Consider the following 56345-nt stretch of genomic DNA (forward strand, 5'->3'; position numbering starts at 1 on the left):
TTCGAGCAGCACATTTTATCTGCTTAACATAAAAAATCTCTCGCAAAAGCTGTCTCACCTATTGACCCAGATACATAAAAAGATTGAAAATGAAACTGTTAATTTATTAGAAGAAAAATTAAGAAGGAGAAGGATAAATCAATCTTAATAAATAAAAATTGCCAACATGATAATTTCATGTTGGCAAAATGTTGGCAAATTATACATATTTTGTATTTTCTATCTATCCATTTTCAAGAATCCCCTGCTATTTCTTAGGTTGATCCTCGTCCATTTTCAGAACAGCCATGAAGGCTTCTTATAGATTACAAAATTTCCACAAGATTTTAGAGCATTCAATAACTATTTATAAACATTGATATGTAAACGTTTCATTGGCGTTTAAAATAATTATAGCATTTAAGAGATAATTAGAATATCTGTCAGATTTTTATGCGCTGTGGTCAAAATGTGGTAACACCTATTTCAAATCCCTACTATTTGTATAGGTGGTATTTTTTCTTTACAAAAGGAACATTCGTTCGTATAATGGTCATATTCGTAAAAAAGAAGGTGATTATATGCTAAATAGATTTAACGAGAGATATCAAGATAGAGGTACGATTAAGTGGCAAGGGATGTTTTTATCAGAACACAACTCGTCTATGGATCAAATACAAAAGGAACTAAAACATACAGTGCCAAAAAAAGAGCAAATGTCTTTTGAGGAAATATCGGAAGTTATAAATGCTGCAGTGGTTAACAATAAATCAATCGCTATCCAGTTAGAATCAGTGGATGAAAATAACAACTATTTTGATGATATAGTCGGTAAACTACAAGGCCATGACGAGTTAGGTTTTTGGGTGTCCGGTACAAAAGTTAATTATGACGAAATTAGAAATGTTGAGTTTTACGATGAGATCAAATGGAGCAGCATATAATTTTAAAATCATTATTAACTATGTTATTATTCTAATAGTTAGGATAATACTTATCTAACTAATTAGATAATTTAGAAGTGGTCTCTGAATTTCTTATTATAATTCAATATTTCATTAGGGGTGTATTTATGGAAAGAGTAAAAGAATTTTTTACAATTAAAAGAATTATCATGCTTATCGGTATTATTTTAATCATTACATTTGCTTTTAGCAATCTTGAACCAGTATCAGTTAACTTTTTAGTAGCAGAAGTTAAAATTCCATTGTTTTATGAAATCGTTGGAGTTGGTGCAATTGGATTCCTATGTGGTTACTTTTTAAAAAGCAAAAAATAAGATAGGCCTTCGGGCTTGTCTTTTTATTTATATAAAAAAAGCCCCTACATTAAGTAGAAACTTTCACCTAAATATTTAATTTAATATGTACATCCTCACGAAAAATTACGTGAGGATATTTTAACAATCGGATAAGGATCGTTTTGTAAGTAGACGATAAAGATTATGAATTTTAGGAGTCATAAATATAGGTTGCTTTTTTGTTATTTTTGTCTACCTACGAAAAGAGCATAACAGAAAAATGGCAATTTTTTAATCTTAAATAAGCAATCGTATTATTTTCAGTCTTATGCGTAACTTTATGTAAGTTATGTAAATGAAAAACCCTAAAAAAATGGTTTTTCATTTACGTGTAGGCAAGCCGTAGTGACAGATACTTCTTTAAAGGAAAGAAAAATTGATCTCTTACCTACAAGTTTATCTTATCATTATTATTTGAAATTATAAATTAATATGTTCCATCCTGGCTACATATTTTGCTTCGTGTTAATCCACTCATTGAATAAATTAGCTGTATCTTCTAAATTTTTTTTAAATAATTTTTTAAATTTTTGGTACTCAACTTCAGTATAGCCTCTTTCTGACAGGTAATTTTCCTCTTCACTAATTTCTTGCAGCATTCTTTCGTATAGTTCAAACTTAGTCATATGTAATCCTCCCTGATCCTATTAATAAGTATATCAAAAAATATTAATCGAACAAAGACAATTTAGTATTTGTTTAAATTTTAATCATAGACGTTTAAGAATGAAAGACATAACTTCAATCTAATACTGTACCACTATTACTTATTGAAAATTATTAGTTATTTTGTTGCTTTAAATTTTTATAAACTGACCTATTATGGTACTATTTAGCTATAAGATACTGTAGAAGTGGTCTCTAAGTCATCTTATCTAAAATTTTATTTAACCGGAGGTAGCAATTATGACAGACAAAGGTACTACTGATAAAATCAAAGGTAAAGCTAAAGAAGTTACTGGTGACGTAACTGGAGATAAAGGAACAAAAGCCGAAGGTTTTTTTGATCAAGCCGTTGGCAAAGTAAAAGAAGTTGCTTCTGATATGAAAGAAAAAACAGAAGACATGGTTGATGACGTGAAAGAAAAATTCGATAAAAAGTAATTTAAAAAGCTTCTCTTCCGATTATGGTTGAGAAGCTTTTTTTATTTTAATCCTACTGTTGCTTCTCTCGAAGAAAAAGAACTTTCTTTTATTGATAAGAGAACATTCTTAGATTCTGCTTGTTCTTTGGATATATTGAATACAACAAAACCTTTTATTACTTGTTCCGGGTTGACTTGATTATAACTGAACGGATTTGAACCCGAATTAGCATTCATACTTCTAATTGAATCTGATTCGAAAGTTTTATCCCCTATTTTTAAAATAAAACTATTTTCAAAAGATAAAGTTTCAGATTTATCACTCTTACTTGTTATATCAACCGAAACAATCAAATCTCTTCTACCCTCCATATCATTACTATTTCTAATCTCAAAATTATTTACTTTATAGCTAAAATCACCTAATGTTAAAGTGTCTCCAACATTACTTATTTCATCGTTCGTTTTCATTTCTTTTGACGAATATTCTGTTATTAAAACAGGTATAAGTATTATTAATACTAAAATGACAAGTAATAACCATCCTAATTTTTGTTTTTTTGTCAATGTTATTAATTTATCGTTATTTATTTTCGGTAAAATTTTTTTCATCTAATAACCTCCTGCTTATTCCTTAACTATTATTCAATATATATGTTTAAAATCCTATTGTCAATAAAATTTTATATTAAAAAAATTAGGTTTTCTTTCTTAACTATTGTATATGTAACCCCACTATTTATAGTGGGATATTTCTATTGACAATAACCGTATTTACGACCGAATCCATTGCCTTGTGTCGCATCTGAATAAGCAACATAGCGTTGTTTGCCATCCCATCCAGTTAATTGCAACCAAACGATTCCGTCTGACCATACAACTTTATGATATTTAATCGCTTGACCAGTTGATTGATATTCAACAAGTCGCGCTTCTTTTGTTGGTGTATCTTTAACCCAGTTGCGCTCTGTCGCATACGTTGTTCCTGTTTCGTTATACCATCTAGCAAAACCAGTTTTTGGAGGTTGTACAGGATTAACAGGTGGTTTTGTGGACGGCGGAATTGTACCAGTACCTTCATTTAATCCAGTTTTTAAATCAGCCGCTAATCTTTCTTTTGAAACTCCAAAACGTGCTAAATATCCATAAGGATCAGTGTGGTCTCCCCAAATGTTATTTGTAACCCAAAGATGGGATTTGATTCCAGAAGTATACATATTACCTTCGTCAAGAGTTAAGGGAACGCCATATTTAATAGCGTAATCACGTGCTAAGTTAACATATACAGCATAGTCTTTATCAAATGTCGCTTTATCATACGTGTGAGCTAACTCAATTTGTACTGGCGCATTAGCGTTGACATACGAACCGGCTCCCCAAGAAACATAGCCATCCTCACCAATTTTATAAACTTTTCCGCCGTCACCAACGATAAATTGAGTATAAGATTCAGTTTGGCTCCAAGCGCGTTTCATATAAATCGCATTGTTTAGTGCGCTGGATTCTGTTCCGACATCGTGTAACACTACAAATTTATTTACAGCTCTTCGGCTATCCCCTTCGCTTAAAGTCAATTGATAAGTTGTATCAATCGTATATGCTTTTGCTGTTCCTAATCCCACTGGCATTAACATAATAACCATCATCAACACCGCAAAGATATTCTTGTTTAATTTTTTCATTTTAACTCTCCATTTCTAATTTTATTTATAAAAAATAGCCCTCAATGAGAGCTATCAGTTATTTTTTTGTCGGAAAATATTTTTCTTTTTTTACCTTGATTTCATTTTCTGCCCACTTGAATAGCCACATAGGGAAATGTTTATCCCAACCCAGCACATATAAATTTGCAGTCAGCGAATACAAATTGTGATAAATAAACGCTAGAATTAATATCGCAAAGATAAGGCTACCTGATTTAAACAATTGATCTGCAACCCATCCGGCCATTACTATGATATAAATCACCCCATCACGGATAACGGCATCAATCGCTACCTCTGACGTTTTATTTTTAACTACTGATATCTTAGCCAAACGACTTCCTACAATCCATTCGGCAATAATAATCAACGTCAGTAAGATAATTAGCCACGAATGAACTTCACCCCATCCCTTAGCGTTTAAAATCCAAACTGGAATTGCTAACGCTGAACCAATTAGAAAGCTTTTATCGTGGATCATTTTATTGAATTGCTCTAAAAGTGTATCTCTCATTACCAAACTTCCCTTCTACAAAATAAAGAAGCTATTAAATTTCAATAGCTTCTTCTTTGTCTTTGGCATCTTTTTCTTTGACCATCAATTGCACTTCTGATTCAGTTAGTTGTTTTAATTTGACCAATTTTTCTAATTGTTCCAGCGTACACCAATTAATTAAAAATCGATCTAACCATTTTACATAAGCTTTACTCATTTTCTTTTCCTCCTATAACCATAATTTCTAAATCTGATAACTGTTGTCCTAAGTCCTCAATTAAGATATCTTTCTCCATATCTTTAATTTCCAATTCTGAAACTTGTTGAGCTAACTCTTCCTCACTTGTTAATTCTTCCTCTTCAACTGGTGGATTCACTTCTTCTTCACTTGCCGTCTCAATCCACTTATTTAAGTGAAAAGACCATTTAGGTTTTAAAAATAAGCCTTCCCATTGAAACTTTGTATACTCTGATTCTTCAAAATTTTCTTTATTCACTACTTTTGACTCTTTAACATTTCCTTCTTCATCAATTTCGATTACTTCAATAAAATTCATTTAATATCCTCCTTATTCTATGTTGGAAACGGATCTGCAGTTGGCCAAGATATCCCGTCAAAACCACAGCCATTATCATTATTTCTGTAAATCATATGCATTGCATCCGAACGTATTCTAATAATCGTCAGATTTGTTGGAGTAGAATCTGTATTAGATAATTCGTAAAAAGCTTCTCCTTTTGCTGCGGGTAAATCTGGTCTAAAACCTTTTGCAATTGCCCACATTAAAGTTTCAGATACTTTTGGTAAAGATTTATTTCCTTGTCCGTTTACATAAACCATATTCCCAATGCGTCTGTAATAAATAATACTGTCCCCTACAACTGCAGCCTTAATCCAACCTGTATCCTTGATTAAATCACTTTTTTTTGCTAATTCAGCGTCTAATCCTTCAACTGCTTTTGTATGGGTTTTTAAATATTTTAGTACTCCATTTTCTGCTAACTGCACAATATCTGCCATTAAACTGTTCCCACCTTTTCAAATGTGATTGAAGCCAAACTATTCAACTTCGCCTTATCAGCTGCAGCCATCAAGCCATTAGTTGTAGTAGTTGCTACTGCAGTTGTCGTGGCATTTTGACCAGCTGGCCCCGTTGCGCCAGTTGCTCCTTTTGGACCCGCCGGCCCTGCAGGCCCAGTGTCTCCTTTATCTCCTTTAAGAGTTGTCAATCCGAGCACAGCACTTGCGTGGGTCCGCGGATAAACCTCAACTCCATCATTTAAAACTTTTACTATATCTGCCATTGTTTAATTCCCCCTATACTTTTTCGATGGTGACACTATTTTTTTCGGCATTAATTAATCGCTGTAATTGCACATACATTTCTTTTGTAATAATTCCATCTGTCGTTGCAGATGCATACGGCACCCCAGAACCAGTTAATCCGATATCTTTTGGAGTCAGATTAACAGCCCCAATTTTTCCGTTAACAGATGTCACTTGACCTTTCCCAGCTGTTCCTAAAGCTTCACTCAATCCCTCAACTGCATTGACGGTTGTTTCTGGATATACTTGTCGTTTAATCTCTTTTTCGTCAGTTTCCATCATTTTTACAACATCAATTGCCATTAAATCTCACCTACTTTTTTTAAATAAAATGTATCTTGTTTCGCATTATCAACTTCTGCGATAATCAAACCAGATAGCCCCTTTGAGTTATCAACTTCCCCCTCTTTAACAAGCATATGGTTTTGGCTAAATCTATCATCTTGTAAAGTAATAAGAACGTCGCTCTCTCCGCTTTTTATGGTAAAACGGTCATTTTCCATTGCGTCAAGACGCTCTTTAAGTGTTTTATAAACAACACCTTTCACATTTATACGAGCATTTATCACTTCACTATCAACCGTTAATCCGCCTATTGTGTTCTTCCACTCGTCTATAATTTTTTGAGTGTCGTTGTCCCATTTAATCTGCAGTTCTTGAGCTAATTTTTCAAGTGCAAGTGCAATTTGTTTATCATCATATAAATCAGAAGATGTCTGTTCAACTAATCTAGCCAAACTTTCTCTTACATCCTCACCATACATTTTTTCACGAATCCATTTTGCTAAAAGTTTATGAACTTCATCTACCTTATTCATATCAACCCAATTTTCTTCAGTTATATGAGTCGGGTCCCTATAATTTACGGGCATTTTTTTCACCTACCTAAATATTGTTTTTTAAATTTTTCTGATGGATCTTTATTCATATCAACATTGCCATTAATTCCCTGTACGCTTCCTTTGTCGCTGTATTGCCATAAATCCCAAGGATGATCTGGCGGAGTGCTACGATAAGCAGGTATTACAATACTTCCAAAGCGAGCGACATTTATATTAAATTGATCGTATAAATGATTTGCGATATAAGCGACTTGATTCGTTTGAGAAATTCCAAATGAAATCATTTTATTTTGCCACGCTTCAGTTCCTTGTCTCATGTTTTCCATCGTGGCCACCTCAACATCAATCATATAAAATAAAGGTTGCTTACCCGTTCCGGAAATAGATTTCGTACGATTATAGAAGTCAGTTGCTTCTTGCCCTGCATCAGCTTCGTTGACATATCGTGCAAAAGCATAGACTGCATAAGGGATATTAAGTTGCTGACATTGTTGAATGTTATAACGGTAATAGTTATCGACGTACGAGCTACCGTCTTGAACTCTTATAATCGCAAGTTCGATGTCATCTGCTTTTACTTTAGCCCAATCAATTTGCCCTTGATGTTCCGAAACATCAATAATTTTGCCTATTGGACGTTCTGGATCTGTGCCATTTTCAAGTTCTTTGATACGCCGAAGCGCATCCTCGATTAATTTCTGTTGCTGGGAGATAACTTTGTTACTTTCAACTAATTCTTTTCCCAATCCAGCTGTTGTTTTATCAAGATTATTGGTACGTTTAATTAAAGAATTTGTTTTGTCAGCAATATCATTCAACGCATTATTTTTCTTTTTTAATTCTGCTTGGTACTGCGATAATGAAATAAAACGATCACCAATTGTCAGTTCAGACATTTCAACATCTATAATATCTATTCCGATTCCAACAATTCTCAATTCTTCATCAATTCCCATAACAGGATTTTTTAAGAGATAATAGTTGGCTACTTCAAATCTTCGGATATCCATATCAATCAACGATAAATCAACCGCTGTTAAGCTGTATTGAGTCTGTGCTGACTTCTGTTCATCTAAAAATTGTTGCCCTTTAGACTTCAATATTTGGGGTTGTGTAACCTCTGACCATTCTTTTGATTTTTCAATTATCCCAAATTCATTAATCAATTCTTGTGGAGCATCTAAATAGTCTTTTCCTCCGTTAACACTTGAAATAGTTAAACGAGGTTGCGATGCATCAGAACTAGTTTCTTCCTCACCTTCTAAACGTTCACCTCTTGGATATAGCCTTGTGACTATTTCCGTGGGATCAACACTTTTAGATAGTGATATTAAATTTTTAGATAGCTCAATGGTTGTATCTGTGTGTTCCCCTATCTCAATTAGATAATCAATATAGTTAACACCGTTTACCTCTCGAATTCTTAATTCCCCGCCTAGACGACTAATCAACTTATCTTGTATCGTGTCCCATGTAGTTGCTAAATCATCAACATAGCGATAAACATTGTCAGTATTATTTGTGACATTAACAACGCCGACAATGAAGCGTTTATGCTCTTCGGTTTGTGAATTGTGAACCTCAATTAAATATTTGAAAAATTGTTCCGGTGTTGTGTCTTGAATCTTGGCATATTTTTGTATGGTATCTTGCAAATAACTTAAATCAGACGCGCAAGTATAACTACAGTTAAAACCTCCGTTTGATTCCATCTGATCTGTTGGAATTAACACTCTACCTTTAAAAATATTTTTATTTTGCTGACTATCGAAAACTCTTATAAGCGTGGTCAGCGGTTTAATTTTTCCAAAGGCTGGGTTATTTGGTAAAAAAGATAAATTAAAGCTATCAAACGTATTAATGCCTTTTTTTATGTTTCCTTTATCCAATTTCAAGTCATTAGAAAAAGGCGAATGAATTTCTAGCGCATCGCCTTTAGGACCATCTTTAATTAAAACTTGATACATTAAATCACTTCCTTGTGAAACTTAAACTCGATTGTTCCGTTACCAATAACTTTAAACTCGTTAATCCCCGGCAATAAATAGAATCCTATCACTTTATTTTCGCCAGAAAGAACCTTATAACTTTTTCCTTTGAACTGGATCTCCATCGCTGAACTAGCAACCACGATAGGTGCCAAATTAGACATGCCAATGTTGTATAAAGTAATCTGTTTAGATCCCTTAATATCATGTTTAACAATTTGAGCTATATCTAATTCAAAATTAAACGTATCCCATATGTCGTTTCCTTCTTGCAATTCGTGTATTCTAAAAGGGTAACATTGGAACTCAACTGTTAACTTCCCTCTGAACCGTAATTCTTCAAAGTCTGGCTTCTTTTGCACCTCGCTAAGATAATAATATTCTTTCATGATATCGTCATAGAGCGGAATCTTTTGACTAGGTTCCAGTAGCCAAGCTAAAACTTTAGTCCATTGAATATACATCGCTTCTCTGGTCCATAAATTACGATCAACAATATTAAATTCAATAGTAAATGTCCTTTCTTGATAGTTTTGAGTCCCGTAAACTAATGAGAAATCATAGACAACATTTGAATGAGGGATACTTTGTAATGTTTTTATTTTTTCGGGAAACGTTATTTGTTTAGTTAAGACATCAAGGCCAAATTCTCCTGAATGTTTACCGTTAAAAAAGATCCCATAATCATATAAATTTTTCATCATTGCATTTCTAACCCCCATCCACCTAATTTAGTACGTTGCATTTGAATAGCATCGCCCGTTGGAGCTAGCTCTTCTGACATTCTTCGACCATTCACGTTTAAGGTAGTGTTCTTATCAGCAATAACACCTAACAGTCTAACCACTTCTTTATTAGTGTCTGATAGTCTTTTTATTGATTTCTTAGATCCTGAACTAGACGAAACGCTACCAGTCGGAATAGAAACACTTCCAATTGCTTGCTCTGCTCTTAATCTAGGCATTGCGAAAGTTTCAGCTGTTGGCATTACAGGCATTGCAAAAGCACTTCTTGCCATAACTGGACTTGAAAAAGTAGAAGGAGCTTCTGATCCAATCGCTTGAACACTGAATGATTTAGTGAATGGATTGACTTTATCAATCGCTCCACCGATCGCTTTTCCTATATTCCCTATCCCATCCATTAACCCCTGCGCTAGCTGTTTCCCTCTTTCAAACAATCCATATCCAGGAATACCTTCTAAAATAGCTTTGAGTAAATCTTCTGCTGCTGTTTTCAAATCTTCTCTATTATCCCTAATTGATTTAGCTAATCCATTCATTAGAGCAATTGCTGCTTTAGCCATCCTGTCTGAAATATCAATAATAGCTTGCACTAAATTATCTACCACATCCATTGCAGCGCTAGCTAATCTAGGGATTGCTTCCCCAATACCTTGAATAAACGCAACAATAACATCTACTGCCGAATTTATAATTCTTGGTAAATTATTTGCAATTCCTTGTAAAAATGCCACGATTACGTCAACGGCGGCATTAATAATCCCTGGTAAATTTAGAGCAATACCTTGCAACCATGCGATTATCAAATTTGCACCACTAGTTATAATATCGGGTAATTTAGCTGTAACAGCATCTAAAAAAGCAACGATCAATGTCATTGTTGTTGTCACTATTTCCGGCAACCTTTCAATCATTCCGTTTAAAAATGCCATTAATAGATCAACACCAGCATTTAATATTCTTGGGAGATTTTCAGTAATTCCAGTTAAAAAAGTGACAATCAAATTACTTATTGCGGTAATGTATCTCGGTAATCCTTTTGTAATTCCATCAATCACCGCTGAAATTAAATTCAATCCAGCCGTTACAATATCCGGCAATGCTTTTGTTAACGCCAAAAGAATATCAACAATTAATTTTCCGAAAACTTTAATAATCGGTGGCATTTCTTTAGATAGTGAAGCTAAAAAAGTAACCATTATTGCTGAAGCACACGCTGCAATGAGGGGAACTAAAACTAAAATAGCTTGAGTAATTGCTAATATTAATGCACCCGCAGCTTTTGCTACTCCTGGTATTCCTTTTGCTAAACCTGTCATTAATCCGGAAACGATTAATAAACCCGCTTCGATAATACCTGGCAATGCTTTAGCAATACCTTGTCCGATACCTTTTACCACTTTGCCTATTGCGCTGCCAATTCTAGGTGCTGCTTTAGCGATATTATCAGCAAATTCATCTACTTTGTTTAGCATTTTATCCATATCAGCAAATAAGCCGGCACCTGCAAAGGCTGCAGACACAAGCGCAATAACTTTTATTAATAATCCAAATGGGCCTAACAATGATGTTAATCCTACTTTCAATAAACTTAACGCTCCGGATCCCATGCTGAAACTTTTAAACAATCCCAATACCATTGTGCCTATTGAACTGAAAGGGCTAGCAAGTTTTAAAACGCTCAATCCCAAACCGCCAACCGCTTGAATGATAGGGCCGATTAAACCTGGCAATGCTGAAAAAGCACTTGGTACTTTCAACAATGAAAAAACTTTACTTAATCCTAATATCCCTGTTTTTAATCTTAGTATCGGAAAAGCTATTGCAGCTATTGTTAAACCGAGTTTGACGAAACTTGATCCACTAAATTCAAAACCACCGATAAAGTTTTTCAACCCGTTAAAAGCACCTTTGATTAAATCAACGCCTTTAGTGATAGCAATAACTACATCGACGGGAAGAATCTTCATCATTGAAAGCATCCCGTTTTCGTAATCTCCTGCAAATAGGTCTTTAATTCCATCAGTTACTACTTTTAAGCCACTAAATGCACTGACTGCATTATCTTTTAACGTTTTCAACGCTCTAGCTAAAATTAAAATATTATCCCATGCTTTAAAAGAAAATAATAAGGTGAACTGCTGACCTAAATCAGCAATTGCTTTACTAGGTCCATTCGTAACCATTTCTTTTATAGTCATAAAGGCTAGTTTAATACCTTCTTTTAAATCGCTTAATTTAGCTGTAAATTTAATGAAATTGTCCCATAATTCAGCAGGAAACAGTTTTATAAATTGCTCTCTTAGTTCTGCGATCTTTTCGCCCGGTCCATTCGTGACCATTTCAATTAAGGCTTGCCCCATTAGTTTTGCACCGTCAATAACCTTCATCATCGGAGCAACTAATTTATCAACTACACTTCTAAATGTTTCTGATTTTTGATAAGCAGTATAGAAGGCGATTCCTAAACCAACTAATACAGCAGCTAAAGCTAGTATAGGATGTCCTAATACCGCTACTTTTAAAACATCAAAAGCTTGGCTTAACCCTTTAACCCACTTAACAACATCTTGAATTTTTGACATGACCGACATTCCAGTAGCGAAAGTTAAAAATGCAGCACCTACAGCTAGTACAACTGGCACTAATGGTTTTAAGGTCTTGACTAAGTTAGCGATAAAAGCGATGACTGGCGGAATTTTTTCAGCTATTTTGGTTAAAGTATCTTCAAATACGGTACCTACTTGTGCCACCATTGCTCTCATATTACTTAAACCAGCACTTTGTAACCCTGCATCAATTGCCTGGATAATTGCCACAACCCCACGAGTAACCGCTGCTTTCATGTTTGTAAATACAGCGCCCCATGTTGCCCCGGCATCCCTTGCAGCACCTGCAATTTTAGTAACACCGTTCGTGCCTTCCTCAAATGCAGTAGAAACAACATCTACAAAATCAGTAGCACTGATAGAACCTTTAGAAAGTTCCTCTTGTACTGTCTCAACTGATTTTCCAGTTGCTTTTGCATACGTTCCAACTCCATCAATACCGGCATCGGTTAACCTATCCATCTGATCCATTGATACTTTGCCTTTAGAAAGCATTTTTCCTAAAGCATCTGAAACATTTTCAAGCTGTTCTTTTGACCCGTCACCATAGAAGGCAACCGCGTCGCCAAACGCTTGAAAATACTTTGTTGCTTTTGGAATTTCTACACCACGAGTAACAAATCCTTGAACCGCTTTTGCAGCAGTATCAAGACCAAATGCAGTCCCTTTTGTTACTACTTTCAAATCACTTAATACATTATTGGCAACATTCGTATCACCAGTTAAAGCCTTCATAACACGCTGAAAAGACTCCATTGTATCAATACGACCAAATGCCGATTGAATGGAGCCTTTTATCATATCAATTGCTTTACCTGCTACTTGCACCAAACCTAAAGCACTAGCAATTTTCACAATACCAATGCTTCCTTGTTCACCACTCTTGCTTATTCCGGATATTTTACTATCTAAAGAATCAACATCACTTTCAGCCTTACTGGTGTTCAGTTCAACATCAATAATTACATTTCCATCATTCAATTAATTCACCACTCTTTCTTTGTTGTTTGGCGAACCACTCCCTTTTTTGTTTAATGTCCATTTCTTCAAATTCAATAGCTTGTTGTGACGATTTAAGCGCATATGCTTTTTTTGCCTTTTTTAAAGCTGCTTTTTGCTCTGAAGTCATATCGTCTGTTTCTTTCATCTGACGAATTTCAATCACTTTCTTAAACTTCGTTTCATCCGATAAAGAAACTAAAAGAGCGTTAAACTTGTCCCAATGCAAATTGCCTCTTGATTCGATTAAATCAATTTTGTAATCCTTATAGAAGCTAGCAAAAATATAAGGTGCATCTTCAGTTAAGTTATAATCTTCTTTTTTTATTTCTTCGTGAATCACATTACCTTTTAGATCAAATTCTTTTTCTGCTTCAACTTCATTAGCAAACGAATTAGTTATTCGTTCAGTAATTTTAAGATACAAATCAATTTTATCTTGATCGTTTAAATCAAGGATTTCATCTTCTGAAAGCCCCGCAATTCCCATGAGAACACCTGCGAACTTATAGCCTTCTTCTAAATCATCATCTTGAAACATTTCAAAGATTCTAAGAACGGTCGAAAAATCTAAATCAAGAGGATAGGTAACGCCATTTAACTCAATATCGTTATTTATTCCAAACGCTAGTGAGATCATTTGCTATCACTTCTTTTTGTCAGCAATGTATTTATTTAATTTGGTTTTTTGCTTATAATTTTTAATGGCTTCCATTGCAACTAGAAAAGCTTCTAAAACTGCATCTGAATCTCCACCAGCTTTTTCGTGTAATTTCTCAAAAGCACCATCGCCTAAAGCACAATCAACAGTTTCGGCCACAACGTCGCTAACCTCGGTTACTGTTTTACTAAAAGATTCAATAAGTTTATCTTGTTCTTTAGAATAATCAGCCTCTTTATTTGCATCGATTTTATCTTTTAACTTTTTGCTATCTTTTTGAATTTTTTCAATTTCTTTTTGCTTATCCATTAGTTCTGCATGCTTCTCGTAATATTTTGTTTGTTGTGCATCACTAGTTAAAAATTTGAAATCAATACCACCTATTCTCAATGGAATAAATCCACTTCCTAATTGAATTTCAATAGGTTTATTCGTTTGATTTGTCATGTTTTTTCCTCCTAATTTAAAATAAAAAAGCCCTCAAATGAGAGCTTTAAACTATTTTTACGATACCGCAGTAACATTAACAGTTACCGTCGTTTTAATCGTCGGATCTTCCTTAGTTGCTACTGTAATAACAGATGACCCTTCTGCAATTGCTGTGTACTCACCTGTTGCCTTTACGGTAACTTGAGAAGTATCTGCAGATACAAATGTAACTTCTTGGGCGACACCTTCTGGTAAAACAGTAGCGATAATTGTTGCTTTTCCACCTACAGCAATAGAAGTTGTTGCTTTGTCTACTTGAACGCTAGACGGCTTAGTTACTGGGTAATTTATCTTCTGGTAAACCATCAAATGTAACTGTAACTTCAAATGTTCCACGGCTATTTGCGTCCCCACCACGATGAACAATGCCACTAAATGAAGCAGGTCCTTCAACAATTCGTCCATCTGGTTCTGTTACACGGAAATAACATTTGCGCCCTTTCCCCGGTGAATTTAAACCATTACGAATGAACTCTTGTGCTTCATCATTTTTATAAGTTCTGTGTCCTTTGAACGCTTCTGAACGACTTACACTGGTGACATCCGTTTCTTTACCGCCTTTATGACTGTAATAAGTGTAGTCTTCTGTTTCTTCGTCATTTGCTGGCTCAACCGATTGAATTCCTTCGGCCATTTCAAATAAAGATTCTTTATCAGGGCCAATTTCAAATTTAGTCATGTAGTTAGGTAAAAATCCTTCTAAAACTTCTGGCATTATTTCATCATTCCTTTTCTATTTTTTATTAATATATCTGCTTTAATAAGCATCGAGTAGATATATGCATTGTGTTCTGTTTTTTTTATTTTCCGTGGTAACGTGTACCCTTCGGATGCATTGAAAATAAAGCTGTCATTTTGGCTTTCAATTGTTAGAAAGTCTTTATTCACTTTAATTGGCAACATATCCAATAATTGATAAATCTGCATGGCTTCCAAATAAGCTGTATGCTGATCCGTATTCTTCACTATAATTTGCACCACCATATTATAGGTAGTGTCGCTATTATAGTATCTAGCCCCATTTGCTGATGGCGCATCTAAAATACAAATATCCTTTTCATTATTTGTAGATGCATCAAACAAAATATGGCCATTAATCGAGGTAAGTTCTAAATGATCGTTTAAAAATTTGGCTAACGATTCGTAAAAATCCATTGAATTCCCCCTTATAAATTGGCTCTTATTGCATTTTTCGTAACTTTAAGCCACTTTTCTAAATCGTTTTTCTTCGCAACTTCGAACCATAAATGAGATGCAATCGGATTTTTATCATGTTTTAGCGATTGACTCCCAAAATAAATAGCAGCTGCGTACTCAGCAGCCCAAACGATACGACCTAGAGGGAAATTACTAGCACCCCAAACGGATGATTCTAGCGCTCCCGTATCTTTAGCGACGTATCTATTTGCATCCTTTGCAACTTGAAGTGTAACTGGTTCTATTGCTTGTTTAGCAGCATATTTCAGCCTTTTTTTATGATAATCACCATTAAATCGTACATTAATACTCAAATTAAAGTCACCTCAACATGATGTGGCTTATCATTTGTTGCATAAACGGGTTCACTAGTTTGTACGATTAATTTATTGCCTTTAAAAACAACAATAGAATCAACTACAGGGATGATAAACGGTTCAGAATGTTTAGCATCAATATACAATGAACCTCGAATCAATTTCTCTTCGTTTTCTCCTGTTTTTACTACTTCGGAAGACGGTTCAAATCTTACGTGCTTTATTGTTTGAACTTCGGCATCACCGCTTCCACCCCATCCATTAGTTGATTCTTTCTTTTCTTTGTACTCCACTTCATGAATTAGCGCTTTTTTGGGGATTGCTTTAAATGGCACCAATCCTCACCCCATTTCGCTTGATCAAACCTGTTGCTTCTAAATATGCAATAGCATTTGGAGCGACACGAGCGGATTGTCTGCTTGTTGAAGTGCTTCCACCACTTACGCTAAACTTACCAATCGAAAAACTACCATTGCTCTCTGTTTGGCCGGTTGAATCAGTTTCAATCCCTTCAAGTTGATAATATTCAACTTGAGCAGCTGTTGCTTGTTTAATTAATCCTTGAATAAATTGGTCATAGCTATCAAGCCCGCTTTTCGCAATTTTATAACCAGTTAATTGGTCCACAACATCTGATGCCCTTTTAGATAGCTTGGAGAAATCGGAGTCTTTCACCGATTCCCCCTCGTATTCTTTATCGTAATAATCAAAATCAATATAAGGATCACGCATAATTACGCCCTCCTTCTATTTTTGTTTTGGTGTTACTGTAACTTTGATAGAACTAGATTTCCCGTTTGAAGTAGAAACTGTTACCGACGTTGTTCCTTCTGCTACTCCTTTTAACATTCCGCTAGCTGATACCGTTGCAATAGCTTTATCAGCTATTTTGAATGCTGTACTCTTGTTAGATGCATCATCTGGTAAAATTGCAGCTGTTAATTGTTTAGTGCCTTCAACTGCGATAGTAACATCACCTTCAACAATTGAAATACTGTCTGGAATTACAATGACTCCTGGATCTTCTTCTGTTCCTTTTCCGTCAATATAAGCAATCATTTTATTTTCACGGATAACAAAGTCATTATCGTTTAACATGAAGTGGTATGTTGCTTGTTTTGCAACAGCTGCACTGTCTGCTGCTGCAGTTGTTAACGTAACGTTTAAACCAGCTACTACAGTTAAATTTTCAAGCGGTGTGAATAAAATTACATTATTTTCCATACCATCAACGATTTCAACATCATACCCAGCTAGATGAGTTAAGACTCCACCAACAATTGTTGAATCTCCTAAATTTGTTGAACGGTTTTGAATTTCTGCAACATAAACTAAATTTGTTGCTCGTGACATAACCCATTTGAACGTACCGTTAATGTATTTATCTTCAAATTCTCCAGTAATTTTAGTCAAAGTTTGAATAACTGGCATTTTTTTATAAGAATGTTTAATAGCAGCGTCGTTTTTAGCCATTTTAATATATCCATCATTTTGTTTTAAGAATGGATCACTAGACGACTCGTCACCGTTGAAAGCTAAATCTTGTAAATCAGCTGCATATTGTGCTTGCATTAACGATAGCAAAGCTTGACGAACGTCTTGTCCACGAGTACGCGCAGTATAAAAAGTATTAGAATTTTCAATCCATGTATCTAAATACAAAGAGACTAATTTAAATGCAACGCTATCTTCTTCAACTAAATCAGTTCCATCTGGCTTAGTGTTAATGCCTTGATGTGTTTTTAAAGTACGTTTTTTAATTCCTAATTTATCAATTGTACCTACACCGCTATTAGCAAAATAGGTATATAATTTTTGAAGAGTAGCACTTGATGCGATTGCATCTAAGATGAAAGCACGAGCATTGTCATCTCGTAAAGTTACATTGTTACCGGCCTTTTGAATTGCCGACATTTGTTTTAATAATAATTCGTTTGAAATTGGCATTTGTTTTCCTCTTTTCTTTTTTTATTATTCCATTGGAAATGCTGCATCAACATACGATGGCACTTCTGATTTTTTAACTTCTTCTTGTGTTGAATAGGTTGGTTCCACTGCGTTTGATTTGCGAGTGTTCTCCATTTTTTCAATCCGATCAATTAATGGTTTTGTTGCAGCTTCCACCGCTTTTGCTACTGCATCTGATGCATCAGCTTCTTCTTTTTTCTTCTTTTCTGCTGCTAATTCTTCTGGCGTTTTTTCTTTTGTGCCGTCAGCGCTAGCTTTTTCTAAGTTTTCTAAGCGCTCGTTTACTGGTTGCAATGCATCAGTAAACGCCTTTGTAATGTCTTCAATTTTCATTTCTTCATCCTCCTGTTTTTGGGTATTAAAAAAAGACTTAATCGAGTTGATTAGGCCTTTTTCTTGTGATTTAGTTATTGAAAATCCACCGACTAAATTACTTAGTTCAGTGATTTCATTTTGGATTTCTTGAATTTTTGCTGTGTCATCAAGCTGATAATCATCAGATATGCGCCACACTGCTGAACGAAAAGAATCCATAGCGCTATTAACATCACGCATCAACTTATTTCTATTAAAAATATCTTGTGTGGCTTTTTCAATCTCTGCAACTTCTGCCTGTCCTGCTAATGAATATCCTGTAAATTCGCCTTTTTGAATGGACTCCCAAATTTCATCGGTTGCTTTTGTAACAAGCACCCAACTACCTTTTGCAATGGTTTCTCCCACATCTAAATCACATGGCGCAATATAAGACTGCACGACTGTTCCAGCTCCTGCTTCAAAATCATGTTGCTTATCAATTTGTTGGTAATTTTGCATAAATCCATGAGCTGCCTTCTCAATTTCGTCCGCAGTCATGAAATCATCATGTGCATCTTTAACATCTGGCTCATAAACAACACCATAAACAAGCTTTTGAGGGTCATCAGCCTTCGTGATTGTTCGCACCGTAGTTTCAAATACTGGATCGGACTTATCAGCTGATTTAGTCAAAAAGAATTTCTTTTTATTTGCTGCTTTATCAACAAATGAAACATGCGTAACGTTCACATTCTTTAATTCTCTAGGCATTTTATTTTTCACCCCCTTTCAAATATTTTTCGTCCAGCTCTGGTTCAACATGACAATGGCACTGAATTCGTTCACCTGCCGGCAATGATGGATCAAGCGGATAGCGTGCCTTATAGCCATTCACGTTGAAGAACTTACCTTTTTTAACGACTGTTCCATGTAATGCTTGATGTGCTTGGCGTGGTTCCGGATAACCAGGAGTGTGAATCCATTTCAACCCCATGACTGAATCACTTTGCATCATAGCTTCGTAAGTTCCTGCTTGATAATTCGATAAACCTTCTGTAATTGCTGTCGTTCTGGCTCTTCGTCTGCTGAATTCTGGCATTTTTGATAACGCGGACTCTAAACCTCTTATTCCTTTACCGTTTTCATAAGCATCGTTTATGGCTCTAACAACTGCATCATCTGTTGTTAATTTCATAAGTTGAGGTAGCTCTTTGAACCATTTTTCCATTGCTTTCTTTGATGCCCTTGATAACTTTTTATTAGAAAACTGACTATCTAAATCCTTAGCCATTTGTTCAGCTACTTCATTAAATGTTTCATTTAAAATAGGGATAACAGCTTCTGAAAAGTTGCTGTTAAACCCTCTTTTTTTCAATTCACGCCGTATTGCTTTTTCGCTTGGAGTCTTTTTATTTTTTAAAAATAAACTTGTGACGATATCAAGAACTTCTTCGTAATCTAGCTGAAGCACTTCATCAATTGCGATTTCAGATTGTTTTATCTTTTCAACTAAGAGATCAACAAAATTAAATCCAGCTGCTTCTAATATTTTTTTTAGTTCGTCATCTTCGTTCTTTTCAATTTCAAGCGCTTTAAGAAGTAGTTCCTCAAAATCAGATTGGCACATAAACTCACCCTTTCATCTTACGAAGCATACGTCTAAACATTCCGGCCATTTCACCATCTGATGTTTCACCATATGCTTTTTCAATGTTATAATCGTTTGATTGTGGCTGAATACCCATAGGAAAGTTGAATTTATCCCCTTTAAATAGTTGCAAAGGCTTGTTAAGGACTTTAGATAGCAACTCACGTAAATCGTTAGGAGCAACCGCGTTGGCTTGAATCGCTGGATCAAGAATACTTTTAATATCTTCCATGTTTGATAGGTTAGGCGATTTTAGATAAAGCTCTACATGTTTAAACTCATAATCTGTAAACAAATTATTCAAACGCCATTCGTACCCTTCACGTCTCGGTTGAAACACTTGTTCTTCTGTTAATTCCTTAGCCGTTTCAACTGTTGCACGATTGTAATCACTAGACATACCTACATAAATAGGCGGCAATCTAAATGATGATAGAACCGCTTCTGTTGTACGTTGGTCATATTCAAGGAACAACGCATCTTTCTGCAAGATATCCGCCAATTTTTCAAGCTTAATAGCTGGTTTGTCTTTTCCTTCATCTAGCATATTACTGCTGCTATCGACTTTTTCAGCTTCCAGTAATAAAAATTTGTGTTGTGAACTTTCGCCGTCCAATTGGTCTGCATAGCTTTGTAACGTTTCTTCGCTCTGTGCAGTTAGCTGCGCATTTTCTAATAAAATAGCCAATGGCATGTGGCGACCATTGGTAAAGTATCTGTAATTCAATTCGTCCGCTTTTCTTGCACCAAGAATCTTAATAAGGGTACCAATATAACGTGGGACTCCATAAGGATCAGTGTAATCACCGATTTTCACATGAATAACCTCTGTCGCTGTGCCTTCACCGTCTTTTGCGATTGATCCATCAGTGTTTAACGGAGTTGGATCACCAAACGACTTAAACCACATGCCGTTGCCTTTTTGACCACTGTCTTCCAATGAATCACGAAACACATAATAACGGAACTTTCTAACTGTTCCGTCGGGCAACGTGATGCGATTAAGCTTAGTAGCTGTCATATGCTCCGGCTTAATGCTGTCAATGCCGACAACTTCATCTTTGCCGTTTCGTATAGCTTCAAAATAGCCATTTCCGCATTCTTCAACATGATGGATAACCTCTTCAATCACTTCTTTTGGTGGACGTTCAAGGTTTAAACCATTCAACAAGCCTTCAATTGCTGCCTTTTCTGACTTCATTTCTGGCGTTTCCTCATTGTCTTCTGTTTTATAACGGATGCCAATGCCAAACCCTGTAACATTATGAGCGTATGCATCAATACATTGTTTCAAAATACTAGAACTTTCACCAATAGCCCTCAAAACTTTTATATCATAAGGTGGCGAAAGTTGGGTTAAATCTCTGCTGTGTTCAACTCCGCCAAAAGATTTATATTTAATAGATCGTGATTTTTGAATCATCACTTCGCTTTTTTTAACTGAAGCTAATTCCTTATTTTTTTTGGTAGATTTAATAATTTTACTAGCCATTTGACACCTCCTAGAATGCTGTTTTTCTTCCTTCTCTTCGCTCTTTTTTTACTTTAGTATCAAGTTTTACTAATGCCTGTGACATAGAATCTACATCATCATCATGTACACCGTTAGGGAATGATTGAAGCTCGTCTAACACTTCATCAATCCAAGGTTTCCATAAAGGATGAGGCACGTACACGTTGCCACTCTCCCAAAAAGGAGATACTGCATTTGCTCTTACTTCTTTACCACCTTGAGGATTCACCGGAACAATACCCGGTATTTTTTTAGATAGCATTTCAATTACGGCACTTCCGTTTGCTTTGTCTTCAATAAATTTAGCTTTAGCATGCGGCCACTTATCAGTCATATGTTGAATAGCTCTCATTGTTTCAACAATTCCCATCCGTTCATGATGCCGATCTAAAAAATAAAAATCAGCTTGTTTTTTACCCCAAACGTGACCTGCTACATAGTCCGACGTATCCGAATCTTTGAATGTACAATCCCAAGATTGAACTTGTATATCAAAGCTTTCTGGAATAACTGCTACATCATCACCAAGACCCAGCTTCACCTTCATTTCAATTGTAGGGACATAATACTTAGCCCACGATCTATTGAAAATATTGCCCCCGGCCGGTGTCGGTCTTTGTTGATACAGTGAAGCCCAACCTCTTGATCCCGTTACTGCTTTTGTTTTTTCAGCCCATTCTACATCTTTTCCAATTTCTGGAGCTAATGCCTCACCTTCTTTTCTTCCTAGCAAATCATTTTCTTCTGCGATTGCTGGTATTTTTATTTCTTCCCAGGGTAAAGTCATTTCTTTAAGCAATCGACCCGCTAAATCATCCTCATGCCATCTAGTCATGATTACAATCACACTAGCATCTGCAGTTAGACGAGAATAGAAAGTGTCTTGCCATTCGTTGTAAACTTTATCTCGGATGGTCTTACTTTCTGCTTCTGCTCTATTCTTAATAGGGTCATCAATAATCAATAAATTAGATCCCCTACCAGTTGCGCCACCCAATATTGAGGTGCTGTACAAAGAACCAAGATGCCCTTCGATTCCCCATTCGCTTACACTGGCTGTTTCAGAACTGATTTTTAAATTAAATAAAGAATCTGAAAAAAGCCTAAACTTTTCTCGATTCTTTCTACCAAACTTTTTATATAATTCTTCTGAATACGAAACAACCATCACCAACTTATCTGGATTCTTTCCTAAATAATAAGCCGGAAACGTTTCTGTAATAAAAGTAGATTTCCCATGCTGCGGAGGCAACTCAACAATAATAAACCGTTGTTCTCCGTCAGCGATTTCTTGAAGTTTTGGTGCTATATAAGCTTGATGACGGAGCATTTCAAACTGTTTCCCATGTGCCAAATAAAAATAATCTGAGTAATTACGTCTTGCTAACTCATTGAAAGCTTCTTGAGCAATTTTTTCTAAGTCAATCGCTTCGTTTTGCATTAGCCAATCGCCTCAATTCTTCAACGGTAAGATTGGCAAACGCTGTATTAACAGAAACCTCTCCGCCATGTTCCACGACTTGCTTATCTCGCCACTTCTCCGGCTTGCGATTTTTCAACCAGAAAATTTGGGCTGTAGTATCTGGTGAAACTTCTTTTATTTTTCGTTCAACAAGAACCTCTTTTGTTTTCGGGAAATTAATTTTTACTCTATTTATTTCTTCTTGTGAAGCTTCTGGGTGATTATATTTATATTCATTTATATAGGCGGTAAGTTTATTTTGATATTCGTCATCTTCCATTCGTGCCAACATGTACTTATTTTCAGAATATGAGTAACCTAACGCCCTTTTAAGCAAAGCATTTTCAACTTGAATATCAATAACTTCTTTACCCTTTTTTAAGGCCTCTAAAATCTCTAAATGATTTCTCTTGTAATTGTAAAGCGTTGCAGTAGAAACCCCCATATTGTGGGCTATTTGTTCATCAGTGAGACCATTTCTAGCCCAAGCCTCTAACTGAAGTAATCCTTCGTCTGTAATCCATTTTCCGTATTTAGGTTTAGCCATGATCTCACCTCCATTTTATGTATTTTAAGCAAAATAAAAAAGACCTCGAAAGGTCTTTGGTTAACGTACAGATTCAACTAATAATTTTTAGCTTTAAGAAAATTAGGCTTATCCCCATATCTTTCAACATCTTCAAATTTTCTATCTATAATCCTTATTAACTTGATAATTTTATCGATAGATTTAAAAATATTTTGAACTATTTCCATATTATCAACCCCTTAGAAAAATATTTTTCCAATAAAAAGCCAAAAGACATTCAGAATAGCAACAGTAACAAAAGTAAATATTAATTTGATTATATCATATCTTTCTGCTTTTTGCATTTTATTTTGTTTCTTTTCATCACCTCTAGTAATATTAAATAAATAGCTATCTCCATATTCATGTAATAAATTAAATATTCTTTTTGCTAAATAACGACTAACTTTTTTTGATATTATCCATACAGCTGTTACTATAAAAATCCCATTTAGCAAAACTTTAAACTCATCTATTTTAATATGAGCTACATCAGTTACTCCAATATAATCTATAACATAGTTCAACAAAACAACACTAAATATCAATGATATAAAATAAGTGAAATATTCAACTGTTAAAGCAACTTTTCTTTTATTTTTTTTAAGTTTAAGCACTAAGTTACTTTTCTTTATTGCTGACTCATTCAGTCTTTCTACCCATTTACCAATAATATTTAATAATTCGTCTCCTAACATTCGATCAATGAAATCTATACTTGCGATAATAGGGAAAAAACTTTTTTCAAGTTCACCAACGTCCTCAATCGATCCAGAGAAGATTACATTTAACATTTCTTCTGGTCTCATACCATTTGATAATTTCACAACAATTACATGTTTTTGAGGATATTGATATTGCGGTAAAATAGCATTAAAGTGCCACGTTAAAACAATGTTACTTATTGAAGCATTTTCGTACCAAGTATAATTTTTAAAATCATCCCAGTTTGAAAAAAGTATATCTTTTTTATTAGAATATTTGACATGAACTTTTACAAAAAAACCAGCATCATTATAGGTCCGTAGCTTTTCACAAATTAAATCATTTAACAAAAATATTTCATTTAAGTCAATTACTACATCCTTATTATAAACCTTTGTTGTATTATCTGATGTTCCAACCATTTGAAAAAAAACTGATTTAAAATCTTTTATAGCTAACTCACTTTCTGGTACTTTTAAACTTCTCTCATTATCATTATCCAAATAGTTCTCTCCAATCAATTCCTTTTAAATTAATTATACCTAATGAATAGATATTTGTATACATGAATTTATTATATACTAGTTCAATATAATTTGAAGTAATAGATGTGAACCTCTTTCACTTAATGGTGGTTATCGTATGGCAAAAATTTATTTCCCAGTTTTAGCTTGCTTCCATTCTTCTTTTAAGTACAATCTAATATCATCTCTGAAATCTTCAACTTCATCTTTCATTTTTGTTATAAAAGCACTAGGATCTTCCATTTTTATTATTCCTAAGATTTTGTTTACCTTGTCAATAATATTTTGATTTTTTCCTATTTCGTCTGGTCCAAAATAAAGAATTAATAAATTTGCTTTTAAATTTAATTTATTAACAAGAGTTTCTTTAGCGAGCAGTAAATCTTCGCCTTGAATTGAAGTTTTTGGAGAATCAATTACCTCATCAATACCGATAGTAATGGAGTCACTAGTTGCATCTGTAACTTCAATTTTAATCTGAGAAATTGAAGAGTACTCTATAAATTCGTAACAAAGCGAAATAAAACTTGCTGATTCATCTCTTACCTCTTTAATCCACTCTAACCTTGCTTTTGCTATTAAATTAGCATCAATAGAATCTTTATTATTGTTACTCATAGTTCTAGTTGTTTTACTTGCATTGTAAATAACTGCACTTGCAGCTAATAGAGCTGATACTATTGATACTATATTGCCCGGGGTAAACCAACCTGTCTCATTTTTTTGAACTAAGTCTAAATTTACTATTTGAGAAAGTATAAACATTGTTCATCCTCCAATCATTGATATAATATTAACTATACCATATTTAATGAATATCATAGAATAAAATATCAAAAAGAATATTTTGCGATCCATATTTAACTTGATTATCAATCTTATCTTGCGCCCGATTAACATAACTTTGCACTGAAGCTTTGCTGACACCTAAAATCTCACCTGCTTTAGCGTAAGAAAGATTCTGCCCCTTAACTGCTAAGTAAGCAGCCCGTTCCTTGTCAGATAGATTATTTAGCATAGCTGTAATTCGTTCTATTTCGTCCTCTGTGGCTTCTCTTTGATTTTCTTGTTCAATGGTAACTAAGTAAGATAACTTCTCTATTTCAGCAAACAATGACGTTCTCTGATAACGTGAACGGTTAGATATTGTTCTTCTAGTACCAGGTTCTCTCGCAGTTTCTAACCATTCGATTGCATATTTCAAATCTGAAATCATTCCACCAAAGATTTTTAATTCTTTCCTTAAAAAAATGGATCTATTTTTATCTTCGAATGATAACATTTCACCTTTTTTTTGAAGCTTTTTTGATTTCTCCATTAAAAGTTCATGTTCATTTTTGAATGGTCTCTTTATTTTATTTAGTTTTGAAAGTTCCTGTTTATACTCTTTTATAAGTTCATCTGCGTTTAACCAATCTTTCTCCATATGTGTATTCCTCCTTTTAAATGCAAAAAAAGGACACCTCAACTAACGTATTACTACGTTGTTAAAGTGTCCTCTAGTTTTCTAGTCAGACTATTAAAATTTAGTTTTTGTTTCACATTTAACTAATGTGACTTTATTATCGTTAGTTGTAAGCTTAATATCAGCAAATGGTGGCAAATGAGCCATCTTAGTCATGCCATTGCTGACAATAATTACAGTGTTATTTAGTTCTTTTTCGCTTAACTGATCTAGTTCTACTTGTTTAAATTCCAAAGACGGCACCCCTCGTGTTATAATGTGTGTGCGGAACGGGGGAAACCTCGTCTTTTTTTATTTAAAAACCCATTTTATTAAGAAAAGTATTACTTTCAAAACAGCTGCTAATGCAACCATTGTTGATAATGCGATTATTAATAAAATGGTTAAGCCTTTAATTGCTTCTACTACTTCTCTCATTGTTGCCTCCTAAAATGGTAAATCATCATCTTTAATATCAATTTCACTACCGTAATTTTGTTGCTTGTAATTATTCGGGTTGGCTTGGTAACTTTGCTGATGCTCTTTTTCATCGTTATTTGTTGACTTGCTGCCGATGAACGTTATTTGCTGAACAATACAATCATTTGTATAGATCTTCATACCTTGAACGTTCTCATAGCTTCCTGTCTGCCATGATCCACTTATTCCAATTTCTTTACCTTTGTCAACATTTGCTAACAATTCGGCTGTTTTTCTGAAAGCTTTTAACCTAATAAAGTCAGCTTCTACTCCGTCACCTGTTTTAAATGCCCGTTTAACAGCTATTGTCACTGATGCCAGTGCTATTCCACTTGAGCTGTATGTTAAATCAGCAACATTTGTTAATCTGCCTATTAAGTTTACTGAATTCATTTACATTCTCCTTTTCTTTTAAATACGACCATTAACCAATTTGATGTCTGCCAAACGGTACCAAACAATCCGATAATGGAGACTACTCCTAATAGTTTCCAAAAAATGTTTGTTTCTAATACTTTTATGAAAATGAAACCGACCACTACCAATAGAAAAAATATCAATAGGAGAGCGATTGATAAAGTCAATATCGACATTCCTAAAAATAATAAACGTTTAAATATCCTTCTCATTCCCTCACACCTTCCTCATATTTTTAAAACTGACCACACATTTATAATTGTGTTCTTGTAGCTTCCAATCGTCTTCGGGTTCAGAAATCGTGATATAAATAACTGCTGAAACGTTGTTTAATTTGTGAACATTACCGATAAAATCACGTTTCCAACCTGCAACTTCCGAACAAAGCACTGTGTCGCCTTCTTTAAAATTAGATTTCTTAGGCTTCTTAGGATTTTTGGTAGGAAGGTCTAACAAAAGACCGCCTTCCGCTATTTGATTGCTTCCTTTTTCAGATAATTTCATTCTGATTCCTCCAATAATTCGATTAAATCAATCTGGCCAGCTGGTTTAAAGTTCATCCATAAAACTTCCTCACGCTTAGAGCCTGCTTCTCCATTGGTTGCAAAATATTCTTTATGCCATCCCTTTAACCATGCATTGTACATATCATTTTCATATCCGGATAAAATCACATACCCTTTAAAATCCACAAGGCAGTCAAGCAGTGCTTCATGATCTGCATCCGTGTATTCATGTTTATAATGTCTTTTTGACCTTGTTTCTAATAAATAAGGTGGATTAACATAAGTCAGAACGCCTTTACGGTTGTATCTATCTAGCAATTTAATAGCATCTTGATGTTCGATTTGAGCATCTTTCAAACGATTTGCAACATCCGCTACTCTAGTTCCAACCTCTCGCCATTCTTTTGTAGTATTAGGACCATTTGAATCAATTAACGAGCGCCAACCTGTAATGTCGCTCGTTTTCGCTCCGATTGCTTGCCAACATCGAATCATCAGCCTTCTTGCATCTTCCAAAGAATCAGAAGAAGTTTCATAGCTTGCCTTATATTCTTCCCTACTCAATGGAGTCAATTGTAATTTTTCAATTAATTCGTTCGGTTGATCACGACATACTTTAAAAAAATTAACTATGCGGCTATCCATATCGTTGATTGTTTCAACTTTTGCTTTTGGTTTGTTAAAAAATACAGCTCCGGATCCAAAGAACGGTTCTACGTAAGTGGAATGTTCCGGCATCAGCTTAATAATAAAATCGGCCATCTTCCACTTACTACCTGGATAATTTAATATTCGTTTCACCTAATCATCCTCCAACTTAACCGATATCAAGCGATTATGATTTTCTTTTTTAATTCTTTTTTTGTAAGAAGCTGTTGAGTAAAATTTGATTGTTTCGACTTTTACTTTTAATCTTTCTGCTAGCTCCTTTGCGGTTCCGATACCTAACAGCTCGTCGCCTTTATATACTGCATATTCCATTACTCCACCTTATTTCTTTAATTTTCAAGCCAATTATGCAATGGAACTTTCATTGTGCTTCCAGTGCTTTTCATTGATGCTTTACTAGTCATTTCTTGTTCGATTTTCCTATTTTTTTCTTGATCGAATTTATCGATTAAAGCTTGGGCATCTTCAACAGTTTTAACCCCTTGCATTTCCCAGCGTTTCATTGTGTTTTCAGCGTATTTGAAGTTGTCAGCTGAATACTCGGCGGCGTTCTTTATCGCTAGACAAACGATTTCCTCTTGACCACCAAAATCATTTATCCACTCGGCGATGGATTGGGCGATGACTTGGTTCATTGGTTTTTTAGGAAAGGCTAACTCGTACATTTCACCTGCGCTAGTTGAATTTATATTTGATAAATTAGCTGTAGAAGAAGTAAAGACATTATTAACTTTCTTCTTTTGTGTTAAGTTGTTGTTAAGTTGCTGGTAACTTGATGTTAAAGTGCTGTTAACTTGTTGTGAGAACTCCTGTGAACTTTCTTCATCTTCCGACTTAGAAAACCAATCGTCCGTAAGGGTTACGATGGTAAATTTGCTGTTAACTTTCCTGTTAAGAATTCCCATTTTTTCAAATTTCTTTAAATAATTTTCCCAAGTAGACTCAGATTTTTTTTCTTTGGCTGAAATCCCTTGATTAAGTTCTGCAGTTGCTTCTTTTCTTCCCCAAACAAGTTGATTAATGTCTAACTGAACCTCTTGATTGCCAATAAAAATCTTACCCGGTTTGAACCTTGCCTTAAACATAAGATAGGACCAAAGCTTATAATAGTAAGGATTCTGGAAGACGATACTATCTTGCATTTTTCTATGAACTTGTATAAAACCTTCCACGTTTCAACCCTCCTATGCAATATAAACTGGCGTACCTGTGATAGCCTGTATTTCTTTTTTAAACCTTTTCTCATCGCTATTTTGATTACTTAAATGAAGCAACCAAGTTTCTTGAACTTGACTCAAATCATTTGAGTTCAAGAAATTTTTAACATTTCCTAATTCAAAATGACTTTTTAAAAGACGTTTTCTCCGTCCATTATCAATATGACCAGCTGATACATTTTGATCTAAAATATCTAATGCGTAATTACATTCAATCATAAAGTGAGTAACACCAATGAATCTCTTTCTAACAAAATAAGTGTCTGTCGCAAAAACTATTTTACTTCCATCCGGTGCTAATATTAGGAATCCGAACGGTTCTGATACATCATGTTCAACTAAAAACGGAAGAACTTGCCAATCGTCAATTCTAGCTACTTTATCGGCTTCTAATCGTTTCGTACGATAACTTGCTACGGATAAAGCTTCAAGCGTTCCAGCGCTAGAATAAATATCAAATCCTACGCCTTGGACTAACTTGTTAGCAAACTTTGAATGATCTCCATGTTCATGAGTAATTAAACACCCTTTTACGATGGACCAATTAACTTCATTCATTTTCTTAGGGTCAATACCTGCTTCTAACATTAATGAGCTATCATCACAGCTGATAATATACGAATTACCAGCTGATGATGATCCAAAACTTTCTATTTTAACCATGATGGCAACTCTTCACTTTTAGCGATATGAGGTGGCTTCATGTCTAAGTCTAATGCTGCTTGTTCTGTTGATTCGTCACCCTCAATTGATGCATCAGTGACATTCTCTTCAACAATTTCTTTCTTATCCTCTATTACGACCTCGTTTATAGGCACGTTGGAATGTTCTTCAATAACTGTTTTTGTAATTGAATCATCAGAAGGAAAATCTAATATTTCTTTATTAGCTTCTTCAGTAACTTCTCGGCGAACAGCTTTTAGCTCTTCATCTGTTTGTTCTTGATAAGTCATTGCTACGAAAGCATTAGAGAAATCCTTTGGAATCTTTTTAACGATATTATTTCTCATTTTACGAATAATCATTGATTCTGAACTTTGAGGGTCTTTCCACGCTGGGCTGACTTGTCCTAGTTTTAAAAGAGGTTCATCATCAAGCATTTCATTAAGTGTCATAGTTGATGCTTTTTCTTTAATTTGTTGTTTTTTCTTTAATTTCTCATTATCCCACATCAAGTTATTGTACATATGAGCTAATAAGTTCTTTTTAACGTCATTTCGTTCAGTTATATGGAACTCTACTGAACCATCTGTCATTTCAATAGGATAAACAATTCTTTCGACACGCCCTTCACCAGTTGGCTCCCATTCTGGCGGTGTGAAATCTATACCTTTATAACGAGGATAGATAAAAGTATCTTGCTCTCGGACTAACCAGAACGGATAAACTTTTTTTACATTTCTCCCAAATCTAGCAAGGATGGCATCATTTCCATCCCCTTCAATTCCGAGTTCAATTTGTTTAACTGTTTTCTGTTGATCTCCCTTGCCTTGTTTCACATTTCTAGTAATGAAATAGCATTCTCGAGGTGTAGCAGCTGCATTTAATTCTAAAGAAGCAACATTCAATAAAATTTGAGTTAGATTGCTTTGGTCAATATTACCAATCTCTAACCCTGCATTCTGTACCGTTGTATTAATTGCTGAAATTGCATTTAATACGCATTGCTTTTTATAATCTGACATTTGTAGCCCATTGCCTTCCAATTGCTCTGTAATCATTGGTGTATAAGCATCGTTAATTTTTGCTAAGGCGGTCTTGAAATTTTCTGCTTTTTTCAACTCATTTGTCATCTTTTTTACCTCCAACTTCAATTCCTCTTTTTTCTAGTGCGTTTGTCCAAATAATTTTAGTTTCCTCGCTACAATGAGCCATAGCATCTTTCCAAGTTGGCCAGTGTCCGTTTTGGTCATAAAACTTATATTGATAAGTTAAGCTTTGTTGATCGTGAGGCTGTCCTTCTTCGTGTTTTACGCAACACATTTCACACTTACCTTCTGGAGTTTTTCCAAACAACATAAACCCTGTTTCATCTGTGATATATCCCATTATTTAACTACCTCCATCATTTTCAATTCTTTGTCTTTACTTACGCTTAACGTGATTGTTTGGGCTTCTACTGCTAATAAATCATTAATAGATTCAGCGTTATCAATAAAAATCGGTGCTGACACCTCTTTTACTTTTGTTAAAGTGTTGATAATATCTAACCCCGCATTGATTCTTGCAGCGTTGTTTAAACCGGAGCTATAAGGAATCCCGTTAACAGTTACCTCACATATTTCTTTAAGTCCACCATTGATTTGTTCTTCAAACAGCTTAAAGTTAACAAATTCAAAGCGTGCGTTGATTTTACTAGTTAATAAATTTACTTTCGTTCTTGTGAATTCGTCCAGTAAAAACAATTGCTGATCCAATTCTCCGAATCGAGTAGCTAAAAGCTTTTCTTCTTCAATTAATTCAGCTTTTCTAGCTTCTTGCTTTTCAGCAAATACATAATCATTAAGTGACTCGTTAACGGTATTTAGTTCACTTTTTAAGTGTGAAATTGATTCTTTTTGAACTTGTAAAACATGATCGTTATTTTCTTGAATTGAAATAATCTCTTGTTTAATTTTGCTGATTTCATCAGCTATTTTTTTAGCTGTGGTTGTTTCAGAAAAACAAACACTATTTTTTTCCATGCTGCTAATTTGCTCTTTTATCGCTTCATGTTGGCCTTTTAAGTCATCACGTACTTTTATTAGAGATTCTAATTTTGATGTGTCTGCTATCTTAAATTCAAGCTCTGTGATTAATTCATTATGAACATCCTCTTCATGTGCTAGTTCCTTGCCTTCTTCATTAATTCGTTCCAATCTACTTGCTTTATCCAAATTAAAAGCTTCTTTTTCTTCAAGATAGCGTTGTTCAATTTTCGATTGTTCCGAAACTGGCAATTCTTGATTACACAATGAACATGTTTTTTTGTGTTCGTCAAAATCTGGGAAACTTTCAGATTGAACAATGAAAAATTTGTTTCTTAATACATCTTTATCAGCTGTGATGCGCTGCAAATATTTTTCTTCACTGCTTAATTCTTCTTTTAGATATCTAAGTGCTTTTTCTTCGTTCTCAACGGCTTCATTTGCATTCATGGCTTGTTCATAGACTTGTTGCTTGCCTGTTTGTAACCCGCTTATTTTTTCTTTCTGTTTAATTTGATAATTAATTTTTGCTTCTTCTGATTCAGCAACCTTCACTTGTAAGTCAGATCGTAAGTTTGTTAAATGCGTTCCATTTTTTTGGTTAGCAAGTTCTTCTTCTGCAGCTGCGATTTTTTGACTAAGAGCTACTTTTTTTGTTTCAAGAGTTGATTTATTTTCATCGGTTAAATCGGGATTAATAGAACGATCAACTTCATCGATGCGATTAGGGATATTGTCTAAATCCTTATTAATATTTCGACGTTCTTCCATAACTAACTGCCGTTTGTCTTCAATTGAATGTTTCCCGAGAATACTGATTAGTGGAGCTAATTCTTTTTTACTTTCGATTACTTCCATATCGTTTAATTCATCGACCAAGTTAAAAAGCATTTTTCTACGCTCTTTAGCTGGCATCGTTTCGGCAATATAATAAACATTCGTGATTTGTTTAAACGTTTCTTCGTCAATAATTTCTTCAATGCGTTTTTTAAATTTTGCTTGTGTTTGTTTAATTCCATCAATGCGATAAGTTGAATCATGCCCTTCAAATGTTTCGGTATTTGAGCCGCGTTTTTTAGTCCACTTTTCTTTATTCATACGAGAAAACTCAATCTCTTCATTATCAATTAACAGCTCAAGAACTACTTCTGTTTCTAAATGGTGGATCTCATTATTATTTTTGTCTAACGGCTTCCAAGCAAACTTTGCTGAATCTTTACTATCTTTATTGAATAAACACCATAAGAATGCATCGTATAAGGTTGTTTTACCTGTTGCATTATCACCGGTAACGTTAGTGTTTTGACCATCAGCTTTTAATTCAAATTCCTTAAAGCCTTTGAAATTCCGTATTTTCATGTTTAATAATTTAATTTTTTTCATGTTAGTTCCTCCATTTTGTGGTATAATTATCTAAATTAATTTTTTTGACATGGATCAATTAAGGCGGCTACCTTAGTTGGTCTTTTTTCATCTTCCCAATCTGGCTCGTTCCATGATTCTTTAATTGCTTTAACACCTACATAACAAGCTGACGCCGTAAACACTGTTAAAAATAAAATAATGGCTAAAATTGCTACAACAATTTCAAATGTCATTGATGAATCATCCTTCCACTAATTATTTTCTTACTGTCTTTGCTAGGTCCTTCTTTATTGCTTAAATGCAATGCTATTAATAAACTTGATCCAATTAACAAACCGATTAAAACACCCATTGCTTCTGTCATTGCCTAACCATCCCTACTAAATTATTTTCTTTTGATTCTTTAAATAAATTTAAATCAGCATATTTTGATAAATCCTCTTGACTTGCAACTACTTCTTTTCTAAATCGGTCAAGTTCAAAATCTGGAACAATTTGTGTTGGCATTTTCATTACACGAATTCGTCCATCTTTAATTAAATTTCTTACAACATTTTCACCACATCTCAATTCTTTTGCAGCTTCCTTTACAAGATAATTTGTCATATTATCCGACCTTTCTTTCATTATTTTAAGTATTCCTCATTGATCCAGTACGGAACTCTTTTATTGATTAACTGACTAGTTGAAATATCAATTTTTCTTGATATAAGAGAAACTATTTTAATCTCAATTAAAATTTCATCTAAAAATTCGTTTGCATACGCAGCAAGTACTGATTTATCTGCTTCAGTTAACTTGTGATTGAGTTTTGTTAATGCCAACTCTGCTTGTTTCTTCATAGCTTTACGCTCATCTGATTCTTTTCTTTGGAAAACGTCCATTGCAAAAGCTGATTCTTCGTATTTATCAGATCTAAAATTAGGTAATACTCCAAATGCTTCAAAAGCTAGTTGTTGGCTTAATTCCGAATCGTTTATTACTGCAGCAAGTTCAACCATTGAATCAACAGGTGTCGGAACATCATTAAAATATCCATTGATAGTTGATTTAGCACGATGAGTTTCCCTTGCAATAAAATTTTGTTGTATATTTTTTCTTTCTGATGCTTCTTTAAGCGGAATGCTCACTACTTTTGATGTCATCCAATCGTTCCCCAATCAATTTTTATTTTTTCTGTTTCCGGGTCAATAAATATGAGAATGTGTTGTTCTTCCAACTCCTCAATAAATTCTTCTAAGTCTGCCTTTTTATAAGGGATTTCTGATTGTGATATTCCGTTTTCGATTCCAAAGAAAATAGTTTCAACAATTTTTTCAAACATTTTTTTAACTTTGTACTCTTTTTGCTTTTCTTTAATCATTTGAGGTAGTTCTTCAAATGTCATGTGTGCATCGCTCCTTTTGTTCTCTATTTGTTCGCCTTTTGCAAACATCGATTTGTAATGAGCCAAATTTTCGACCGATTGAATTTTCGTTTCAATTTCTTCAATTACATGTTTGTGTTGTTTTTCGAATCCCTTTGCTACTTGTAAACTACTAGTTACTGCTTGTCTGTCTTTCATAATTACTAAATTTGTCATGTGTGTATAGCTTTTTTTGTTCTCTATTTGTTCGCTCGATCAATTGATATAATTTAATTGAAAGCGAGGTGAATAAAATGTATGAACCACAACCATTACTTGTTAAAACTCTCAATGGAATATTTATAGACGTTTACGACTATCTACAGGATTGTCAATTTTTCATACTATCCAATGAATTAGTAATTGCAATGCATAAAGACTCAGATACTGTTTCTATATTGACAAAAGATAAAAGAGATATTTACTTTGATATCGCTGAATTCATTTGTAGAAAACCTACTTTAGGAGAAGTGAATATCAACTACTCGACAAGTAATTTAAAAGTTATTGAAACAGTCAATAAAAATAAACAGTTTATCGAACTGCTTAATTTCTATGGTAGTTCTAATAATGACTTACTTAATATCGATTTAACCTTCTTCAGAAGAGACTAAATTCAATATTTTATTTTTTAATTTTATAGTTTCATTAAAAAGTGATAAATTACACTTTTCTAAACTTTTTATATAATCTTGTCTCTCAATAACTCCATCGGCTTGCTCCTTACTACTCACAATAGTTTGGAGCAATTCGTTTGTTTTCTGTTGTTCCTTTAAAATCTGTTTTAACAAATTTTTATCTCCCATTTACATATCTTTCCTTTTCCGTACTCAACTATCTAGTTGTTCGAGTTAGTTTGGGTTATGATTGAATTAGCCTTCTTTGGCATACGAATTGTGTACTTCATCTTCAAAAAAAATAGTCCAATCAAATCCAAGTTCTTTTGCAATTTTTTTGGCGCTATAAACAGACGGATTTCTATGCCCTTGTTCGTATGAAGCATAGGTGGTTTTAGCTATACCAAGCTTAATAGACAAACTTTCTTGTGTGTAACCAGACTCTTCTCTTTTGTTTTTTAACCATTCTTTCAAACTTCTCACCTCACTTAAAAGTAATACATATTGCGTACTTATATATTAGTACACATTTTGTATTATGTCAATACATAAATACTCTTTTTGTGTGTTTTTTTTATTATATAGTGAAAGTACGCATATTGTATAGTAACATAATCTTTAGGAGGTGGACATATGTTCGCTAAGACTATTTCTGAACTAAGAAAAACAAGAACAAAAATGACTCAAACTGATATGGCAAAATTTTTAGGGATAGCAAAAACAACATACGCATCGTATGAACAAGGCAAAAGAATGCCTGATATAGATATTCAAAAAAAAATTGCAGATTATTATAATGTCTCTTTAGACTATTTACATGGAAGATTAGAAGATGAAAAATACTTCAAACTTAATAACAATGAAAAAAAAGATATAGCACTACAAGCTGACAAACTACTAGAAGGAATTGAGACAGGAGACTCTTTAAATTTTTATGGGGAACCAGCAACAGAGGAACAAAAAGAAAGAATACGTGTAGCCCTTCGTACTGCAATGGAAATGAATAAAGAAGAAGCTAAAAAGAAATTTACTAGAAAAGACTACAGAAACTAGGTGAAGTTATTAGATGACCATTATTATAGAAGAAGACGTCAATAAGTTGGCCAAACTTCATGAAACATGCGATCCTATAAGACTTGCTAAACTATGTGGATGTAACATTCTTTATTCTGATTTAGATGCTGATACTTGGGGTTTCACAGTGAACAATAATCGTTGCAACACAATCGTTGTAAATCAACATTTAAAAAAAGAATTACAAAAGTTTACTATTGCACATGAATTAGGACATGTTAGACTCCACAAAGGTATTTCAACTCCCTTCTTAAAAAAGGTTGCTCGTGGTAGTTTTATTCCTGCTATTGAAAAAGAAGCTAATATGTATGCTTTTAGCATTCTGTGTAAAAATGTTAACAATATTAATACAATGACGAAATATCAAATACTAGATTGTTTAGGTCTTTCCTATGATATGGAAAGATTTTTATAAAAGGAGGATAATCATGGTAGATTGGAAAGATTTGGCAAAAAAAAGTTTAAATAAATCAGTTGAGTTAACAAAAAAAGGTGTTGAAGCTGGTATTGATTGGAAAAATGATCCAGAACGAATTGCAAAAGTTCAACAGCAGAAAGCTGAAAAAGCTATATCAAAGGTAAAAGCTAAGCCTTTCAACGCAGATAAGACAGTCGGTAAATTATTTTATGTAGACACTGAAAAACAACAATTTAAAGTTGGCGGGTATAGAAATGCTGCTAATATTTTTGACTTCAATCAAGTATCTAGTTATGAATTAGTTGAAAGTGACCATACAATTACATCTGGAGGGCTTGGACGGTCTGCGGTTGGAGCTGTTACATTCGGTGGTGTCGGAGCTGTTGTTGGAGCGTTAACTGGTGGGAAAAAAACAAAAAAAATTGTAGAAAATTTTAAAATTAAAATTAACCTCAAGAGCATTGAAACCCCAGTTGTATATGTTGAACTTTTAATTGGTAAAACTAAAACAAACTCATTGATTTACAAAGATGCTCTAGAAAAAGCAGATAACATTCTATCTATTTTAGATTACTACTCAATCCAAAAAGAAAATATTAATACAACTGTTGGTGATGATGAACTTTTGAAATTTAAAAAATATTTAGACGAAGGCATTATTACTCAAGCTGAATTTGATGCTAAGAAGAGAGAATTATTGAATTTATAATAGACTAGCCTTCGGGCTTTTCTTTTAAACGAAAAAGAACATACATTCGTATAAATCCAATTAAAATCTATATATTTATAAAAATAAACTTAAATACGTGAATTTTTTTATCACATTCCGTACTTTGAAAGGAAGGATTCCTATGCAAGGATCTGTTAGGAAAAAAGGGAAAAGTTGGTATTATCGAATTGATCTTGCTTATATCAGTGGAGATAGAAAACAAATTGAACGTTATGCTGGAAAAACAAAAGATGAAGCATTACAGACTCTTCGTGATGCCATTAAAGAATATGAAACATCTGGTGATGTTATGGCTTTATCTGATATTTCAGTTACTGACTACTTCAATTTTTGGTTTGAAAAATATGTAATGGTCAACTTAAAAAAAAATACGCAATCAAATTATCGAAATATTTTAGATAAACATATCTTTCCATCCATTGGTATGTATAAATTAAAAGCAATTAAACCTGGTACACTACAAGATTTATTAACAGAAAAGTTTGAAGCTGGATATGCCAAACAAACTTTATCAATCATCAAAGGTGTTCTAAATAAAGCTTTTACAATGGCTGTATTTCCATATCAATATTTAAGTATTGATCCAACTAGATATATAAAAGTTCCTAAATATGATATTAAAGAATGGAAAGATCGTGGAGATTTAAAAATTATTTCTATTGAAGACTTTAAAAAACTTGTTAGTGCAGTTCCTAAAAGTGACCCCTTCTATTTGCCAATGATGATTTCTTTTCAAACTGGATTAAGACGCTCTGAAGTATGTGGACTTAAATGGACTGACATAGATTTTGAAGAAAATACTCTTACAGTAGAAAGAATTATGATAGGGATTGAAAACGGTAACTTTGATTTAGGAACGCCAAAAACTAAATCTTCTTATAGAACAATTATGCTTGGAGATAGTATAATTAAAATTTTGAAAAGTTCTAAAAAAAGACAAATTGAGAACAAACTCTTTTATGGATCCAATTATTTTGATGGTGGTTTTATATGTACGAAAGAAAATGGTCAGCCCGTCACTCCAAATTCAATAAAGTATAATGTTGAAAAAGTTAGAAAAATTACTGGAGTTGATTTCAACTTTCACTCATTCAGACATACACACGCAACGATGTTATTAGAGAACAATGCTAAACCTAAGGAAATACAAACGAGATTAGGACATTCTCGTATTGCTACTACTATGGACACATACGCTCATGTTACAAAAAAAATGAAAAAAGATACTGTTGATATATTTGAACAAATGCTTAAAGATAATTCATTTTAAAAACAAAAATTCCCACGAGTTTAATCCCTCGTGGGAAATATGTGGGAAAATAGTATATTCAATATTTGAACTATGGTTACAATCCCTTGCTATTTCTTAGGTTGATCCTCGTCCATTTTCAGAACAGCCATGAAGGCTTCTTGCGGAACTTCGACAGATCCAATTTGTTTCATTCGTTTCTTACCTTCTTTTTGTTTTTCCAAGAGCTTACGTTTACGTGAGATATCTCCACCGTAACATTTGGCTAAAACATTTTTACGTAAGGCTTTTATATTGGTACGAGACAGAATTTTTTGTCCCACAGCTGCTTGAATCGGTACTTCAAATTGTTGACGTGGAATCAAGGCTTTTAATTTTTCAACAATGATTTTTCCACGTTCATAAGCAAAGTCACGATGGACGATAAAGCTTAATGCATCGACTTTTTCAGTGTTTAACATAATATCCATCTTAACAAGTTTGCTTGGACGGTAGCCAATTAAATCGTAATCTAATGAAGCATAGCCTTTAGTACTTGATTTTAATTTATCAAAGAAATCATAAACAATCTCTGATAAAGGAATTTCGTAAACAACATTTACGCGGTACTCATCTAAATAATCCATCGTCATAAACTCGCCACGTTTGCGTTGAGAAATTTCCATAACGGCTCCAACAAATTCATTTGGTACCATAATACTTGCTTTTACATAAGGTTCTTCAACGGTTTCAATTACACCTGGTTCTGGCATGTCTGCTGGGTTATCCACGATCAGAGTCGAACCGTCTGTTAAGTTTACTTGATAAATAACGGATGGTGCAGTTGTAATTAAATCTAAATCAAATTCACGCTCTAAACGTTCTTGAATAACATCCATATGAAGCAAGCCTAAGAAACCACAACGGAAACCAAAGCCTAATGCTTGTGATGTTTCTGCTTCAAATTGTAAGGCTGCATCGTTTAGCTGCAAACGTTCTAAAGCTTCACGTAAATCATTGTAGCGGGAAGAATCAATTGGATACAAGCCACAGTAAACCATTGGATTCATTTTACGATAGCCAGGTAAAGCTTCCGTTGCAGGATTTACTACAGAAGTAATGGTATCTCCTACTTGAGTGTCTTTAACGGTTTTAATGCTGGCAGTGATATACCCAACGTCACCAACCATTAAAAAGTCACGCTTGATGGTTTTTGGTGAAAAAATACCCACTTCAGCAACTTCAAATGTTGCGCCATTGCTCATCATTTTGATTTTATCTCCAGGTTTTACAGTACCATCTACAATTCTTACGTTTAAAATAACGCCACGATAAGAGTCATATACTGAATCAAAAATTAGCGCTTTTAAGGGTGCGTCTAAATCACCTGTTGGTGCAGGAACTTTTTCTACAATTTGTTCAAGAATATCTTCGATTCCAATTCCTGCTTTTGCGCTAGCTAAAACAGCTTCACTTGCATCAATTCCAATTACGTCTTCAATTTCACCACGAACTCGTTCTGGATCAGCTGCGGGTAAATCAATTTTATTGATGACTGGGATAATTTCTAAGTCGTTATCTAAGGCTAAATAGACGTTAGCCAACGTTTGAGCTTCAATCCCTTGTGCAGCATCAACTACTAATACGGCTCCTTCACATGCCGCTAAACTGCGTGAAACTTCATAAGTAAAATCCACATGTCCTGGTGTATCTATTAGATGAAAAGTATATTCGTTTCCATCCTTGGCTGTATATTTAAGTTCAACTGCGTTTAATTTGATTGTAATCCCGCGTTCTCTTTCTAAATCCATTGAATCTAGTAATTGCGCTTGCATGTCTCGATCCGCTACGGTGTTTGTTTTTTCTAAAATTCGATCGGCTAAAGTCGATTTCCCATGGTCGATATGAGCGATGATGGAAAAATTTCGAATTTGCGATTGGCGCTGTTTCATTTCATCTCTATTCATTCTATTTAGTGCCTACTTTCATTATTTATTCCAAAAAGTGTCATTGTAAATTATACCAATGAAACACAGTAAATACAAGAAAAGTTCAAATTGGAGCTACGTTTTTCTTCAAAAAAAAGCCAGCCTGTCACTACTTAAGGGAACAGGCTAGCTCATTTTCTTATTTTCTTTTTTTCTTGCCGTCTGATTTAAAGGCATCTTTGACTTTATCAAAAATATTGGTTTCTTGTTCACTCACTTCAATTCCACTCGCTTTGGCAAATTCTCGCATTGCTTGAACTTGTTGCTCAGATAGGTTTTTCGGTGTAATGACTTGAACTTTCACGTGTTGGTCTCCAGTACCGGTTCCTCTCAGTTTAGGCGCACCCTTACCTTTTAGGCGGAAGTTTGTTCCTGTTTGAGTTCCTGCTGGGACTTTTAATTTAATTTTCCCGTGAACGGTTGGGACTTCAATTTCGTCGCCAAGGGCTGCTTGTACAAAGCTAATTGGCAAGTCATAGAAAATTTCAGATCCATCGCGATCAAATAAGTCGCTTTCTTCAACACGGAAGACAACATAAAGATCCCCATGAGGTCCACCATTGATGCCGGCTTCCCCTTGACCTTGTAAACGCATTTGTTGACCGTCTTCAACACCTGCTGGCACAGTAACTTTTACGCTATGCGCTTCTTTGACATGGCCTGAACCATGACATGTAGGACATTTTTCTTTGATTTCTTTTCCTGAACCATGACACACATCACAGGTTTGACGTGTCATAACGCGTCCAAGTGGTGTATTCCGTTCTACATTAATTGAACCGGCTCCATGACATTTCGAACAAGTTACGGGTTCTGTTCCTGGTTTTGCACCGTTTCCGTGACATGTTCCACATTCATCTTCACGATTGTATTTGATGGTAGATTCTTTTCCAAAAATCGCCTCTTCAAATTTTAAATTCATCGTGTATTGTAAATCTTCACCTTGTCTTGGCGCATTTGGATTGGATTGACGACCGCCTCCGCCAAAGAATGATTCGAAGATATCTTCAAATCCGCCTCCGCCAAAGCCACCACCGAAACCACTTCCGCCAAAACCGCCTCCAAAGCCTCCGCCAGCACCAAAGTTAGGATCTGTACTTGCATGTCCATATTGATCATAGGCTGCACGTTTATCCGCATCACTTAATACTTCATAGGCTTCTGCGATTTCCTTAAACTTATCTTCTGCTCCAGCTTCTTGGTTGATATCTGGATGAAATTGTTTTGATAATTTACGATATGCTTTTTTAATATCTGCATCAGTTGCGTCTTTTGCAACACCTAACACTTCATAATAATCTCTCTTTGCCATTGCTTTCCCTCCATCGTTACGTAAACATAATCTTTTGATTGAATAGACTGATACGTCCGACTATCGTTTAAAATCATAACACATCTAGAAGAAAAAGCCAAAAGCATTTTGCCTTGGCTTTTTCTTCTTTAATCTGTATTAAATTATTTGTTGTCGTCTACTTCTTCAAAATCAGCATCGACTACATCATCAGCGCCACCTTGAGCAGCTTCTGGGTTTTCTTCTGCTTGTTGTTGTGCAGCTTGTTCATATAGTTTAACTGTTAATGCTTGAACGATTTCGTTAAGAGCATCGCGTTTTGTTTTCATTGCTTCGATGTCGTTTGCTTCAACAGCCGCTTTTAATTCATCGCGTGCTTCTTCTGCTTTTTTAACTTCGTCAGCATCTACTTTGCCTTCTAATTCAGTTAATGTTTTATCAACTGAGAATAACAATTGGTCTACATCATTACGTAAATCAACTTCTTCTTTACGAGCTTTATCTGCTTCAGCATTTGCTTCCGCGTCTTTTACCATACGATCGATTTCGTCGTCTGATAAGCCTGATGAAGATTTGATTGTAATTGTTTGTTCTTTACCAGTCCCCATGTCTTTTGCACGTACGTTTACGATACCATTTTTATCGATATCAAAAGATACTTCGATTTGTGGAACGCCACGTGGTGCTGCTGGAATATCTGTTAATTGGAAACGACCTAATGTTTTGTTATCTGCTGCCATTGGACGTTCACCTTGTAATACGTGTACATCTACTGCTGGTTGGTTATCTGCTGCAGTTGAGAATACTTGAGATTTTGAAGTTGGGATTGTTGTGTTACGGTCAATTAATTTAGTGAACACGCCACCCATTGTTTCAATACCAAGTGATAATGGAGTTACGTCAAGTAACACGATATCTTTAACGTCACCAGTGATAACGCCACCTTGGATTGCTGCACCCATCGCTACAACTTCATCTGGGTTAACTGATTTATTTGGTTCTTGATTTGTTTCTTTTTTAACAGCTTCAACAACTGCTGGAATACGAGTTGATCCACCGACTAAGATCACTTCATCAATTTCGCTTGCTGATAAACCAGCATCTTTAAGAGCTTGACGAACTGGACCTTTCGTACGATCTACTAAGTCATGTGTTAATTCATCAAATTTAGCACGAGTTAAGTTCATTTCTAAGTGTAATGGACCTGCTTCGCCTGCTGTGATAAATGGTAAGCTGATTTGAGTTGAAGTTACACCTGATAAATCTTTTTTCGCTTTTTCAGCTGCATCTTTCAAACGTTGAACGGCCATTTTGTCGTTTGATAAGTCAATGCCGTTTTCTTTTTTGAATTCTGCAACCATGTAATCGATGATTTTGTTATCAAAGTCATCTCCACCTAGTTTGTTGTCACCAGCTGTTGACAATACGTCAAACACGCCGTCACCTAATTCAAGGATAGATACGTCAAAAGTACCGCCACCTAAGTCAAATACTAATACTTTTTCATCTTTGTCTGTTTTATCTAAACCGTAAGCTAATGCTGCTGCAGTTGGTTCGTTAACAATACGCTCTACTTCTAAACCAGCGATTTTACCAGCGTCTTTTGTTGCTTGACGTTGTGCATCATTGAAGTAAGCTGGAACTGTAATAACAGCTTTATCAACTTTTTCACCTAGATATTCTTCAGCAAATCCTTTTAAATATTGTAACGTCATAGCTGAAATTTCTTGTGGTGTATATTTTTTACCTTCAACTTCAACTGTATAACCGTCTTCACCAATATGGCGTTTAATAGAAGCAATTGTATTTGGGTTTGTTACTGCTTGACGTTTTGCAACTTCACCTACTTGGATTTCTCCGTTTTTAAATGATACTACTGAAGGTGTTGTGCGGTTTCCTTCTGGATTCGCAATAATTTTTGCTTCTCCACCTTCTAATACTGCTACTGCTGAGTTTGTTGTTCCTAAATCGATTCCGATAATTTTACTCATTTTAAATTCCCTCTTTACTAGTTATTTTTTAGTTTGTTCGCTGATAAAAATCAGCTTATCCGTTTTTTAGTTAAAACTTATTGTGACACAATAACCATTGCAGGACGCAATACGCGATCCTTCAAGATATACCCTTTTTGTAGAACGTTTACGACAGTATCTGTGGCTTGACCGTCTTCTGCCGGCACTGTCTGTACTGCTTGATGGAAATTTGGATCAAAGCTTTCACCAACTGGGTTAATCTCTTCAATTCCTTCACTTTTCAAGGCTGTTCTAAAGGTATTCATGACCATTTCTAAGCCTTTTTTTAAGCTTTCTCCTTGTTCATCACTCACCTCTATTGCCATCGCACGTTCCAAGTTATCAATCACTGGTAACAATTCTTTGGCAATGTCTTGTGAACGGTATTTCGCTGCGTCTTCGCGTTCTTTTTGATTACGCTTGCGCATGTTTGCCATTTCTGCTTGAATGCGTAGATAGCGATCTTCCATGTCACTAAAGGCTGCTTTTGCTTCAGTTAATTCATCCACTGGAGCTGTTTCTTGCTCGTCCTTTTCTGGTTCTTCAACGGAAGTGGCTTCATCTATTTCATCCATGCTTGCTTTGATTTCTTCATCTAATTTTTCTTCTTGGAAACTTTCATTTTTCTTGTTAGACACGACAAAATCTCCTTTTTAAATTATTTTTCCATTCCTTGGTAATAATCCATCATTTTCTGTGAAAGCTCATTTCTAAAAGCATCGACTAATCCAATCATTCTTGAATACGGCATACTCGTTGGTCCTAACAGAGCAATCGTTCCCGTTCCATGTCCCATTACACTATAAGTTGCTGTAATTAAACTAAAATCTTGAAACAAGGTATTCTCTAGCTCTTGCCCAATCCTGACTTCGATTCCTTCTTGATTTTGGGTAATCAGCGAGGCTAAACCTGAATCTTTTTCCATCAGTGTATAGATCGACTTAAATTTTTCGACATCAAGTGCATTTGAAAAATCTAAGATATTCATGCGACCTCCAACAAAGACTCGTTCTTTAGCTGCTTTCATGATGATGTCATCAAATACATCTAGAATTCCAGATGGCGTACGAACATACTTTTGAATCAGCTGTGGAATTTCTGTTTTTAGTTTTTGATAAACTAGAACCAGAGGATATCCAATCAATTCATCATTAAAGATTGCAACAATCTTTTCTAATTCGTAACTATTGATGTTTTTTGGCAAATTAAAAATTTGATTTTCAACGTGCCCTTTATCTGTTACCAAGATGGCCATTACTTGGAAATTACTTAATGGAACTAAGCGAAAACCAGTTAATTTACTGTCTTTCAACTCAGGACCTAACGTAATTGCCGTGTAACTGGTTAGGTTTGACAAAACTTCAGCAGATTGTGCAACGATTTCATCTAATTCATGAAACGGTGAATCAAAAGATGATTTTATTGTTGCTAAATCCTTTGAATTGACTTTGTCTGGGTGTACTAAATGATCCACATAGAAACGATAGCCTTTTATTGACGGAATCCGTCCAGAAGAAGAATGTGTTTTTTCAATGTAACCAAGCTCTTCTAAGCGCCCCATCTCATTACGGATCGTCGCTGAACTAAAATCTAGTCCTGCCTCACTCATCAAAGTTTTAGACCCAACAGGATTTCCAAAATCTGTATACAATCGAATAATTGATTTGAGAATCAGGATCTGTCTTTCTGTTAACATTTGGTTCACCTCTTTTTAGCACTTAACAACAACGAGTGCTAATACATTTATTAATTTAACAAATTAGTCAGACTTTGTCAACAATATTCCCTTATTTTTTTACGAGTTTTTCCCAAAAATAGTTAAAATCCTACTTAGTACCTAGAAAGCTCTACGTACTAAGCAGGATAAGCATTGTCACTCTTTGCTTACTGTTTTTCGACTTTTAAAAATTGATTGTTTTCAAAGTAACACATGTAGCAATTTTCTTGAGGATTGAGTAAAAGATCCTTCAGTACAAATGGAATATTATCTGGCATTCCTTGATTTTTAGAATCAAAAATCCAATCAATTTCTTTAAAGTCTAAAATTCCTTCTCTCGTAGCGATTGGTGTTGAAAAATATTCTTTTTCTGGTAACTCCGTTAGAAACAGGTGTAGGCCACCTGTGATTTCGTGATCTACGGTCCAAAGAAGTTTGCCGCCATAAAAAAGTTCACTTACGTCAATTGTTGTTTCTTCTTTTATTTCTCGAATCGCAGAATTTAATGGCGTTTCTCCCACTTCAATTTTTCCGCCAACTCCATTCCACCGCCCCATCCATGGATTTTTTTGTCGATTAAGTAGCAGGACTTTGGTGCCCTGTTTTAAAAAACATAATGTGTACCATTGCATAAATATGCCTTCTTTCATCTTTTAAGTTAACGATTATATAGTAGCTTTCATCATTAGTTCATTAACTTCTATTATATCGTATTTTATGTAATTAGAAATAAAAAAAGAAGAGATTTAGTTTCTCTTCTTTCATTAAATGGAGTTTCAATCTTTTTTAGCAAGATAACCCTGATAATCACCAAGATACATTGTTGTTTTTTTGGGGGTCAACTCTAATACATGAGTTGCCAATTTATTGATAAAATAGCGATCATGAGATACAAAGAAAATAGTTCCTTCAAAGTTAATTAATGATTTTTCCAACATATCTTTAGTTGCTAAATCTAAATGATTGGTTGGTTCATCTAAAATTAAAACATTTGGTTTTGCTAACATCAATTTAGCAAAAATTAATTTTCCTTTTTCACCACCGCTTAAATCTTTGATTCGTTTTTCAACATTTTCTTGCGTAAATAACAGGCTAGCCAATGTTTGTCTAACTGTTAAATCATCTTCCTCGGGAAATGTTTGACGCATTTCTTCCAATACAGTTAACTCAGGGGTTAATGATTGAAATTCTTGGTCATAGTAACCTATTTTAGTATTGCCTCCCCATTTTATTGAACCTTCAGCATAGGGTAATTCCTTAATAATTGATTTTAACAAGGTTGATTTGCCGACTCCATTACTACCTAATAAAGCAACCCGATCGCCTCGCTCTATTTTAAATTGAACATTTTCTAGTAATAACTCATTTGGTTTAACTGATAGTGCAACATCTTCAAGTGCTAGAACAGCTTTATGAGAAGGGTACTCCATTTCAAAATTTAAATAAGCACTTTTTAAAGAAGCTAGTGGGGCATCGATACGATCGATTCGATTTAGTTGTTTTTGTTTATTTTTAGCACTTTTAGCTGAGGTTGCTCGAACTATATGCTTTTCAACGTATGTCTCAAGACGTTTCACTTCTTTTTCTTGTTGCTTAAATCTTGACCAATGAAGTTGTTCATTTTTTTCTTTTTGACTGACATAGCTCGAATAATTCCCTTTGTAACGAGTGATTTGGTGTCTTTCCAACTCAACAACCGATTGGATAAATTTATCTAAGAAATAACGGTCGTGTGATACTACTAAAATAGCACCGCGATATTGAAACAGGAAATTCTCCAGCCATAAAATGGCTTCTAAATCCAAATGATTGGTTGGTTCATCTAAAACCAATAGATCAGGCTCTTCTAGTAATTGTTTGGCTAAAGACAATTTAGTCTTTTGTCCGCCACTTAATTGTTGGATTTTAGTTTCTTTTAAAGAATTGAATCCCATTCCTGAAATAATAGAATCAATTTTAGCTTCAAATTCATATCCACCAAGCATTGCAAAGGATTCCGTTTTTTGACCGTATTCAGTTAAAAGGGTCTCTAAATCTTGTGTTTCTGATTGGCTCATTTGAACTTCAAGCCGCTGTATTTCCTGTTGCAATTGAATCAATCCACTAAAAACCGTCGTTAATTCTTCTTTGATTGTATTTGTCATAGTCAAATCTGACATCTGCTTAACAAAACCAATTTTACGGTGTGGATTCCGATAAATTGATCCTTCACTTACTTCCATCTCATTCATTAATAAACTTAATAAAGTTGATTTTCCTGAACCGTTGACTCCAACTAATCCAATTTTTTCGCCTTCCTCAATTTTAAAGTTGATTTTATTTAAAATCGTGTTGCCATCGAAATATTTTGTTACAGAATTTAATTGTACTAACATTTGTTCATCTCCTAGTTAATTGTTTTTAAATGACTAGAGATGAGCAAGCCGATGATTATTTATTGCTTTTATCGAATAACTCATCTCAAAGGAGATTCGTCTTTCCACAATGAAGCAATGGTAAATTGTTCCCGATATTAAACACAAATTGAAGTTCAATTGTTGTTTTCATTCTTAAGCCCCCCTACTCATAGATTCTTCCTTATCTTAACTCGTTAAAATAGAAATAACAAGAATTGACATTTTTTAATGTGTTGATACTCTGAGGCAAAAAAAAAACTAAAACTCCCTGATTCAGGTAAGTTTTAGTCGTTATTTTTATTTAGGGCTGCTTAGTAAAAAAGCTTGGAAAACTTCATTTCCTAAAAATTTCCCTTTTTCTGTTAATCGAATTTTGTCAAGGGTAACTTCAAGCAACCCATCTGCTACAAGACTGTCGATAACCTCTTGATAGACTTCAAAAACGGACACCTGAAATTTATCAAAAAAGTGTTGAATTGAAACGCCTTCTAGTTTTCTCAATCCTAAAAACATTTCTTCTTCAATTTTTTCTTCAATCGATAATTGTTGGGTTCTTAAGATAGGCAACCGATTTTTTCTAAGGGGCTCTAAATACTGTTGAATCGGCCCGTTATTTTGATAACGGTGCCCTCCTAAATAACCATGAGCACCTGCACCAAACCCATAATATTTTTCATTTTTCCAATAAATTAAATTGTGCTGAGATTCATATCCAGGTAATGCATAGTTACTGATTTCATACTGTTTACGCCCTTTTTCAGCCATTAAATCGATCGCCATCTGATACATGTTCGCCTCTTCATCTTCAGTTGGCAACGGCAATTTCCCTTGTCGCATCAAATTGTAAAAAATCGTTTTATTTTCTAAAATCAATGAGTACGTAGAGTAATGTGGCAACTCTAATTCTAAAGCTTTTACTAAGCTATTGTTAAAATCAGCTTCTGTTTGGCCTGGCAGACGATAAATTAAATCAATACTAATATTTTCAAATCCTACTTGTCGTGCGTTCGCAATGGACTGATAGACATCCTTCACTTTATGAATACGTCCTATTTTTTTGAGTAAATCGTCATTGAAAGACTGAACCCCCATACTTAGACGATTGACACCATGATCATGTAGAACTTTCAATTTATCAACTGATAAATCTCCTGGATTGGCTTCAAAAGTAAATTCGTTTCCCATTTGAAAGGGAAGAATTTCTTTCATTCCAGTTAGCAATCGATCTAATTGTTTTTCATTTAAGGTAGTTGGCGTACCTCCACCAACATAGATAGTCTCAATTTTTTCATCTGGCGTTTGAGCCATTGTCAATTGCATTTCTCTTAAAAGCATTTCAACATATTCATCTACTGGTTGCCCTTCTAAAAAGACTTTATTAAAGTCACAGTAGAAACAAATATGTTCACAAAAAGGAATATGAATATAAGTTGCTGTCATGAGTTCACGTTCCTTTCCTTACTTTTCATTCTTAAAATAAGCTGCCGTATCCAGTTCATCTTGCTTTAATTGTGCGATTAAATCTACTACAGAATCAAATTTCAACTCTTCTCGCAAATAGTGGTGCCAAGAAACCGCAACGCGCTCGCCGTAGATATCTTCCTTAAAATCTAAAATATACACTTCAACAGTCATATCCCGGTTATCTCCAAAGGTTACGTTATAGCCAATTGAAGCCATCCCTAAATGCCACTGATTGCCTACCTTAATTTTCACAGCATAAACACCTACTCGTGGCAACCGTACTCCTGCATCTACTTCAATATTAGCTGTTGGAAAACCTAACAATCGACCTCTAGCATCTCCGTGAACGACTCTGCCAGGAATTTCATAGGCATAGCCTAACAATTCATTAGCTACTTCCATATTTCCATCTGCTAGTTCTTTACGAATGCGTGTTGAACTGATTTTTTCGTCATCTGACTCCTGCTTAGCAACTGTTACAACTTCAAAGCGATTGTCGGCGAAACGTGGCAATTGCTCCATATTAGCTACATCTTTTGGTCCATAAGTGTAATCAAAGCCTGCAACCACTACTTGAGCGTGCAGATCCACCATATATTGGTTCACAAATTCGATTGGCGATAAACTTGCAAAAGCTGAGGTGAATTCAATCACATAAAGGATATCAACACCTTGCGCTTCCATTAATTCTTCTTTTCTTTTAATTGTTGATAAATATTTCATTTGATCTGGATCGATTTTTTGAAATACGATGGATGGGTGTTGGTTAAAGGTCATTAGAGCTAGCTTCAGATTCTTTTCATTTGCGATTTTTTTTGCTGTTGCAATGACTTCTTGATGACCTAAATGAACTCCGTCAAAAAAACCCAAGGCTAAAACAACATTATCAGCTGGAATTTGATTGGCTTGATATGGATGGTGGATATTGACAACTTTCATAAAAAAGAACCCCTTTAATCTATTGATTTCTTAAGACTTTTGTTGGTTTTACTAATTGTGGTTTTGTTGGATGAATGGCATATAAACTAGTAGCTACTCCTTGGTACATCATTACAACTGGGTAGCTTTCGTATGCTTTAAATAAGCTTCTCGGCAATGGCACACCATTTTTTACTTTTGGCCAAAGTTCTTCCGTAACTTCCATTGTTTCAAACTCTTTTAAACCAAATTCTAATGGAAAAAGTTTATCTTGAATACTTTCATCTGTCATCGCTTTAGCAACTTGATCCAAAGTCAAGCAATCGCTCGCTTTAAATGTTCCACTTAATACTCGTGTCAAATCTGACATATGCGCTGGATAGCCTAAAGCATTACCTAAATCAACTGCTAATGTTCTGACATAAGTTCCTTTCCCACAAGTTACTTCAAAACGCCATTTAACGGTTCCTTGCTCTTCATTAAATATAGGCTCACTGGTTCGAATGAATGAACTAATTTCAGCTTTTCTTTGAGGTCGTTCTACGGATTCTCCGTTCCTTGCATATTCATATAACCGTTTACCATTCACTTTAACCGCCGAAAACATTGGTGGAATTTGAATAATCGTTCCTTCCATTTGTTTCATTTGCTGATCGATTTCTTCAATCGTAGGAGCAACGGCAACTTTTTTTGATTCAACAACTTCACCACTTGCATCTTCAGTTGTTGTGGAATAACCTAAGGTAATTTCACCTATATAAGCTTTGCCAGTTTCCATCATATATTCAACGACTTTTGTTGCTTTCCCTACACAAATAGGTAAAACGCCGTCTACATCTGGATCTAGGGTTCCAGTGTGTCCTATTTTTTTTGTATTTAAAATTTTTCTTAATTTAAAAACGCAATCATGGCTTGTCATGCCACGCTCTTTCCAAAGTGGAAGAATTCCGTCCATTTGCAACCCAACTTTCTTGTTTCATAACCACGCTATTATAACATAGTTAAGAAAATAAAAGAATCTACTATTCTTGATTTTTCTTTAGTTATTCATAAGGTTTCTACAATTTTTTTCAAAATGGATGTCTTTTTAAAGTGAAATTTGGTATTCTTAAGATGGTAGCATTTTCATAAAAGCTACTCTATTTAAGGAGGCAACTAAATGAAAAACATTAAGATTGTAACGGACTCTACAGTTCAACTATCAAAAGAAGAAATTGAAACCTATAATATTACTGTAGTGCCATTGTCCGCTATGATTGATAGCGTTGTATACATTGATGGTGAAACAATTACAAAATCAGAATTTTTAGAGAAAATGAATGAAAGTCCAACCCTTCCAAAAACGTCACAGCCCCCGATAGGACGATTTGTTGACACATATAATGAACTAGGAGAAGATGGCAGTCAAGTCTTATCAATTCATTTAACGGAACATTTAAGTGGCACTGTTCAAGCGGCTCACCAAGCCTCACATTTATCCCACACGGATGTTACCGTCGTTGATTGCCAATTTATTGACCGGGCAATGGCCTTCCAAGTCTTAGCTGCTGCTAAATTAGCGCAAGAAGGTGCAACAATGGAAACCATTCTTGAAAAAATTGAAGCCATTAAACATAAAACAGTTTTATATATTTGTGTGGTAAACCTTGAGAACCTCATAAAAGGTGGTCGAATTAGTCCAACTGTTGGAAAAATATCAAGTTTTTTAAATATGAAACTATTGCTGCGTTTAACTGATACTGGATTAGAGCCAGACACAAAAGGACGAGGTATGCGCTCTATTCAAAAACGTATGGATAAGTTAATCGATGAAATGAAACAAACTGCTGGTATAAAAGCTATTGGCATTACACATATTGGTTTGACGCCTTTTACGGTAAGTTTAATTGAAACCTTAAAACTACATTTTCCAGATGCAAACTACTCTATCAACTATGCTAGCCCGAGTATTATGACTCATGCAGGACAAGATGCTTTTTCGATTATGTATGAAACAGTCTAATTGAATCCATTAAAAGGTCAAGTTAAGGAATTTCTCCTATAACTTGACCTTTTGATTGTCTTCTATTAATCTTTTTCAATTAGTAAAAATTCTTGCTCTTGACTATCTAATAAGCGTTTATTTTGTTGAATCGTCGCCCATTTTTCTAAACGACGATTTTTTTCTCGTTCTTTAGCTTTTGTTGAATCACATGTATATAATTCGACTTTATCTGTTTCAGTTAAACACGTAGTGAGGATTTTCAAAAAGCCCTCTTGTTGTGCCTTATTAACTGCCCTTGCTTCATCCATCATTTGTTTATATTGTACAATCTGTTCTTGCGGATAACTTTCTAAATCAGGATCGTCTTCGATAGGTTCCCAAACTGGAAAATCCGTTGTTTCGTATACATATGACGTTGAAAAATGCTTCAAAAGATCTTGATCTTCCACTTCTCTCAAAATTTCAAAGCCTCCCATAATTTCGGCTTCTGTGTCATAGAATAAAATTTGCTTCATTGTTAGTTCTGGATTTTGCGTTTCTTCTTTTAAATAATCTAAAACCATTTCATCGGTTACACCCGCTTCTAGTGTGTCTCTGGCAATCATTGCAACCACTTCTTGATTCCCAGTATTTGAAAGAGTTAAAGGCGTATTTGTACCTAAATACGAAACTAAATTCATTATTTTTGCTCCTTTTGATTGTTATTGTACTGCTATTATAGCAAATCTTAAACAGTAAAAAAACTAAGATTAGCCTAAACTAATCTTAGTTTTTTTTAGTCTTTATTTAAATTACGCAAGAGTTCATCGATGCGATTGCCATATGCCACTGATTCATCACGTTCAAACATGATTTCTGGTGTTTTATACAATGTTAAACGATGCCCTAATTCTTTTCTGATTAAGCCAGAAGCTTTTTCAAGCCCCAATTGTGCTTTTTCAAGATCACTTGCTTTATCAGATAAGATGCTGTAATAAATGGTTGCTTGTTGTAAATCCCCAGTTACACGTACATCCGTAATGGTAACATCTTGAACGCGAGGGTCTCTCACTTTTTTCTTTAAGATATCATTTACCTCACGTTGTACTTCTTGGGTAACACGACCAACTCTAAAATTTGCCATAATAGCCCTTCTTTCTGATGAATGAATCTATTTGATTATTTACGTTTGATTTCCACCATACGATAAGCTTCCACTACATCGTCTACTCTTAAATCATTGAAATCTTTAATCATAAAGCCACATTCATATCCTAATTTAACTTCTTTTGCATCATCTTTAAAGCGTTTCAAACTTGCCAATTCGCCTTCAAAAATAACAATGCTATCACGAATTAAACGAACACTGCTGTTACGAGTAATGAAACCATCAGTTACATAACCCCCAGCAATAACACCGACTTTAGATACTTTGAAAGTTTCACGAACAACTGCTTGTCCAGTGATTTCTTCTTCGTATTCAGGATCTAACATCCCTTTCATCGCTGTTTCAATTTCATCAATTGCGTTGTAGATAATACGGTGTAAACGAATATCCACTTCTTCTTGCTCTGCTTGTTGTTTTGCTTGTGTTGTTGGGCGAACGTTAAATCCAATGACAATAGCGTTACTTGCTGCAGCCAATGTAATATCGCTCTCATTGATTGCTCCAACTGCTGTATGGATAATTTTAACACGGACACCTTCAACTTCGATTTTTTGTAAGCTGGCTGCCAAAGCTTCAACTGAACCTTGTACATCGGCTTTGATGATAACATTAACGTCTTTCAATTCACCCTCTTGTAAACTTGAGAATAAATTATCAAGTGTTACACGGTTCGTTGATGAACGTTGTTCAACCATTGCACGTTTTGCACGTTCCTCACCTGCTGCACGAGCAGTCTTCTCATCTTCAAAAACAACAAAGCGATCTCCTGCTTGAGGTGCGTTATTTAAACCTGTAATTTCAACTGGTGAAGCTGGTCCTGCTGTTTTCACACGGCGACCAATTTCATTAGCCATTACGCGGACACGACCAAATGTGTTTCCTACTACGATTGGGTCTCCAACATGCAACGTTCCTTCTTGAACTAATAATGTTGCAACTGGTCCTTTGCTCTTATCTAGACGAGCTTCAATTACTGTTCCAAGTGCTAAACGAGTTGGATCAGCTTTTAATTCTTGAACTTCTGCTACTAACAGGATCATTTCTAACAATTCATTGATATTTTGACCAAATTTAGCTGAAATCTCAACGAAAATCGTATCGCCACCCCATGCTTCAGGAATTAAACCATATTCAGTTAATTCTTGCATCACTTTTTCAGCATTTGCTGCTGGTTTATCAATTTTGTTTACTGCAACAATAATTGGAACTTCAGCTGCTTTAGCATGGTTGATAGCTTCAATTGTTTGTGGCATAACGCCATCATCTGCAGCTACTACTAGTACGGTAATATCTGTAATACCCGCTCCACGAGCTCGCATTGTTGTAAATGCCGCATGTCCTGGTGTATCTAAGAAAGTAATTGGTTTGCCGTCAAAATCAATTTGATAAGCTCCGATATGTTGCGTGATTCCGCCTGCCTCACCTAAGCTTACTTTTGAATTTCTTAGTGAATCTAATAAGGTTGTTTTACCGTGGTCAACGTGACCCATGATAGTAACTACTGGAGGACGCGTTACTAGAGCTTCTTCATTTACTTCTTGGTCAAAGTAGACATCTAAATCAGAAACATCTAATTCGATTTTTTCTTCTGCTTCAATTCCGTAATCAGCAGCTAGTAATTCGATTGCATCTTTACTTAAAGCTTGGTTTAATGTTGCCATTACGCCTAGCAAGAATAATTTTTTAATAATTTCAGCTGGTTCACGGTAGATTTTTTTAGATAAGTCTGCCACTGTCATTCCATCTGAATAAACAAGAACTTCTGGTAATTCTTTAAATTTACGAGGTACTGGTGGTGCTACTGGTTTAGTTTCGCCACGTTTCCCTTTACGTTTTCTGAAATTATTACGGTTGTTGTAGCTATTATAGCCGCCACGGTTTCCGCCTTGACCACCACGATTGTTGCTACTTTGACCACCGCGATTGTTACTTGCTGCAGGTCCGTTTGATTGTGGACGTGTATTTCCTGTGCCAGTCGTTTGTGGACGAGCGTTAGCTGTTGTTCCATTGCTTTGCGAACGGTTTGCTGTATTATTTTGTGCTGGACGAGCTGCTGTTGATTGTCCAGGTTTACTTTGAGTCACTGGGCGATTCGTTGATTTTGCTTGTGTTGTTTGATTTCCAGTCTTCGGTCCATTTGTTGTTGCTGGACGTTGCTGTTTATTGTCTTTTGAGTTCGTAGTAGTACCTCCTACGTCACTTTTAGGTGAACGATTTGTTTTTTGTTTAACTTCATTTTGACTGCTTTTAGGAGCTACATGCTCTTTTTTAGAAGCAAAACTTTGGTTTAATTTTTGAACTTGACTGTCTTCCATAGAAGACATATGACTGTTGTAGTCAAAGCCTAATTCTTTTGCTTTTTCAATCACACGTTTACTTGACACGTCATGTTCCTTGGCGTATTCGTAGACACGTTTTTTCCCCATGTAATCACCCTCCAATTAAATTGATAGTAATTCACGAAATTTTTTGGCAAAACCATTATCCATAATGGTCGAAATTGTCCGTTCTTTACCAATTGCGTGGCTAATTTCAGCTTTTGTAAATCGCACTGCAACTGGAACCTTATAGTACTGACATTTATCTGATATTTTTTTGATTGTGTTTTCACTGGCGTCAGTTGCCACAATTACTAATTTCGCTTGTTCGTTTCGAATCTCTTTCAAACTTAAATCTTCTCCGGTAACAAGTTTTCCAGCTCGTTGAGCCATTCCTAAAAGATTTAAGATTTTTTGATCATTTGCTATCATA

72 protein-coding genes and 1 pseudogene (1 of these 73 running past the window's edge) are annotated in these 56345 nt (G+C 34.8%); 9 read left to right on the plus strand and 64 right to left on the minus strand.

The window, feature by feature from the left end:
* Positions 1-560: 560 nt before the first annotated feature.
* Both AC07SW_RS09375 and AC07SW_RS09380 read left to right on the plus strand, forming a co-directional pair.
* On the plus strand, positions 561-923 hold the full coding sequence (locus AC07SW_RS09375; RefSeq protein ID WP_494632734.1) for a hypothetical protein: 363 nt from the start codon (positions 561-563) through the stop codon (positions 921-923).
* Positions 924-1051: 128 nt separating this feature from the next.
* Complete coding sequence (locus AC07SW_RS09380) at positions 1052-1258, plus strand: LapA family protein (protein WP_135023136.1); 207 nt, start codon at positions 1052-1054, stop codon at positions 1256-1258.
* Positions 1259-1725: 467 nt separating this feature from the next.
* On the opposite strand, the gene AC07SW_RS09385 is transcribed toward AC07SW_RS09380, so the two are convergent.
* The gene (locus AC07SW_RS09385; RefSeq protein WP_135023137.1) at positions 1726-1905 is read right to left on the minus strand and encodes a hypothetical protein; all 180 of its coding nucleotides are present in this window, start codon (positions 1903-1905) and stop codon (positions 1726-1728) included.
* 280 nt (positions 1906-2185) lie between these two features.
* Between AC07SW_RS09385 and AC07SW_RS09390 the strand changes: the two genes are divergently transcribed.
* On the plus strand, positions 2186-2383 hold the full coding sequence (locus AC07SW_RS09390; protein WP_135023138.1) for a CsbD family protein: 198 nt from the start codon (positions 2186-2188) through the stop codon (positions 2381-2383).
* 41 nt (positions 2384-2424) lie between these two features.
* Here AC07SW_RS09390 and AC07SW_RS09395 read toward each other — a convergent pair whose 3' ends face one another.
* The 46 genes and pseudogenes from AC07SW_RS09395 to AC07SW_RS09620 all read right to left on the minus strand — a co-directional run.
* Positions 2425-2976: a DUF4352 domain-containing protein gene (locus AC07SW_RS09395; RefSeq protein WP_494632735.1), complete on the minus strand. Its 552-nt coding sequence runs from the start codon at positions 2974-2976 to the stop codon at positions 2425-2427.
* A 143-nt stretch (positions 2977-3119) separates the two neighbouring features.
* Positions 3120-4046, minus strand: coding sequence for an N-acetylmuramoyl-L-alanine amidase (locus tag AC07SW_RS09400; RefSeq protein ID WP_494632736.1), 927 nt, complete (start codon positions 4044-4046; stop codon positions 3120-3122).
* A gap of 58 nt (positions 4047-4104) precedes the next feature.
* On the minus strand, positions 4105-4581 hold the full coding sequence (locus tag AC07SW_RS09405) for a phage holin family protein (RefSeq protein WP_494632738.1): 477 nt from the start codon (positions 4579-4581) through the stop codon (positions 4105-4107).
* A 34-nt stretch (positions 4582-4615) separates the two neighbouring features.
* Positions 4616-4780, minus strand: a complete 165-nt coding sequence (locus tag AC07SW_RS09410) for a hypothetical protein (RefSeq protein WP_167736613.1) — start codon at positions 4778-4780, stop codon at positions 4616-4618.
* A complete protein-coding gene (locus AC07SW_RS09415) occupies positions 4773-5120 on the minus strand; it encodes a YomQ N-terminal domain-containing protein (protein ID WP_494632739.1) in 348 nt (115 codons plus the stop codon). Before AC07SW_RS09415 ends, AC07SW_RS09410 begins: the two co-directional genes overlap by 8 nt.
* A gap of 17 nt (positions 5121-5137) precedes the next feature.
* Positions 5138-5584: a hypothetical protein gene (locus AC07SW_RS09420; protein ID WP_135023142.1), complete on the minus strand. Its 447-nt coding sequence runs from the start codon at positions 5582-5584 to the stop codon at positions 5138-5140.
* Positions 5584-5868, minus strand: a complete 285-nt coding sequence (locus tag AC07SW_RS09425) for a collagen-like protein (RefSeq protein ID WP_494632740.1) — start codon at positions 5866-5868, stop codon at positions 5584-5586. Before AC07SW_RS09425 ends, AC07SW_RS09420 begins: the two co-directional genes overlap by 1 nt.
* Before the next feature lie 13 nt (positions 5869-5881).
* Positions 5882-6193 carry a hypothetical protein gene (locus AC07SW_RS09430; RefSeq protein ID WP_494632741.1) on the minus strand — a complete coding sequence of 104 codons (312 nt, stop codon included), beginning with the start codon at positions 6191-6193 and terminating at the stop codon, positions 5882-5884.
* Complete coding sequence (locus AC07SW_RS09435; RefSeq protein WP_494632743.1) at positions 6193-6762, minus strand: hypothetical protein; 570 nt, start codon at positions 6760-6762, stop codon at positions 6193-6195. Before AC07SW_RS09435 ends, AC07SW_RS09430 begins: the two co-directional genes overlap by 1 nt.
* Positions 6763-6767: 5 nt before the next feature.
* Entirely contained in the window at positions 6768-8699 is a 1932-nt protein-coding gene (locus AC07SW_RS09440; RefSeq protein ID WP_494632745.1) for a phage tail spike protein, read from the minus strand.
* On the minus strand, positions 8699-9424 hold the full coding sequence (locus AC07SW_RS09445; RefSeq protein ID WP_494632746.1) for a distal tail protein Dit: 726 nt from the start codon (positions 9422-9424) through the stop codon (positions 8699-8701). Before AC07SW_RS09445 ends, AC07SW_RS09440 begins: the two co-directional genes overlap by 1 nt.
* The gene (locus tag AC07SW_RS09450; RefSeq protein ID WP_494632747.1) at positions 9421-13053 is read right to left on the minus strand and encodes a tape measure protein; all 3633 of its coding nucleotides are present in this window, start codon (positions 13051-13053) and stop codon (positions 9421-9423) included. The genes AC07SW_RS09445 and AC07SW_RS09450 overlap by 4 nt, the downstream gene beginning before the upstream one ends.
* Positions 13046-13711 (minus strand): Gp15 family bacteriophage protein, encoded by a 666-nt coding sequence (locus AC07SW_RS09455; protein ID WP_494632748.1) that lies wholly within the window; start codon positions 13709-13711, stop codon positions 13046-13048. Before AC07SW_RS09455 ends, AC07SW_RS09450 begins: the two co-directional genes overlap by 8 nt.
* Positions 13712-13717: 6 nt before the next feature.
* Positions 13718-14179, minus strand: coding sequence for a hypothetical protein (locus tag AC07SW_RS09460; RefSeq protein WP_494632749.1), 462 nt, complete (start codon positions 14177-14179; stop codon positions 13718-13720).
* A 57-nt stretch (positions 14180-14236) separates the two neighbouring features.
* Positions 14237-14527: an Ig-like domain-containing protein gene (locus AC07SW_RS09465; protein WP_238328682.1), complete on the minus strand. Its 291-nt coding sequence runs from the start codon at positions 14525-14527 to the stop codon at positions 14237-14239.
* Positions 14493-14936, minus strand: coding sequence for a phage tail tube protein (locus tag AC07SW_RS09470; protein WP_135023152.1), 444 nt, complete (start codon positions 14934-14936; stop codon positions 14493-14495). Before AC07SW_RS09470 ends, AC07SW_RS09465 begins: the two co-directional genes overlap by 35 nt.
* On the minus strand, positions 14936-15376 hold the full coding sequence (locus tag AC07SW_RS09475) for a minor capsid protein (protein ID WP_135023153.1): 441 nt from the start codon (positions 15374-15376) through the stop codon (positions 14936-14938). Before AC07SW_RS09475 ends, AC07SW_RS09470 begins: the two co-directional genes overlap by 1 nt.
* Before the next feature lie 11 nt (positions 15377-15387).
* Complete coding sequence (locus tag AC07SW_RS09480) at positions 15388-15732, minus strand: minor capsid protein (RefSeq protein WP_494632751.1); 345 nt, start codon at positions 15730-15732, stop codon at positions 15388-15390.
* Positions 15729-16070, minus strand: coding sequence for a putative minor capsid protein (locus tag AC07SW_RS09485; protein ID WP_167554774.1), 342 nt, complete (start codon positions 16068-16070; stop codon positions 15729-15731). Before AC07SW_RS09485 ends, AC07SW_RS09480 begins: the two co-directional genes overlap by 4 nt.
* Entirely contained in the window at positions 16060-16467 is a 408-nt protein-coding gene (locus tag AC07SW_RS09490) for a head-tail connector protein (protein ID WP_135081579.1), read from the minus strand. Before AC07SW_RS09490 ends, AC07SW_RS09485 begins: the two co-directional genes overlap by 11 nt.
* A 15-nt stretch (positions 16468-16482) precedes the next feature.
* The gene (locus AC07SW_RS09495) at positions 16483-17682 is read right to left on the minus strand and encodes an Ig-like domain-containing protein (RefSeq protein WP_494632752.1); all 1200 of its coding nucleotides are present in this window, start codon (positions 17680-17682) and stop codon (positions 16483-16485) included.
* 24 nt (positions 17683-17706) lie between these two features.
* Positions 17707-18771: an XkdF-like putative serine protease domain-containing protein gene (locus AC07SW_RS09500; protein WP_494632754.1), complete on the minus strand. Its 1065-nt coding sequence runs from the start codon at positions 18769-18771 to the stop codon at positions 17707-17709.
* 1 nt (position 18772) lies between these two features.
* The gene (locus tag AC07SW_RS09505; protein WP_494632755.1) at positions 18773-19627 is read right to left on the minus strand and encodes a phage minor head protein; all 855 of its coding nucleotides are present in this window, start codon (positions 19625-19627) and stop codon (positions 18773-18775) included.
* A 4-nt stretch (positions 19628-19631) separates the two neighbouring features.
* Complete coding sequence (locus tag AC07SW_RS09510; protein ID WP_494632756.1) at positions 19632-21140, minus strand: phage portal protein; 1509 nt, start codon at positions 21138-21140, stop codon at positions 19632-19634.
* A gap of 10 nt (positions 21141-21150) precedes the next feature.
* A complete protein-coding gene (terL, locus tag AC07SW_RS09515) occupies positions 21151-22602 on the minus strand; it encodes a phage terminase large subunit (RefSeq protein ID WP_135081583.1) in 1452 nt (483 codons plus the stop codon).
* Positions 22583-23170, minus strand: a complete 588-nt coding sequence (locus AC07SW_RS09520) for a helix-turn-helix transcriptional regulator (protein WP_494632757.1) — start codon at positions 23168-23170, stop codon at positions 22583-22585. Before AC07SW_RS09520 ends, terL begins: the two co-directional genes overlap by 20 nt.
* Before the next feature lie 77 nt (positions 23171-23247).
* Positions 23248-23379: a hypothetical protein gene (locus tag AC07SW_RS09525; RefSeq protein WP_494632758.1), complete on the minus strand. Its 132-nt coding sequence runs from the start codon at positions 23377-23379 to the stop codon at positions 23248-23250.
* Between the two features lie 12 nt (positions 23380-23391).
* A complete protein-coding gene (locus tag AC07SW_RS09530; protein WP_494632759.1) occupies positions 23392-24399 on the minus strand; it encodes a hypothetical protein in 1008 nt (335 codons plus the stop codon).
* A gap of 150 nt (positions 24400-24549) precedes the next feature.
* Positions 24550-25185 (minus strand): hypothetical protein, encoded by a 636-nt coding sequence (locus AC07SW_RS09535; RefSeq protein ID WP_494632760.1) that lies wholly within the window; start codon positions 25183-25185, stop codon positions 24550-24552.
* A gap of 43 nt (positions 25186-25228) precedes the next feature.
* On the minus strand, positions 25229-25846 hold the full coding sequence (locus AC07SW_RS09540; protein WP_494632761.1) for a sigma factor-like helix-turn-helix DNA-binding protein: 618 nt from the start codon (positions 25844-25846) through the stop codon (positions 25229-25231).
* Between the two features lie 93 nt (positions 25847-25939).
* Positions 25940-26119: an XtrA/YqaO family protein gene (locus AC07SW_RS09545; protein WP_494632762.1), complete on the minus strand. Its 180-nt coding sequence runs from the start codon at positions 26117-26119 to the stop codon at positions 25940-25942.
* 57 nt (positions 26120-26176) lie between these two features.
* Positions 26177-26302 (minus strand): hypothetical protein, encoded by a 126-nt coding sequence (locus AC07SW_RS09550; protein WP_494632763.1) that lies wholly within the window; start codon positions 26300-26302, stop codon positions 26177-26179.
* A 9-nt stretch (positions 26303-26311) separates the two neighbouring features.
* On the minus strand, positions 26312-26737 hold the full coding sequence (locus AC07SW_RS09555) for a single-stranded DNA-binding protein (protein WP_494632765.1): 426 nt from the start codon (positions 26735-26737) through the stop codon (positions 26312-26314).
* A 240-nt stretch (positions 26738-26977) separates the two neighbouring features.
* Positions 26978-27265: a hypothetical protein gene (locus AC07SW_RS09560; RefSeq protein WP_494632767.1), complete on the minus strand. Its 288-nt coding sequence runs from the start codon at positions 27263-27265 to the stop codon at positions 26978-26980.
* The gene (locus tag AC07SW_RS09565) at positions 27262-28068 is read right to left on the minus strand and encodes a DNA adenine methylase (protein ID WP_494632768.1); all 807 of its coding nucleotides are present in this window, start codon (positions 28066-28068) and stop codon (positions 27262-27264) included. Before AC07SW_RS09565 ends, AC07SW_RS09560 begins: the two co-directional genes overlap by 4 nt.
* Positions 28069-28248, minus strand: coding sequence for a hypothetical protein (locus AC07SW_RS09570; protein WP_494632770.1), 180 nt, complete (start codon positions 28246-28248; stop codon positions 28069-28071).
* Between the two features lie 17 nt (positions 28249-28265).
* Complete coding sequence (locus AC07SW_RS09575) at positions 28266-29108, minus strand: DnaD domain-containing protein (RefSeq protein WP_494632771.1); 843 nt, start codon at positions 29106-29108, stop codon at positions 28266-28268.
* Between the two features lie 12 nt (positions 29109-29120).
* Positions 29121-29816: an MBL fold metallo-hydrolase gene (locus AC07SW_RS09580; RefSeq protein WP_494632772.1), complete on the minus strand. Its 696-nt coding sequence runs from the start codon at positions 29814-29816 to the stop codon at positions 29121-29123.
* A complete protein-coding gene (locus AC07SW_RS09585) occupies positions 29804-30946 on the minus strand; it encodes a hypothetical protein (RefSeq protein WP_494632773.1) in 1143 nt (380 codons plus the stop codon). The genes AC07SW_RS09580 and AC07SW_RS09585 overlap by 13 nt, the downstream gene beginning before the upstream one ends.
* Positions 30936-31202 carry a hypothetical protein gene (locus tag AC07SW_RS09590; RefSeq protein WP_135025251.1) on the minus strand — a complete coding sequence of 89 codons (267 nt, stop codon included), beginning with the start codon at positions 31200-31202 and terminating at the stop codon, positions 30936-30938. The genes AC07SW_RS09585 and AC07SW_RS09590 overlap by 11 nt, the downstream gene beginning before the upstream one ends.
* Positions 31202-33223 (minus strand): AAA family ATPase, encoded by a 2022-nt coding sequence (locus AC07SW_RS09595; protein WP_494632775.1) that lies wholly within the window; start codon positions 33221-33223, stop codon positions 31202-31204. The genes AC07SW_RS09590 and AC07SW_RS09595 overlap by 1 nt, the downstream gene beginning before the upstream one ends.
* 35 nt (positions 33224-33258) lie before the next feature.
* Positions 33259-33438 carry a hypothetical protein gene (locus tag AC07SW_RS09600; protein ID WP_485441601.1) on the minus strand — a complete coding sequence of 60 codons (180 nt, stop codon included), beginning with the start codon at positions 33436-33438 and terminating at the stop codon, positions 33259-33261.
* The gene (locus AC07SW_RS09605; RefSeq protein ID WP_494632777.1) at positions 33435-33569 is read right to left on the minus strand and encodes a hypothetical protein; all 135 of its coding nucleotides are present in this window, start codon (positions 33567-33569) and stop codon (positions 33435-33437) included. Before AC07SW_RS09605 ends, AC07SW_RS09600 begins: the two co-directional genes overlap by 4 nt.
* On the minus strand, positions 33566-33811 hold the full coding sequence (locus tag AC07SW_RS09610) for a helix-turn-helix domain-containing protein (protein WP_167753192.1): 246 nt from the start codon (positions 33809-33811) through the stop codon (positions 33566-33568). The genes AC07SW_RS09605 and AC07SW_RS09610 overlap by 4 nt, the downstream gene beginning before the upstream one ends.
* 20 nt (positions 33812-33831) lie before the next feature.
* Positions 33832-34350, minus strand: coding sequence for a calponin homology domain-containing protein (locus AC07SW_RS09615; protein ID WP_494632778.1), 519 nt, complete (start codon positions 34348-34350; stop codon positions 33832-33834).
* Between the two features lie 257 nt (positions 34351-34607).
* Positions 34608-34787: pseudogene (locus tag AC07SW_RS09620) on the minus strand (Rha family transcriptional regulator); the annotation flags it as partial.
* Between the two features lie 77 nt (positions 34788-34864).
* Between AC07SW_RS09620 and AC07SW_RS09625 the strand changes: the two are divergent.
* A complete protein-coding gene (locus AC07SW_RS09625; RefSeq protein ID WP_494632779.1) occupies positions 34865-35224 on the plus strand; it encodes a hypothetical protein in 360 nt (119 codons plus the stop codon).
* On the opposite strand, the gene AC07SW_RS09630 is transcribed toward AC07SW_RS09625, so the two are convergent.
* Together AC07SW_RS09630 and AC07SW_RS09635 are read right to left on the minus strand one after the other, a co-directional pair.
* A complete protein-coding gene (locus AC07SW_RS09630) occupies positions 35201-35416 on the minus strand; it encodes a hypothetical protein (protein WP_494632780.1) in 216 nt (71 codons plus the stop codon). The genes AC07SW_RS09625 and AC07SW_RS09630 overlap by 24 nt on opposite strands.
* A 66-nt stretch (positions 35417-35482) precedes the next feature.
* Positions 35483-35710, minus strand: a complete 228-nt coding sequence (locus tag AC07SW_RS09635; protein WP_494632781.1) for a helix-turn-helix transcriptional regulator — start codon at positions 35708-35710, stop codon at positions 35483-35485.
* A 150-nt stretch (positions 35711-35860) separates the two neighbouring features.
* On the opposite strand from AC07SW_RS09635, the gene AC07SW_RS09640 reads away from it, so the two are divergent.
* The 4 genes from AC07SW_RS09640 (at position 35861) to AC07SW_RS09655 (ending at position 38719) form a co-directional block, all read left to right on the plus strand.
* A complete protein-coding gene (locus AC07SW_RS09640; protein ID WP_109841655.1) occupies positions 35861-36280 on the plus strand; it encodes a helix-turn-helix domain-containing protein in 420 nt (139 codons plus the stop codon).
* A 13-nt stretch (positions 36281-36293) separates the two neighbouring features.
* Positions 36294-36716: an ImmA/IrrE family metallo-endopeptidase gene (locus tag AC07SW_RS09645; protein ID WP_109841654.1), complete on the plus strand. Its 423-nt coding sequence runs from the start codon at positions 36294-36296 to the stop codon at positions 36714-36716.
* Positions 36717-36729: 13 nt separating this feature from the next.
* Positions 36730-37428 carry an SHOCT domain-containing protein gene (locus AC07SW_RS09650; RefSeq protein WP_494632782.1) on the plus strand — a complete coding sequence of 233 codons (699 nt, stop codon included), beginning with the start codon at positions 36730-36732 and terminating at the stop codon, positions 37426-37428.
* 142 nt (positions 37429-37570) lie between these two features.
* Positions 37571-38719 (plus strand): tyrosine-type recombinase/integrase, encoded by a 1149-nt coding sequence (locus AC07SW_RS09655; RefSeq protein WP_494632784.1) that lies wholly within the window; start codon positions 37571-37573, stop codon positions 38717-38719.
* Between the two features lie 89 nt (positions 38720-38808).
* On the opposite strand, the gene lepA is transcribed toward AC07SW_RS09655, so the two are convergent.
* The 10 genes from lepA to truB form a co-directional block, all read right to left on the minus strand.
* Entirely contained in the window at positions 38809-40644 is a 1836-nt protein-coding gene (lepA, locus tag AC07SW_RS09660) for a translation elongation factor 4 (protein WP_034569958.1), read from the minus strand.
* Between the two features lie 160 nt (positions 40645-40804).
* Entirely contained in the window at positions 40805-41977 is a 1173-nt protein-coding gene (gene dnaJ, locus AC07SW_RS09665; protein ID WP_135023183.1) for a molecular chaperone DnaJ, read from the minus strand.
* Between the two features lie 143 nt (positions 41978-42120).
* On the minus strand, positions 42121-43947 hold the full coding sequence (gene dnaK / locus AC07SW_RS09670; protein ID WP_034569960.1) for a molecular chaperone DnaK: 1827 nt from the start codon (positions 43945-43947) through the stop codon (positions 42121-42123).
* A 77-nt stretch (positions 43948-44024) separates the two neighbouring features.
* Entirely contained in the window at positions 44025-44606 is a 582-nt protein-coding gene (gene grpE, locus AC07SW_RS09675; protein WP_135018474.1) for a nucleotide exchange factor GrpE, read from the minus strand.
* Positions 44607-44626: 20 nt separating this feature from the next.
* Positions 44627-45664, minus strand: coding sequence for a heat-inducible transcriptional repressor HrcA (gene hrcA, locus AC07SW_RS09680; protein WP_135023184.1), 1038 nt, complete (start codon positions 45662-45664; stop codon positions 44627-44629).
* Between the two features lie 188 nt (positions 45665-45852).
* Complete coding sequence (locus AC07SW_RS09685; RefSeq protein WP_135023185.1) at positions 45853-46317, minus strand: NUDIX hydrolase; 465 nt, start codon at positions 46315-46317, stop codon at positions 45853-45855.
* Positions 46318-46461: 144 nt separating this feature from the next.
* Positions 46462-48060, minus strand: a complete 1599-nt coding sequence (locus AC07SW_RS09690; RefSeq protein ID WP_485401200.1) for an ABC-F family ATP-binding cassette domain-containing protein — start codon at positions 48058-48060, stop codon at positions 46462-46464.
* Positions 48061-48378: 318 nt separating this feature from the next.
* Complete coding sequence (gene hemW / locus AC07SW_RS09695; RefSeq protein WP_034569976.1) at positions 48379-49521, minus strand: radical SAM family heme chaperone HemW; 1143 nt, start codon at positions 49519-49521, stop codon at positions 48379-48381.
* A gap of 18 nt (positions 49522-49539) precedes the next feature.
* The gene (gene ribF / locus AC07SW_RS09700; RefSeq protein WP_135023187.1) at positions 49540-50484 is read right to left on the minus strand and encodes a riboflavin biosynthesis protein RibF; all 945 of its coding nucleotides are present in this window, start codon (positions 50482-50484) and stop codon (positions 49540-49542) included.
* A gap of 19 nt (positions 50485-50503) precedes the next feature.
* Positions 50504-51418, minus strand: coding sequence for a tRNA pseudouridine(55) synthase TruB (gene truB, locus AC07SW_RS09705; RefSeq protein ID WP_135023188.1), 915 nt, complete (start codon positions 51416-51418; stop codon positions 50504-50506).
* A 204-nt stretch (positions 51419-51622) separates the two neighbouring features.
* On the opposite strand from truB, the gene AC07SW_RS09710 reads away from it, so the two are divergent.
* Positions 51623-52465 carry a DegV family protein gene (locus AC07SW_RS09710; protein WP_311907310.1) on the plus strand — a complete coding sequence of 281 codons (843 nt, stop codon included), beginning with the start codon at positions 51623-51625 and terminating at the stop codon, positions 52463-52465.
* 65 nt (positions 52466-52530) lie between these two features.
* Here the strand turns inward: AC07SW_RS09710 and AC07SW_RS09715 are convergent, their stop codons facing one another.
* The 5 genes from AC07SW_RS09715 to rnpM all read right to left on the minus strand — a co-directional run.
* The gene (locus AC07SW_RS09715) at positions 52531-53127 is read right to left on the minus strand and encodes a hypothetical protein (protein WP_119907967.1); all 597 of its coding nucleotides are present in this window, start codon (positions 53125-53127) and stop codon (positions 52531-52533) included.
* Positions 53128-53222: 95 nt separating this feature from the next.
* On the minus strand, positions 53223-53570 hold the full coding sequence (rbfA, locus tag AC07SW_RS09720) for a 30S ribosome-binding factor RbfA (RefSeq protein ID WP_034569991.1): 348 nt from the start codon (positions 53568-53570) through the stop codon (positions 53223-53225).
* A 35-nt stretch (positions 53571-53605) separates the two neighbouring features.
* Entirely contained in the window at positions 53606-56020 is a 2415-nt protein-coding gene (gene infB / locus AC07SW_RS09725; protein ID WP_135023192.1) for a translation initiation factor IF-2, read from the minus strand.
* Positions 56021-56035: 15 nt separating this feature from the next.
* Positions 56036-56344, minus strand: a complete 309-nt coding sequence (locus AC07SW_RS09730; protein ID WP_034569994.1) for a YlxQ-related RNA-binding protein — start codon at positions 56342-56344, stop codon at positions 56036-56038.
* A protein-coding gene (rnpM, locus tag AC07SW_RS09735; protein ID WP_034569995.1) for an RNase P modulator RnpM crosses the window boundary here: on the minus strand, positions 56341-56345 show its 3' portion. 280 nt of this gene lie beyond the right edge of the window; the window shows 5 of its 285 coding nt (coding positions 281-285); the start codon falls outside the window, past its right edge — the gene reads right to left on this strand; the stop codon is at positions 56341-56343. Before rnpM ends, AC07SW_RS09730 begins: the two co-directional genes overlap by 4 nt.

The sequence above is a fragment of the Carnobacterium sp. GW821-FHT04C06 genome (genome assembly GCF_059420345.1).

Bases quoted from the DNA above. Each gene is read 5' to 3' on its own strand.
- AC07SW_RS09375 (WP_494632734.1), top strand. From the start codon at position 561: ATGCTAAATAGATTTAACGAGAGATATCAAGATAGAGGTACGATTAAG.
- truB (WP_135023188.1), bottom strand. From the start codon at position 51,418: ATGGACGGAATTCTTCCACTTTGGAAAGAGCGTGGCATGACAAGCCAT.
- AC07SW_RS09470 (WP_135023152.1), bottom strand. From the start codon at position 14,936: ATGCCAGAAGTTTTAGAAGGATTTTTACCTAACTACATGACTAAATTT.
- AC07SW_RS09400 (WP_494632736.1), bottom strand. From the start codon at position 4,046: ATGAAAAAATTAAACAAGAATATCTTTGCGGTGTTGATGATGGTTATT.
- AC07SW_RS09390 (WP_135023138.1), top strand. From the start codon at position 2,186: ATGACAGACAAAGGTACTACTGATAAAATCAAAGGTAAAGCTAAAGAA.
- AC07SW_RS09560 (WP_494632767.1), bottom strand. From the start codon at position 27,265: ATGAAATTATCTGAAAAAGGAAGCAATCAAATAGCGGAAGGCGGTCTT.
- AC07SW_RS09685 (WP_135023185.1), bottom strand. From the start codon at position 46,317: ATGCAATGGTACACATTATGTTTTTTAAAACAGGGCACCAAAGTCCTG.
- AC07SW_RS09500 (WP_494632754.1), bottom strand. From the start codon at position 18,771: ATGCCTAGAGAATTAAAGAATGTGAACGTTACGCATGTTTCATTTGTT.
- hrcA (WP_135023184.1), bottom strand. From the start codon at position 45,664: ATGTTAACAGAAAGACAGATCCTGATTCTCAAATCAATTATTCGATTG.
- AC07SW_RS09495 (WP_494632752.1), bottom strand. From the start codon at position 17,682: ATGCCAATTTCAAACGAATTATTATTAAAACAAATGTCGGCAATTCAA.
- AC07SW_RS09615 (WP_494632778.1), bottom strand. From the start codon at position 34,350: ATGACATCAAAAGTAGTGAGCATTCCGCTTAAAGAAGCATCAGAAAGA.
- terL (WP_135081583.1), bottom strand. From the start codon at position 22,602: ATGCAAAACGAAGCGATTGACTTAGAAAAAATTGCTCAAGAAGCTTTC.
- AC07SW_RS09655 (WP_494632784.1), top strand. From the start codon at position 37,571: ATGCAAGGATCTGTTAGGAAAAAAGGGAAAAGTTGGTATTATCGAATT.
- lepA (WP_034569958.1), bottom strand. From the start codon at position 40,644: ATGAATAGAGATGAAATGAAACAGCGCCAATCGCAAATTCGAAATTTT.
- AC07SW_RS09465 (WP_238328682.1), bottom strand. From the start codon at position 14,527: ATGGTTTACCAGAAGATAAATTACCCAGTAACTAAGCCGTCTAGCGTT.
- AC07SW_RS09585 (WP_494632773.1), bottom strand. From the start codon at position 30,946: ATGACAAATGAGTTGAAAAAAGCAGAAAATTTCAAGACCGCCTTAGCA.
- AC07SW_RS09605 (WP_494632777.1), bottom strand. From the start codon at position 33,569: ATGACAGAAGCAATGGGTGTTTTAATCGGTTTGTTAATTGGATCAAGT.
- AC07SW_RS09410 (WP_167736613.1), bottom strand. From the start codon at position 4,780: ATGAGTAAAGCTTATGTAAAATGGTTAGATCGATTTTTAATTAATTGG.
- AC07SW_RS09580 (WP_494632772.1), bottom strand. From the start codon at position 29,816: ATGGTTAAAATAGAAAGTTTTGGATCATCATCAGCTGGTAATTCGTAT.
- AC07SW_RS09555 (WP_494632765.1), bottom strand. From the start codon at position 26,737: ATGAATTCAGTAAACTTAATAGGCAGATTAACAAATGTTGCTGATTTA.
- AC07SW_RS09610 (WP_167753192.1), bottom strand. From the start codon at position 33,811: ATGACAAATTATCTTGTAAAGGAAGCTGCAAAAGAATTGAGATGTGGT.
- AC07SW_RS09440 (WP_494632745.1), bottom strand. From the start codon at position 8,699: ATGTATCAAGTTTTAATTAAAGATGGTCCTAAAGGCGATGCGCTAGAA.
- AC07SW_RS09510 (WP_494632756.1), bottom strand. From the start codon at position 21,140: ATGGCTAGTAAAATTATTAAATCTACCAAAAAAAATAAGGAATTAGCT.
- AC07SW_RS09550 (WP_494632763.1), bottom strand. From the start codon at position 26,302: ATGAGAGAAGTAGTAGAAGCAATTAAAGGCTTAACCATTTTATTAATA.
- AC07SW_RS09490 (WP_135081579.1), bottom strand. From the start codon at position 16,467: ATGCGTGATCCTTATATTGATTTTGATTATTACGATAAAGAATACGAG.
- AC07SW_RS09380 (WP_135023136.1), top strand. From the start codon at position 1,052: ATGGAAAGAGTAAAAGAATTTTTTACAATTAAAAGAATTATCATGCTT.
- AC07SW_RS09640 (WP_109841655.1), top strand. From the start codon at position 35,861: ATGTTCGCTAAGACTATTTCTGAACTAAGAAAAACAAGAACAAAAATG.
- AC07SW_RS09385 (WP_135023137.1), bottom strand. From the start codon at position 1,905: ATGACTAAGTTTGAACTATACGAAAGAATGCTGCAAGAAATTAGTGAA.
- AC07SW_RS09650 (WP_494632782.1), top strand. From the start codon at position 36,730: ATGGTAGATTGGAAAGATTTGGCAAAAAAAAGTTTAAATAAATCAGTT.
- AC07SW_RS09710 (WP_311907310.1), top strand. From the start codon at position 51,623: ATGAAAAACATTAAGATTGTAACGGACTCTACAGTTCAACTATCAAAA.
- AC07SW_RS09730 (WP_034569994.1), bottom strand. From the start codon at position 56,344: ATGATAGCAAATGATCAAAAAATCTTAAATCTTTTAGGAATGGCTCAA.
- AC07SW_RS09595 (WP_494632775.1), bottom strand. From the start codon at position 33,223: ATGAAAAAAATTAAATTATTAAACATGAAAATACGGAATTTCAAAGGC.
- dnaK (WP_034569960.1), bottom strand. From the start codon at position 43,947: ATGAGTAAAATTATCGGAATCGATTTAGGAACAACAAACTCAGCAGTA.
- hemW (WP_034569976.1), bottom strand. From the start codon at position 49,521: ATGACAGCAACTTATATTCATATTCCTTTTTGTGAACATATTTGTTTC.
- AC07SW_RS09520 (WP_494632757.1), bottom strand. From the start codon at position 23,170: ATGGCTAAACCTAAATACGGAAAATGGATTACAGACGAAGGATTACTT.
- AC07SW_RS09600 (WP_485441601.1), bottom strand. From the start codon at position 33,438: ATGACATTTGAAATTGTTGTAGCAATTTTAGCCATTATTTTATTTTTA.
- AC07SW_RS09420 (WP_135023142.1), bottom strand. From the start codon at position 5,584: ATGGCAGATATTGTGCAGTTAGCAGAAAATGGAGTACTAAAATATTTA.
- AC07SW_RS09475 (WP_135023153.1), bottom strand. From the start codon at position 15,376: ATGGATTTTTACGAATCGTTAGCCAAATTTTTAAACGATCATTTAGAA.
- AC07SW_RS09395 (WP_494632735.1), bottom strand. From the start codon at position 2,976: ATGAAAAAAATTTTACCGAAAATAAATAACGATAAATTAATAACATTG.
- infB (WP_135023192.1), bottom strand. From the start codon at position 56,020: ATGGGGAAAAAACGTGTCTACGAATACGCCAAGGAACATGACGTGTCA.
- AC07SW_RS09645 (WP_109841654.1), top strand. From the start codon at position 36,294: ATGACCATTATTATAGAAGAAGACGTCAATAAGTTGGCCAAACTTCAT.
- ribF (WP_135023187.1), bottom strand. From the start codon at position 50,484: ATGAAAGTTGTCAATATCCACCATCCATATCAAGCCAATCAAATTCCA.
- AC07SW_RS09630 (WP_494632780.1), bottom strand. From the start codon at position 35,416: ATGGGAGATAAAAATTTGTTAAAACAGATTTTAAAGGAACAACAGAAA.
- AC07SW_RS09540 (WP_494632761.1), bottom strand. From the start codon at position 25,846: ATGGAGAAAGATTGGTTAAACGCAGATGAACTTATAAAAGAGTATAAA.
- AC07SW_RS09525 (WP_494632758.1), bottom strand. From the start codon at position 23,379: ATGGAAATAGTTCAAAATATTTTTAAATCTATCGATAAAATTATCAAG.
- AC07SW_RS09625 (WP_494632779.1), top strand. From the start codon at position 34,865: ATGTATGAACCACAACCATTACTTGTTAAAACTCTCAATGGAATATTT.
- AC07SW_RS09445 (WP_494632746.1), bottom strand. From the start codon at position 9,424: ATGATGAAAAATTTATATGATTATGGGATCTTTTTTAACGGTAAACAT.
- AC07SW_RS09455 (WP_494632748.1), bottom strand. From the start codon at position 13,711: ATGATCTCACTAGCGTTTGGAATAAATAACGATATTGAGTTAAATGGC.
- AC07SW_RS09425 (WP_494632740.1), bottom strand. From the start codon at position 5,868: ATGGCAGATATAGTAAAAGTTTTAAATGATGGAGTTGAGGTTTATCCG.
- AC07SW_RS09405 (WP_494632738.1), bottom strand. From the start codon at position 4,581: ATGAGAGATACACTTTTAGAGCAATTCAATAAAATGATCCACGATAAA.
- AC07SW_RS09535 (WP_494632760.1), bottom strand. From the start codon at position 25,185: ATGTTTATACTTTCTCAAATAGTAAATTTAGACTTAGTTCAAAAAAAT.
- AC07SW_RS09690 (WP_485401200.1), bottom strand. From the start codon at position 48,060: ATGTTAGTACAATTAAATTCTGTAACAAAATATTTCGATGGCAACACG.
- AC07SW_RS09570 (WP_494632770.1), bottom strand. From the start codon at position 28,248: ATGGAATATGCAGTATATAAAGGCGACGAGCTGTTAGGTATCGGAACC.
- AC07SW_RS09590 (WP_135025251.1), bottom strand. From the start codon at position 31,202: ATGGGATATATCACAGATGAAACAGGGTTTATGTTGTTTGGAAAAACT.
- AC07SW_RS09435 (WP_494632743.1), bottom strand. From the start codon at position 6,762: ATGCCCGTAAATTATAGGGACCCGACTCATATAACTGAAGAAAATTGG.
- AC07SW_RS09715 (WP_119907967.1), bottom strand. From the start codon at position 53,127: ATGAATTTAGTTTCGTATTTAGGTACAAATACGCCTTTAACTCTTTCA.
- rbfA (WP_034569991.1), bottom strand. From the start codon at position 53,570: ATGGCAAATTTTAGAGTTGGTCGTGTTACCCAAGAAGTACAACGTGAG.
- AC07SW_RS09460 (WP_494632749.1), bottom strand. From the start codon at position 14,179: ATGACAAATCAAACGAATAAACCTATTGAAATTCAATTAGGAAGTGGA.
- dnaJ (WP_135023183.1), bottom strand. From the start codon at position 41,977: ATGGCAAAGAGAGATTATTATGAAGTGTTAGGTGTTGCAAAAGACGCA.
- AC07SW_RS09415 (WP_494632739.1), bottom strand. From the start codon at position 5,120: ATGAATTTTATTGAAGTAATCGAAATTGATGAAGAAGGAAATGTTAAA.
- AC07SW_RS09505 (WP_494632755.1), bottom strand. From the start codon at position 19,627: ATGTGCCAATCTGATTTTGAGGAACTACTTCTTAAAGCGCTTGAAATT.
- AC07SW_RS09430 (WP_494632741.1), bottom strand. From the start codon at position 6,193: ATGGCAATTGATGTTGTAAAAATGATGGAAACTGACGAAAAAGAGATT.